Origin of the sequence: Iningainema tapete BLCC-T55 (genome assembly GCF_014698965.1) — a bacterium.
GTDB classification, from domain to species: Bacteria; Cyanobacteriota; Cyanobacteriia; order Cyanobacteriales; family Nostocaceae; genus Iningainema; species Iningainema tapete.
Genome location: NZ_JACXAE010000133.1, coordinates 1 through 45,251 on the forward strand (window position 1 = coordinate 1; position 45,251 = coordinate 45,251).

Sequence of the window (45,251 nt, forward strand, 5' to 3'; positions counted from 1 at the left end):
GGCGAGGTTGGTTAAAATTACACGACCTCTGCGAGGGTTGGCAGCTTGCTATAGAGACTTAACGGGAAAAGTCAGCTAAATGAATGGCTTAACTGTGGAGATAGTAAATGGCAACCGATTCGCGATGGATTGATAGCGATCGCACAACAATTACATTCGGTAGGAGAAGAAATTAGTATAATTCTTGATGCGGATATCAACCTGCGCCGCCTCCCTTGGCAAGAGTGGACAGTATTTCAAAACCACTATCCCCAAGCCGAAATAGCATTGAGAATAGCTCAAGCACAAGCTCAAATACAAGAAATTTCTTCGCCCAAGAGTGCCAAAATCAGAATTTTAGTCGCTGTGGGCAGGAGTGATGGTATTAATACTGAAGATGACTTAGAGGAAATCCGACGTTTAGAACAACTTGGGGCAGAAGTAGTTTACTTAAAGCAACCAACAATCAAGGAGTTGTGCGATCGGCTTTGGGATCAACAGGGCTATCATATCTTTATCTTTACAGGACATAGTGGCAGTGATAGTAATGGTGAAATTGGCTGGATTGAGGTAAATGACACGGAAAGCCTGCAAATTGAGCAATTTAAGGAAGCTTTAAAAGTAGCAGTAACTAGAGGATTGCAGTTAGCTATTTTTAATTCCTGTGATGGGTTAGGGTTAGCCAACCAACTGGCGCAGTTAAATTTACAACAAAGTATTGTCATGCGGGAACCAGTACCAGACTCGGTGGCAGTAGAGTTTTTGCGGCACTTTTTTCAACAGTTTAGTAGTAATCAATCCCTATTTACTTCTGTACACACCGCTCGTAAACGTCTAGAACATTTTAATCGCGACTATCCAGGTGCAGTTTGGTTGCCGACGATTTGCATTACTCCTAATTTTCAGTCCCTTACCTGGCAGCAACTTCGCGGTTCAACTCCAGAAGATACCATGCCTCCATCACTCAACAAGTGGCGGCTCATTCTTGGCTTATTAGCTTTAGTTGTTGGTTGTGCGACAATTTTGTTGATTTTCGATGTTTTTTTCAACGCAGAATTTCAAGACGTTGATGTTCCCAAAGGAAAATTTAAATACGCAGGAAGCACAGCGTCAGCAGCATTCGACTGTGACGGAAAAGGAATTAATTCTAGAATCCAGTCAGTTCGACAAGGTTTCCAACTAAACTACACCCGTCCTACTGATATAAATCCCAACTCTAAAGATCTTCCCAGTTCTGGTACAGGTATTAAAATGCTAATCAACGGTGACGTGGATTTTGCTTTATCCTCACGCCCCCTTAAACAAGAAGAAACGGGCGATGCCAGAGCCAAAGGATTTGAACTTGAGCAAAAGTTAGTAGCACGAGATATAACTGGGATCGTTGTTCACCCCTATATTGCTGACAGGGTTCACAGTCTTACCATAAAACAATTGAAAGGTATATACACAGGCAAAATAAAAAATTGGCAAGAAGTAGGAGGTCCTAACCTACCGATTACTCCCTACGCACACGGTGCAACACAGGACGCAGCAAAATACGGTTTTAAAAACGAAGTTTTAGATGGTGAACAATATGTCAACGTTGAAACCGTTCCAGATACTACTAATGGAATACGGAAGGTTAAGGATAACAATAAGCGTGGTGGCATTTATCATGCTCCAGCTACGCTAATTTTTGGTCAATCTGGGATTCGACTCATGCCTATTATCGGTAGCGAAGCTAACGCTCAGCCAGAGCTTCCCTTTAAAGTCACTTCTTCCAAACTATGTTTAAATGCGAAGAGTGAGGACAGTTTACGTGCGCCGCTAAACCATAAGTATCCAAAACAGCTGCTCACGGAAGAGATATCTGTGATTGTGAAGAATTACCATGACGATACAAATCCTACGCAGAGGGTAGGACAGGCTTATTATAAGTTGCTACTGACTGACGAAGGGCAAAAGATAATTGAGCAAATTGGATTTCAACGTATTCGCTAACAGCAAATGAAGCCACTGGAGCTATTAAGTTACCCGTTACTGAAGACTGTCACACAGTTCAGCAACAAGGGCTTCATATCCTTCCCAACTGACATCAGTGATCATCTGCCGTTCTTCCCTTTACCAAGAGTATACGTGCTACTAATAAATGTCACGTATGTATTGCTACCTTCGCGTTGGGCAGCGACTCTATACACTACGTCTTTTTGCTTTTATCAAATTTTCCAAAATCTCTACGTCATCTACAGTGTAAAGTTTAGATTCTGGTTCGGCATAAATTTTATCCATTAATGCCTCAAACGCTTCATTGTCATTCTGGTGTTCAATTAGATACTGTTTCAGTTCAGATTTTGTCATTGTTGAGAAATTAGGTTTAGTCATTCGTCATATCTCCACTTATTAGTCATACCGGTGTCTGTTGGTGAACAACTAGCTTCCACTTTCCTTCACGAAGAGTATACGTGCTACTAATAAGTGCCACGTATGTATTGCTACCTTCGCGTTGGGCAGTGACTCTATACACTATTACTCCTGCGTTCTCCGACAGTGAAATCACATGCGGCTGTTCCATTTGGAAGGATTTCCACGGTTGAGCAGCCATAGATTCGAGAATGTTCTCTCTCCCTTCTATAAGCAAGCCACCTGGAAATACCATGATTGCATCGTCGGTGAGCAACGAGCCATAAAACTTCTTTGCCGCATCTCCTTTCGATGAGAGCGCCTGCCAACCTTGCTCTTCGAGTTTTACTAAATCTTGCATCTTAGTCACGAACTTAGCTATGAAAAGCGTTTGAGATGTACTTACTTATGTTGAAATGATACCATGACAGTGATTAACTTAAGATTAGTATATTTAGAGGAGTAACTATGGCGGGTAAAAAATTAAAAAATATCAAAGAATCTTTAACACCATTTTTGCAGCATATGGGAAAGACACCAGAAAAACAATTACAAAAAAACTTAGCAGCAATGAAACTTTTAAGAGAGTGGATTGAAGAAGAAGTTTCAGAGTCAGATTTAAAACAGAGAGAAAGTTATTTTGAATCTTTCAAAGAAATCATTGATAATGAACGAATACCAGAGTATAGGCTTTACTTTTAGAGCAGCTACACATCACTACTCATGACTCTATCGGCGAAAAGACTTCTTTGACAAAATTTTCGTACTGTGTTGAGGTTTCAATGAGTATTTCTGTTAGGTTGAAATATGTTGAGATGGTTGGATCGTTTTGAATACGAGTATGCACCTCAGTAGTAATGCAACTAGCAACAAAAATAGTTTTCACTTCTGAATTACTGCGCAAAGCTTCCTCAAAAGATTTTTTGGATGCACCATAACGTTCAAGCGCTCCAGCAGGATCGGTACCTCCTTTTACCTCAATTACACCAATTGTCTTACCTTGATTGCCCAGAAGTGAAATATCTGGTTCACTGGAAAAAAGTATTGAGGTGCGATTAGTTAACATGACACCTTTATAGCGCTCAACATTTCCCAGTTGTTCCTCAAGTAAATCGGGATTGTACAGTTCAATTACCGTACCTAAACGCGGTATCAAAGCAGCAAGAAGATTTCGTTCTTTAGCCTCTTTAACAAGAAGTTTCTGGACTACTTTTTCTGCTTCTTCCCCGATAGCATTACGCCATGAACCATCAATTTGTGACCCAGTTGACGCAAGTAGTATACCATATAATTCTTCCTTTGTAAGACTTTCTATAGAGCTATCAATGATAAGCGATATATGTTCATTAAAAAGGCGAGAAAGAGCTAAAGCTTTGTCTTCAGTCAAAGAATAGCGATTTTCTTGATCGGCTTCAATCTTCTTAACATCTATTCGTGTTAAATACTTAACTGCTTTCTGAGAAAGTGCTGCTGTATTACGATAGTAAGCTAATAATCTAGAGTGTTCTCGAATTAACCTGGGGTGACAAAATACTTGAATTAGCTCTAAATTAGCATGTCCATTGATGTAAGTAAATGCATCTTCCCCAATACCCCAGTTAGCTCTATCTTCCCAACTGTATAAATGCTTTACTGGTAATAAAGCATCTATTCTTGCACGAAAGGATAGTGTGTTGTACTCTTTAAGTTTACGATAAAAGAAGGTTGAGCGCAACCGATAATTTATACGATTTGCTTCTGTTAAGAGATAATTTTCTTCTTGTGTCACACTGCTTGCTTTTCCCAAATATATACACATTTACGAAGTTCTGAGCGACCGTGATTTCCCATTTGTTGACTACTATTACCTTTTCCGCGTCCTAATGTCCAAATGTGTCGCGTTGTTAGTCCGAAAGACTCTGCCATATTAGATAAAATAAGGTCTACAGGTATTTCTTCTCCAGCATATCGGACGTTATCGTTAACCATTGCGATTATGCCACCTGGTTTGAGAATTCGAGCTAATTCATAAGTAACAAAGCACATTTCGTAAAAGTAATTACGCACCATTCGGGCAATATTTGTGTTATTTAAGTTTCCTTCTTTTCTATAAGCTTCTAGAATTGTTAGTACTTCATGCAATGCAGTTTGTTGTTGGAAGGTAGAATCAACTGTCAAAAATTCCTGATGGCGTTCTATATTTTTATAATAATTTTCTAAATAAGCTCGTTTATCACGATTTTCTACAGTACATGATAACATTGTCTGACGTAATTGCTTTATTTTCTCTTCACTACATCCTAGAAATACAAGCTCAAGTGCATAGGTGCGTGTATAGTCATATCTGTTGACATAAGGTGGCGATGTTATGACAAAATCAATACTACTTTCTTGCATAGTAGGAAGAGTATCTAGACAAGAGCTTTGATAAAGTACAGGCGCTGAATTTTCTCCATGAATATAATTTACACTATTATGTTGTGAGGGTTTGTCGCCAAATAAATTCAGTTGAGTGGGTTCGCCATTTAAATCAGATGTAATTTGCTTCAGCTTCTGATAGATCGCATCATTAAAATTGAGAATTACTCCTTTATCAAATTGATTTTTACCCTTAGCACGACCTGAACGAGTATCCCAGCGTAGATATTGTCCATCTTTTCTGGTATAGCTAATATCTTCAAGAATACAAAAAGCGGCATAAAGAATTAGGGTACGAATGTCTTCATTCTTGATAAAATTATGACAATAAGAAATATAACCTACCAGTTGTTCTTCAGTATCCGGAGAAAAGGCTCCACGGGTAATTGGAATATGCTTGAATGTATAGCGTTGGTCATAGTAATCTTTAAAGTTAATTTTTTTAAGTTCAGCAAATACTATATTGAAAGATTCTACATTGATTTTTTGAGCTATTAGTCTAGCTCTGGTAGCAAAAATGCCGACAGGTAGGAGTTCAATTCCCATAGTCTGCCATCCCAAGGTACTGGCAGCAAAAAGAGCAGAACCACCTCCCGAAAATGGATCAAGTAGAATACCAGGCTGTGGCTTGAGTTGCAGAAGATATGTAACTAATCGTTCTGAAAAACCTTCCCTATATTTAAACCAGGCAGAAAATGGTGCTTGTTTATTTGCCTGAAAACTCACTAATGTTCGATCTAAAGAAGGATTATGAATAATTTTTGACTGAAATTTTTCGTAAAGAGCAGTTCTTCCGATTGAAGATGAAGTAAGTTGCATAAATTGCGATGTAGTTGTGTTCCGCATAACCTCTATTTTGCTATGCTAAAAACCTAGAGTAGCAATTATTTAGAACATGTCACCGCCTACCATCACTCCTGTTAGTACTGCTTTTCCTCTCAGTGCTGTTGTCGGTCAAGAAGCGATTAAGTTAGCCTTACTATTAGCTGCGGTAGATCCGGGGTTGGGGGGAGTGGCGATCGCAGGTCGTCGTGGTACGGCAAAATCAGTAATGGCTCGTGCTATCCACGCCCTACTACCTCCAATTGAAGTAGTCAAAGGTTCAATCAGCAATTGCGATCCCCACCACCCAGAAGAATGGGACGACATATTATTATGTAGAGACGTTACGTGTAACGTCTCTACAACCGTGGAAACAGAAATTATTCCTGCGCCGTTTGTGCAAATTCCTCTGGGAGTTACAGAAGACAGACTCCTGGGTTCTGTGGATGTGGAACAATCAGTAAAACTTGGAGAAAGTGTTTTTCAACCTGGGTTGTTGGCACAAGCACACCGAGGTATCCTTTATGTGGATGAAATTAATTTATTAGATGACCAAATATCTAATCAACTTTTAGCTGTACTATCTTCTGGAAGTAACCAGATTGAACGCGAGGGGATTAGTTTTCAACATCCTTGTCAGCCGCTGTTCATTGCTACCTATAATCCAGAAGAAGGAGCATTGCGAGAACATCTACTCGATAGAATAGCGATCGCCCTTTCAGCTGATGGTGTACTGGGTTTAGATCAAAGAGTAGAAGCTGTAGAACAAGCTCTAGCCTATTCTCGTTATCCACAAGAATTTCTTCAGCAATATCAACAAGATCTAGACGATCTGAAAACTCAAATTATTTTGGCACGGGAATGGCTTAAAGAAGTGCAAATCACCACTGAACAAGTCGCTTATCTTGTCAATGAAGCAATTCGTGGGGCAGTGCAAGGGCATCGCGCCGAGATATTTGCCATGCGAGTTGCCAAGGCGGCAGCTGCTTTGGAAGGGCGTACACAAGTTAACGCAGAAGATTTGCGTCATGCTGTGGAGTTAGTAATTGTACCACGGGCGACAGTTGTACAGACACCGCCTCCTCAAGAACCACCACCACCACCCCCTCCACAGAATCAAGAAGAACCAGAAGACGAGTCAAATCAAGAACAACAGGAACAGGAAGAAAATCAAGAGCAACAGGAACAAGAACAAGAACCACCCAGCATCCCGGAAGAATTTGTCTTTGATCCTGAAGGGGTAATTCTTGATCCCAATGTGTTATATTTTGCTCAAATGGCACAGCGACAAGGTAAATCTGGTAGTCGTAGCTTAATCTTCTCAGAAGACAGGGGACGCTATGTTAAGCCAATGTTACCCAAAGGCAAAGTACGACGCATTGCTGTAGACGCCACCTTGAGAGCAGCAGCACCGTATCAAAAAGCACGACGGGCGAGGCATGTAGAGACGCCCCGCCGGGGCGTCTCTACGGAAGTCGGGGAGGCTGTGAGTCGGGGAGAAATCCAAAATCTCCAAAAAAAGGTATACGTAGAACAAAGTGATATTCGCTCCAAGCGCTTGGTACGTAAAGCTGGAGCTTTGGTAATATTTGTCGTAGATGCTTCAGGATCGATGGCGCTGAACAGGATGCAGTCAGCAAAAGGAGCGGTAATGCAGTTTTTAACAGAAGCTTATCAAAACCGCGATTCTGTAGCTTTGATTCCCTTCCGGGGAGAACAAGCAGAAGTATTACTACCGCCAACACGTTCTATTGCTATGGCACGTAACCGCCTGGAAAGATTACCTTGTGGAGGGGGTTCGCCACTGGCACATGGTTTAACTCAAGCTGTACGTGTCGGTTTGAATGCAGTTCGGAGTGGAGATATTGGGCAGGTAGTAATTGTAGCGATCACTGATGGACGTGGTAATATTCCCTTGGCGCGTTCTTTAGGTGAAACACCAGAACCAAACCAAAAGCCGGATATCAAAGCGGAATTGTTAGAAATTGCCGCGAGAATTCGTGCGTTAGGGATGCAGTTGTTAGTAATTGATACAGAAAATAAATTTGTTTCCACTGGGTTTGCTAAAGAATTAGCAACGACAGCAGGAGGCAAGTATTACCATTTGCCCAAAGCTACAGATAAAGCAATTGCTGCTATGACTAAGGGCGCGATCGCGGATTTAAAATCTCGGTAAATAGCTAATAGCTAATGGTGAATGGCTAATGGCTTATAGCAAATAACAATCAGCAATTAGCAATTAGCTATTAGCATGTAGTGCCTGTTGCTACTACAGGTTGGCGTAAAACACCCATTAAATCTTGAACTCCCTTATGTAAATAACGTGTTACAGTCATGGGACTAGTACCAATTTTCTTAGCTGCGTCTTTACGAGAAAGTTCTTTCAAAAACACCAACTCAACTGCCATACGCGGCTTTTCTTCTAACATATTCATTGCCCCTTGAAGTTGTTGGCGTTCTTCTTCAAGTTGTTGAAAAGCAACACTACGGGGACAAGGAAGTGCTTCACCCAAAGTGATTTGACAATCTACGTAGTGAACTACAGTAGCATCTAGACTTAAGGGTAAACGATTTTGCGCGGCTAATTTGGTTTCTTGCCATTCGTGTACAGAAACTTGAAGAATGTTGGCAATTTCAGCATCCTTGGGGGGACGTCCTAACTTAACAGCTAGTTCTTTGCGTACCTTTTGCCCTTCATTGTAGAGTTCTTGCCAACGACGGGGAATTTTCAACAAGCTACTGCGATCGCGCAAAAAGTGCAACATTTCACCCCGAATATATGGCACGGCAAAAGAACTAAAAGCATATCCTTGACTAGGATCGAACCGTTCAATTGCCCTAATTAAGCCAAAATAACCGATTTGCTCCAAATCTTCATAAGGTTCATTACATTGATGGCTAAATTTATGCGCCATCTTTCTGACTAAGCCAGTATGTAACTGTACAAGTTGATTACGAAGTTTAATAGAGGGATTCTGATGGTACAAGCGCAATAACTCCATACCTTCAGAGCGCACACACGACTGATTTATTGCCATAAAATATTCCTTTGTGGCAACTCGTTTGCCTACAAAAATCTAGTTGCGTAAACCGTCATCTAATCTGAAATTATTTTCCTTAAGAGAAGCTAAAGAATCTATCGTTTGTTTTACTGAATTTCTGAAGGGGCGAATTGAATATCTACGCATTTACACGGATATTTTTTTGTAGGTAATCTGCTGTCAGGCAGTTTCAACTCTTTAGAAACACTACATGGTTAATCATAGACAATGTAAGTAAAAATAGACTAAATAGCAATTCACACAGAACAAGCCGTTGTGAAATATGAGTAATACCAGCAACTTCCGCGATGCTTTCCGTCAAGCTAAAACTCAAGCTCTCGTAGGTCCCAACGTCATTGCCAACGCCCTCCCTTACGTGGGCGGTGGGCTAGTGCTAACAGCACTGGGAACTTACGGTGGAATTAACATTATCCGCACTAACCCCCAAATATTCTTTCCCACTGTGATTGGTGCGGTGATTTTGGAGTTGATTTTGTTCTTCGTTGCTCAAAACGTTGCCGAAAACGGCAACAAAAAAGTTGCACTACCCTTACTTGCAACCTACAGTCTCTTGTCTGGGTATACCCTAAGTGGCTTGGTATTTCTGGCGCTGAGAAATCCCAATGTAGGTATTGCGGGTGTTGGCTTTGCCGCACTAGGTTGTGGAATTACCTTTATTGTCGCCCGTCAAATTGGCTCCAATCTGTCTGAGCAAGATGGGATGGCGTTAACGAAAACGATTAATTTGGGGATCATCGCTTTAATCGTTGTCTGCCTCACCCAGTTCGTGTTTTCTTTCTTCGGTGTTTTCACACCCACTTGGTTAGAAATTGGCATCTCCGGTTTGGGCGTGTTTCTCTTTGTGGGCGCATCCGTAGTTGATTTCTACATCCTGCCACGTACATACCGCGACGATCAGTATCTACCCGCTGCTTTATCGATGTACTTAACCTACATCAACTTGTTCGTCTTCATTTTACGGTTACTTATTGCTCTCAATAGCCGTGACTAGGGCAGGGAGTAGGGGGGTAGGGGAGTTTGTGAGTAGGGGAGAATTAAAGTTTATATTCTCCCTCACTCAGACACTCAGACACTCCCCCAAAATGGAAGTAAACTTCTAAAATAGAGAGATAAAAGGAGAATACATACACACAATGGAAGTTTTAGAACTCAAACGCGAAATCGAAACGTTGTCTAGTCGCCTGGGTAAAACCCAGGACTATCTTTGACATCCCCGCACTTACCGCTAAGATTCAAGACTTAGAACAAATAGCAGCTCAACCAGAATTTTGGGAAGATCAAGTTAAAGCCCAAGACACGTTGCAAGAACTTAACGATCTCAAAGCGCACTTGCAACAGTACAGTCAGTGGCAAGTAAGTCTGGAAGACTCCAGAGCTGTGGTAGATCTTTTGGAGTTACAAACAGATGAAGGGCTACTACAAGAAGCAGAATCTACCATTACCAAGCTTAAAGGTGAACTCGATCAGTGGGAATTACTACAATTACTATCTGGTCCTTACGATGAAAAGGGTGCAGTACTAACCCTCAATGCAGGTGCTGGAGGTACTGATGCTCAAGATTGGGCAGAAATGCTCTTACGTATGTACACCCGTTGGGGAGAAAACCACGGCTACAAGGTGCATTTAACTGAAATCTCTGATGGTGATGAAGCAGGAATTAAATCGGCAACGATCGAAATTACTGGGCGTTACGCCTATGGGTATTTAAGGCCCGAAACAGGTACTCACCGTTTGGTAAGGATTTCACCATTTAATGCCAATGGTAAGCGACAAACCAGTTTTGCTGGGGTGGAAGTCATGCCCCAAATAGATAACACTGTGCAGCTAGAAATTCCGGAGAAGGATTTGGAAGTTACCACATCCAGATCTGGTGGTAAGGGTGGGCAGAATGTTAACAAAGTAGAAACTGCTGTGCGGATTGTTCATATCCCCACAGGCATTGCTGTACGTTGTACAGAAGAACGCAGTCAACTACAAAATAAAGAGAAAGCTCTCGCCCGCCTCAAAGCAAAGCTGCTAGTGATTGCTCAAGAGCAACATGCCAAAGAAATAGCCGAAATTCGCGGTGATATGGTGGAGGCTTCTTGGGGAAACCAAATCCGTAACTACGTTTTCCATCCTTACCAGATGGTAAAGGATTTGCGGACAAATGTGGAAACGACGGCGATCGCTGATGTGATGAACGGCGAGATCGACTTTTTCATCCAAGCTTACCTGCGCCAAGAAAACCAGCTAGTAGAAAGTGCGATCGCTTAATTAAGTCAGGAGTGAAGAGTGATGAATAAAAATCACTCCTGACTCCTAATTTGCCAAAATAGCAGTAACTGCGCTCAACAAAATGTTACATTAGTGGAAGTATTTGTCATCGAATCATGAGTAATTCTCCTTCTACAGAACCCCAACCTAGTTATGTAAAACTGGCTATGCGAAATATGGTGCGCAAACGTGGCACCTCTATAAAACATTTTGCACTCACCACGGTAGGGCTTTTAGCTGTTTTAGTAGGTCTTGCTTACCTAACTCGATAATTATTAAACATAATTACTGTAACTAAAGGAGATTGAGTCGGAACTTGTGCAAGTTGAATTATATCTAGAAGATGATAGCAAAGAATATTCCCACATAGAAGCTGAGAATTTTGAAGGTCATGTTCAAATTAGCGCTCAAACTTGGGAAGAAAGATTTAACAGCTGGTGGAAAGTGCTGAAACCGGATATTGTCATCGCACCAACTTACGAAATAGGGCTACGTTTAACAACTGATGCCCAAGTTCAATTACTAAATGCTCAATATCGTCAGCAAAACCAGCCCACAGACGTTTTAGCCTTTGCCGCATTGGAAGTAAATTTTCCTCAACCAGAAGAAATGTTTGCTTCTGAGTCATTGTATCTAGGTGATATTGTTATTTCTGTTGATACGGCTAAACGCCAAGCGCAACAGCAAGAGCACCCTTTGTCAACAGAGTTAACCTGGTTAGCATCTCACGGATTATTACACCTATTGGGCTGGGATCACCCAGATGAAGAAAGTCTTAACTTGATGTTAAAGCAACAAGTAGTCTTACTGAAGACAATAGGTATTACTATAGACTTAGAATAGCAATATATTACATATACTAGATATATTAATTTTTCTCTAGATATCATACGATGTCTATGTGCCTGATCAGTTATTAAATTTATTAAAATCGGCGAAAATCTCCACCTTAGCTAATTTTGCTGTTGAATCCAACGCTTATGCCCCACGAAGTTTCATCGCCACCAACACCAAACCACCTAGAAACTGTTGTCTCCAAGCAAAGGGAACTTTCTTGGGGAGTTGCTGCTAATTTAGTTAGTAGCTTTAAGTATGCTTGGGCTGGAATTATCTACGCTTTTACAACACAGCGTAATTTTCGTATTCATGTGGGCGTCTGCATTCTGGCACTAGGATTAAGTATTTTTTTACACTTAAAAGCAGTAGAGATAGCAGTAATTGGCGTAACTAGTGGTTTGGTTTTGGCATTAGAGTTATTGAATACAGCTGTTGAGTCGGTTGTGGACTTAACCGTTAAGCAAACGTTTCATGAACTAGCAAAAATTGCTAAAGATTGTGCAGCAGGAGCTGTGCTGATCTCGGCTTGTGTGGCAATGCTAGTAGCTAGTGTACTTATATTCCCTCCTCTATTCACCTTGATTTGCTCAGCGATTAAATCGTAAGTTCTGGCAGTTCTGTATTAATTTGACACAATACGTATTAGAATCTGGTTGTGAGATGATAAATAATTACTTACACAAACCAGGAGTAATAGGTTGTGATTATAGTTATAGATAATTACGATAGTTTTACCTATAACTTGGTGCAGTATCTGGGAGAATTGGCTTCTGAATTCCCAGTTGCATCTGATATTAGGATTTTTCGTAATGATAAAATATCACTAGATGAGATTCGTGCCTTAAAGCCAGATGGGGTGGTAATTTCCCCTGGTCCAGGTCGTCCAGAAGATGCCGGAATTTCGCTCTTATTAATTGAGAAACTTGGACCTAGCTTGCCAATTTTAGGAGTTTGTTTGGGGCATCAAAGTATTGGTCAAGTGTTCGGTGGTAATATTATTTCTGCATCAGAATTAATGCACGGTAAAACTTCTCAGGTGCATCACAACAATGTGGGAGTTTTTTGTGAAATAGAAAATCCCATGACCGCAACCCGGTATCATAGTTTAGTGATTGAGCGCGAAACTTGCCCAGATGTGTTGGAAATTACTGCATGGGTTGAAGATGGCACAATTATGGGAGTGCGACACCGGAACTATCCTCACATTGAGGGCGTCCAATTTCACCCAGAGAGTATTCTGACAAATTCAGGTAAACATTTACTGCGAAACTTTCTCTTAAAACTACAATCGAGAGCGTGATTGATGAAACGACGAAAATTGATGGGCTATGCTGGAGCGGGGTTGGCGTGTGCGATGGTAACAAATTTCAGTTATCAACAGCAGGTTACAGCCCAATCTAGCGGTTCAATGTCAATTCAGTGGTTGGGTCATACTTGCTTTTTATTTACTGGTGGCGGTACAAAAGTGCTTGTCAACCCTTTTCGGAATCTTGGTTGTACAGCTGGCTATCGTCCACCAAGAGTGGCAGCAGATCTAGTTTTGATTAGTAGTCAACTACTAGATGAAGGTGTTGTCGAAGGCTTACCCGGAAATCCTAAGTTAATTTACGAAGCAGGACTGTACGAGTTTAAAGGTATCAGGTTTCAGGGAATATCCATAGACCACGATCGCAAAGGTGGTAAGCAGTTTGGCACAAATACTGCTTGGCAGTGGAAGCAAGGGGGATTTAACATCCTCCACTTAGGTGGAGCCGCCGCTCCCATTTCCATTGAGCAAAAAATTTTAATGGGACGCCCTGATGTAGCATTGGTTCCTGTCGGTGGTGGTCCAAAAGCTTATAATGCCACGGAAGCTAAGCAAGCAATTCAAGTTCTCAATCCCAAACTCGTAATTCCCACCCATTACCGTACACAAGCCGCTGATGCTGCTACTTGCAACATCTCTCCTTTGGATGAGTTTTTAACTTTGATGAGTGGCATGAATGTTCGTCGAGCTAATAGTGACACTATTACTATTAGCTCGGGAAGTTTACCAGAAAATGGCGCAATTCAAGTTTTAAGTTATAAATTTTAACAATTTCTGGTCGGAACGAACGAGATAAATCAAGCTAAAATCGCATTAGCAGTTACAAAAACTAATGGATACAAATGCAAATCAAAGACATGACAGTTGATGAACTCAGAGATTTAATAAAATACACTGTTGAAGAAGCCTTAGAGGAATTCTTGGGCGATCCCGATGAAGGCAAAGAAGTTAGAGAAGAAGTTAAGCAGCGATTACTTGAATCACTCAAGCGAACACAAGCAGGGGAGCGTGGTATTCCTGCTCAGGAAGTTTACAAAAAACTGGGTATCAATCCACAATGAACTATGAGCTTGAGATTAAAGCAGAAGCCCTTGCTGATTTAGAAGGGCTAACTCAAGTTGTACGCGATCGCATTGCCACTAAAATTAATTGGTTAGCCGAAAACTTCGAGTACATCACTCCCCAACCTTTGACAGGTAATCTGACTTTTTTATACAAGTTAAGAGTAGGAGATTATCGAGTGCTGTATTCCTTCAGCACAGAAAAAAAGATAATCACTGTTCATCAAATTGGACATCGAAGAGATATTTATAGAGCATAAATAATTTGTGTTATTCATAACATCTAATCTAATCCTACTTAAGTATATAGACAGCTTAAGCGAAAAGTTATACAATCATATTTGATGCGGTAAATATACTCACTGCGGCATCGAAATAAGCATTTAAAATTTTCTAGTGATTCCATTGGTGAATGTGGAAGCACTCTATTATCCTAATAGAGTATTGAGTAGAGGGCAAGCAAAATGGATGTAAAGTTAATTTTAGTAGTATTGACAGTTGTATTTACAGTTTCGTGTTTGTTCTTTGGCACGAAAAACGGATTCTATGATACAGACAACTATCATGGCAATGGCTCAGCTCATTGACAAAACACAGGCAAGATAATTAAAGCCTAATTGAGCTGGTGGAATTGTCATCATTTACGTTTTTCCGAATCGGCTGCGGCGTCCTCCCCAAGGGAAAATCTACGTTACACAAGGGTACAGGGGCGCAAAACTGACACAATTGGAGGAAAAATCCTCCAGACAATAGTGTCTTGCCCTAGAATACACTCACTAAAATCCTAGTAGATTAAGGATGTTGGTGGTTGGGAACGAAGAAAGTACAGGGGAGGAAAGCATGAGCGATCGCCTATCGGCTCAAGATCGTGTTGATACAGGAGAGGTAGCCAGTGAATTAGAATGCTTACCTTATGGTGTACATCACTATGAGGAAGGAGTCTGTTTACTAGTGCGGATGGGACCACATCGCATTCTACTTGACTGTGGTTTGGAAAATATTTCACCCTTAGTACAAGGATTGAAAAAATCGGCGCGGCAGGGTAACTCCCCCCTTCCTGCCGATTTAGTCATAGTCAGCCACGCCCACCCAGATCATGCCAGGGGGTTGCTAGAACTCCACAAAGCTTTCCCGTTATTACCCATTTACGCTAGTGAAGTAACAAGTAAGTTACTGCCACTAAATTGGCTAGACCAAAATCCTGAACAAATTCCACAATTCTGTCAGGCTTTGCCTTTACGCTCACCCGTAGAATTTAAAGATGGTTTAGTGGCAGAAATATTCCCAGCGGGTCATCTACCTGGGGCTTGTGCAATTCTGCTGACGTACACTACAATCAAGCGCACTTACAAACTACTGTATACGGGTGACTTTTTCTTATCTAACTCTCGTTTAGTAGAAGGGTTGCGGTTAGACGAATTGAGAGGATTAGAGTTGGATGTGCTGATTATCGAAGGTACTTATGGCACATCTCGTCATCCCCATCGCCGTAACCAAGAAAATCAACTAGCGGAAAGAATAAATCGGGCGATCGCCGACCGTTGTTCAGTGCTTATACCTTCTCCTACATTAGGACTGGGTCAAGAACTGTTAATGCTTTTACGTAGTCATCACCACTTTACGGGACGTGATTTAGATATCTGGGTCGATGGCGCTGTAGCAATTGGTTGCGATGCTTACTTAGAATTACTACCCCACTTTCCCCCGTCAGTACAGAACTTTGCCCGCCATCAACCGCTATTTTGGGATGAACGGATACGTCCCCGCGTGCGTCGTTTGCGACCAGAACAACGTGCCAATGTAGGTAAATCCCCTTGTATTGTTTTGTGTGACTTAACAACCAATTTGGCAGAATATTGCCAAATTGGTACAGGTCCTTGGGTAATTCTTTTACCCGAAAAAACTAACATACAAAGTAGCATTGACAACTCATCGTCTCAGTACACACGTTCCGACGGAACGTCTCAATCAAGTTCTCGACTTGCTACCATCGAAACTTATTTCCTCGCCCAACACAGTGATTGTCCTGGTATCACTCAATTAATTCATAATTTGCGACCGCAGCATGTGGTGTTTGTCCACGGAACACCAGCTTATTTAGCAGATCTAACTAGTTTAGAGGAGTTGCAAAACCGCTACCATTTGCATTCTCCCGAAGCTGGTACACTGGTAGAATTACTGATTGGGGAGACATTTTTACAACCAGCAGCACCAGACACCAATTATGAAGGAGAACTAACAGAACTAGGGACAGTAGTCACAATTACGCTTCCTGATGCAATTACTGGCGATCCGCGTTGGCGTCAATTTGGCGACACAGGTTTAATAGAAGCTCGTTGGCAAGGAGAAGAACTCGTGTTGCGGGCATTGTCTCAACGAGAACTACTGAACCAAAATAGCGATCGCCATCTTTGGTCTGATGTAGACTGCTGCGGTACTTGCCGTCACCAAAGGGGACAACGGTGTTGGAATCCCGCGTCCCCTTTGTATAACTTTAAAGTGACTTTGGAAGGTTACTGTCCTGCCTTTGAACGTAACAGTGAGGGTCAATAGTTAATTGCTAACTGCTAAATGCTAATGGTTAATAGTACAATTAGCCATTAGCCAGTCTTCCATTAACATTTACTCTGGATTAGAGTCGGTAAAACGATTGCGGATACGTTCAGCTTCAGGACAATCTTCTGTGAGTAGTGGTTCTATGTTACCGCGTGGCACTGAGGCTAATTTTTGGGTTACAGCGCCAACACTTTCTAGACGAACCATTTCCTCCCAAGAACATATTTCATCTTCTTCTTCTGTTTCATATCGTAGAGTGACTAAATCTCCCTCTATATCGATAATGCGGGCGCGCTCAATCCAGCGTTGCTGGTCCCGCAAGAAAACGCATACCTCCCGCCCGTCACAACACAGTTGATAAAGCTTGCGGTGTAGCATCTACTACTTCTGCCTTCCTAAACGTTATTAAATCTGTCAAATTGCTGGGATTTCCCCAACTGTAGCTTTTCCTTAAAGTTCAGAGAACCTTAAAAATAGCCTATAACCCAAGCCAATCACTTGTGAGTGATTGTAAATTTGGTCTAAATTTTGGGTTATTAAGTTTCTGGTACACCAGTTTACTCAATAGAAGTCTAGGTCATTCAAAAAATGTTTACTTCATAGAAGTCACATAATTCGGAAGTTGTCCTGACCAGGTTTAGAGTAGCTGGTGAGTCATTACTACCATTATGTAATAAAAGATACTCCAAAACAAGCGATATTTGCGGTTGTTTTATTTGCCTAGTTGTAATCATTGGCATTGCTAGGAAGTTTGGAGATTTTGCTTTACTTTTACCCCTATGTACTTGATCTTAGCTTATTCTCTGGCTGACCTTCATGTTTTAAACAACAACCTCAAAAGTTTTGTGTTGATTTTTAGGTAGCGCCTTGTTCGCGTTACTTTAATTTTGGGAATATCAGCTTTTTTTGTACGCAATGGGGAGTTCCATCATCCGAGTTGATGATGCTTCTCTTTTAATTAGACCGGCACTAACTGCATCGTGTAGCGCTGCAAGTGCTGCCAAATCCTCTGAGTGATAGCTCTTTGCTGCCAGCACTTGGTTGAGAAGACCTTCCGATTCAACACTAAGACACCCGGTTTGGAAAGCAGATTCAATAAGAGCGCGAATCATTGTGAAGTAAGCAGCGTAGTTGAGCATAATGATGTCTCTACTTTGGAACAAAATTACTTTCATTTAATTGATGTAAGTCAACATGTGTTAGTGATTTTAATTAAACAATATGTGTGATTAAAATCACATACAATTTCTCCTCTATCTACTTTATCTGCTACCAATACCACTCCTAAAATTGTACAGTAGGGATATGATATTTCCAAGTACGAGTTTTTTTTGAGATTTAATGTATTTTTATATACTTTTTACCTATTTGTTTATCAAGATTATAGCAGTAAATTATACATTATCAATAGTTTTTCCACTTAGATAGTAAAAAACTGACGAAAATCTTCATCCTTTTGACTTAAATTTACCCACGTTAAGTTCAAAGACCTAAATTTTTGCACCAAGCGTTCACAAGCGGGACGTTCGGTGGCATAATGTCCAGCATCAATCAAAACTAGCTGTTGATCTCGGCTTTCTTGAAATTGATGGAATTTACAGTCAGAAGTCAGATAAGCATCTACCTCACCAGTTTTAACTACTGCCGAGATAAAACTAGCTCCCGAACCACCTAAAACAGCAACTCTAGAAATTCGTTGCTGTAAATTGGCTGTGGGTGAAAAAATTAAATTCGGTGGAGCAAGTTTGGTTTGAATTACCGCGAGAAAATTCTGTAATGTCAAGGGTGAAAGGTTCCCAACACGTCCATATCCCAATCCTGATTGAGTTGGTACGATGGGAGTCACATCTGTCAATTGTAAAATTTGTGCTAAAACATCAGCCGTACCATCCTGAACTTGGTCAAAGTTGGTATGAGCCGTGTAGATACCAATATTGTGGGTAAAAGCTAATCGCGCCATTTCGGCGATCGCCTCACCACTACATAATGATTTGAGTGGATGAAAAATCAGGGGATGGTGTGCAAATATCAAGTTAACAGAAGTACCAGCATTTTGCAGTGCAATTGCTTCATGCATTACAGCTAATGTAGGCGTCAGACAAACCAGCACTCGCGCATCTTGCTGCAAAACCCCAGGCTCAATTTGCCAACCACAATTATCCCAGCTTTCTTGCCAAGAGGGATTTGCCCATGCTTCAAACCAGGCAATTAAATCAGCAATTTTCATATGTTAATTTGTTCTGGGAATATTTAGTTTCAATGATAACTGTTCGCGCATTTGATGGAAAGGTTTATTCCATACAGGGCAAGCATTCCAACTCCATGTGGCGACAGGAATTAGTTGCTTTTGAGCTAAATATAATAATAGACGACGTTCATCTTCCGGTTCGCGAGAAAAACAGAAGGGATTACGATAAAGCTTTCCCGCAAGTCTATGGTACTTGGCATCGTCAACTTTAATTAATTGTGTAATCTCTTGACCTCTTGTAAGTAAACAATCTAAAAAAGTCAAGCTAAAAGGTTCGTCAATATTACAATGGGATTCCTTTTGTACCCATTTTGCCCAATCAAACCCGTAAATAAAGTCATGGGTGTAGCGAAAACGGATTTCTGAGTGCTTACCGAACATGGACATTAGCGACACTATCTTATCACCAAAAGATTCTAAAAACGCCTCTGCTTTATCTTCTTGTGCCAAAGCTTGTTTAAGCATACTACTGACGATAAAATCAAAATCCCAGAAGATATTGTCAGGAAAGTTTTGCAATAGAGCATACAGTACACGCTCCAAGGTATCTCTGAGGGATTTTACTAGTTCATAATCGCAAGTTGTTTGCATCACAAAATTACCCAATTCGACAAAGCTAGTAGTTAAAGATGATTGGGGATTCAGTGACAAACGATTGACAGATTGCTGAGCAAGAATGTCGTCAAGAAGTTGGAAAGAACGATTTTGTGTCACCGGGTGTGGGTTGTGTAAACTATTAAGAACCAGAAATATGGACAACTAATTCTCTTATATGGCTTCGTTGTCTGTGTTCCCAGATGTAAATTCCCTGCCAAGTTCCCAGTACTAAGTTACCTTGATTGATAGGGATGTTTTCTGTGGTGTGAGTCAAGGCTGTGCGGATATGGGCTGGCATATCATCGGGACCTTCGGCATCATGGATATATTGGGCTGATTCTGGCACTAATTTTGCCATGAAGTTGGCTAAGTCTCTGAGTACATCTGGATCGGCGTTTTCTTGAATCAGTAAACTAGCTGATGTGTGGCGTAAGAATAGGGTACATAGTCCTGTTTCGATACCTGTTTCTGCGACTATGGCTTCTATCTTTGGGGTGATATTTTGTAAGGATTTGCCTGTTGTGGGGATTTTTAGTAGTCTTTGGTGGTGAGTCATAGGTTGCTTTGTGCGCACTTAATCACAAGTGTCTGTTTCATTTTCTATTTCAGATTTTCTCTGAGCTTCTAGCCAAGGAGAATCGTAGTGATTCCAGGGAAAGATGGGTGTATTGGGTAGTTTGTCTGTCAAAACGGTGATGTTAGCAAGGTTTGGCTCTGGTAAGATGCGTACACGCTTAGTAGGTGTTTTATTGTCATCGTGATGAGAATTCATAGTTTTTGCAAATGAATGTATTGGCAGTTATGTTAGCTAGATCTGGCTTGGTTAGGCGCACGCGCTAACCCTGGGGTTTCTTGTCGTCACCTTGATGAGAATTCATAGTTTTTGTAGTTGTGGTAGAAAATTAATTCCCGCAAAATGTAACAAAGCTACAAAAGCAATTCCCCATGTGACATAAGCCGCATACAATAATAATTGGGAGATTTCATCTAATCGTTGTTTATTTGTATTATAGGTTATTGATAAGTCAGATAACGTCTGTAACTGGTATTGTATAGGTTGCATTCTCAAATAAACGTCCAGTTGGTCGTCTTTGAGATTAGGACTGACAGCTAACTGACGTGGCAGAAAAGCGTTGATCAGTAAAGTAAAGTTCAACAAAAATAACAATATTTCTGCTACGCTGAATAAGCTGAAGACGGGAAGCAGCTTGGAAATGGTCAGAACTGTTAGTAGTGCGCTGTTGGTCACAAATAGAATGTTTAGTTGAGTCAGTAAAATTTGCCGTTCATCTTTTTGCTTTTCTAAAAGTCGGCGTACATCTTGACCTGCTAGTTGCAAGGTTTCTATGTCTACTGTAGGGGATTCCACTCTTGTTTTAGGTAAATTTAATTATTATTAAGATACTCGATAACGGCGTGGGCTATGGTTTCATTACCATCCTTGGCAATGGGTTGCACTCGCTTTGGTAACTGCGGCGGCTGCTGGAGAAAATCCCATGTGCCGTGAAAAAATTCTTCTGAGGTGAGAATTTGATGGTGGTTGTAGTTGGTTATACCTTCTAAGAGATATGCTGCTTCGGCAAAGTCGTCACGAGTCATGGTAACAATTGGTAATCCGAGTCGTGTGGCTTCGGCAAATGTACCAAAACCTGGTTTAGAAATAACTCGTTCACAAACAGGCATAATATCTACAGGACGATATTTCAAATCTGTGATTTTGAGTAAGTTGGGTAAATCAGGAGCAGATTTGTCAAAGGTGATGAATTGCCAATTTGAATATTTTTCTAGGTTATGGTAAGGGATTTGCTGTAACCCTAAGCCGCCAAAGGTAAGTAATATGGTGTTTTCTACTGGGGTGGTTATTCCCCATGTGGTACGTATTTCTTCTACTGTGTAACGCGGTGAACCACCAGTTAAGCCTACATCTGTGATATTTTTGAAGGCACTCATTGGTTCGTGGAAAGGAAGACGAAATAAGCGATCGCACTGGGAATAATAATCACTAATCCAATCAGCTATTTCTGTAAAACCTTCCCAATCTCGATAAATAAAATCCCAACCAAAATTACTCATCATCCAACAGGGGAGTTTAGATGCAATAGCGATCGCACAAGCAAGAAAGGGAATATCTGCCAAAATTAGATTGACGCGGTTTTGACGAATAAAGTTAACTTCAGATGCGATGAGAGAATTCTGATTTTTCTTAATCTCTAGCAGTTTCTCTAAGGTAGCCGCTTTATCCATTGTTAAGCTATCTGATTGCACTACGCCTAAATCAAATGCGCGAGGGCGATGAATGAAGTCGCCTTCTATATAACATTCCAGTAACCACCGTGGTGCTGTAGTTGCCATAATGAGCAGTACTTCTGGAAATAACTTTTGTATTGTGGCAGCTACAGATGCTGTACGTGTAGCATGTCCGAATCCGTGGTTGGTAATTGCTATGTATAAAATTGGGCGGGGCATAAGAAGTCAGGAGTCAGGAGTCAGGAGTCAGGAGTCAGAAGGTAGAAATGACGATTAATTCAGAATTCTTAACCATTAATGATTTAGCAGAATCTCTCGATTGTTTCAACTAGATGATCGATTTCTGATTGTAATGTAAAATAATGAACACAGGTACGTACACAGTCTGGGTAAGCGATCGTCCGGGTTAATAGCCCCAATGATTCTAAATGCGCTACTAATTGACTGCTGGTTTTTTCCTGGTTAGTGATTTCAAAGGAGACTAAGCCGCTTTCTGGTGGAGAAGTCTTTAAACATCTGATACTCGATAGTTCTGATAGCCGTTGCCAAAGATACTGACTAGTATGGCAAATTTGCTGAAAACGTTCTTCTGCGGTTCCCCATTCTTCATGAGTAGAAATTGCCGTTTTTAACCCACAGTATAAAGGGTAATTTGATGTTGCTACTTCATAACGTTTTCCATCTGGATACCAATCTACTGGTTTACCTGTTGAATCGCTAATTACGCCACGCCAACCAATAAATGTAGGTTTGAGGCTTTCTCTTGCTTCTGGTTTTACGTATAAACCTCCTACACCACCAGGACCACATAACCATTTGTGACCGGTGAAGGCGTAAAAGTCAACTCCTAAGGTGGTTAAGTTCAATGGTAGTAAGCCGACTGATTGGGCGGCATCTATCAGCAATTTTGTCTGATTTTGAATGCATATAGTAGCAATTTTGTCAAGAGGTAAAACTTGACCTGTATTCCAAAGAATATGACTTAACACCACTAGACGAGTATTGGGGCGCAGGTACTGAGCAATAATTTCAGTGGGATCTCCCTCGTTGAGAGTTGCCATTAAAGGAATTGTCGTCACTTCAACACCAAATCGACGGGCAATTTCCAGTGCGATCGCCATAATACCCGGATGTTCGCAATCAGATAATAGTAGGCGATCTCCACTCTTCCAATCAATCCCCCACATGGCGATGTTACAACCAACTGTGACATCTTCGGTAATAGTGATTGTTTCTTTTGATACATTTAATAAAGCAGCAATTGCTACTCGTAGATCTTGCACCTGTTCTCTAATCCAATTATTCACAGCAGTGCCAAAAGGACCAATTTGCTGAATATATGCTTGAGCTTGGTTGATAGCTTCCATCGCCGCTAGGGGCATCGGTCCTTGCCCACCGTAGTTAAAATAAGTCTTATTGGTTAAAGCTGGAAATTTCTCTCGATGGTGATGCAGCATAATGAGGAGTGGGGGAGTTTACTCGTTTTGATATTTTCTTCTTATTCACTCATCTTGCCTTCATTGGCTGTGATTTAGCTAACAATAAGTTTTGTTAACTGGAACACTGCCATTATGTGCTAATTATTGTTAGCCTAGAAGAATGTTAATTAATGCTGAACTACTGCTGCAATACCAACGCTGTAAGCGCCGCCCTTTTTTAGACACTTACAGTGACAGAAGACAGCGAGATGCTGCCAATGACTTACTGGTGAAACTGCAACAAGATAAAATTGCTCATCAACAGAGTGTTTTGAAGCACTTTACCTATGAGCAGCCTGCTTATCCATATAGAGATTGGCGACAAGGCGAGACAGCAACTCTGGAATTGATGCGGCTTGGGGTTGAATGTATTCATCAAGGAGTGCTATCTTTCGATACTGAAGGATACACGCTGATTTCTCGTCCAGATTTACTCTTGAAACAGCCAGGATATTCTTGTTTTGGCGATTGGATTTATGTTCCTGCGACTATTGAACTGGGTAAACGTCCTAAACAAGAGTATCAAGTTGTTGCTGCATTTCACGCTTTTGTTTTGGCTCGGTGGCTGCAAGTTGAGTTGGATACGGCTTGGTTGATATTACGTGGTAAAGAGTCTGGTTACGCTGTGGATTTGGACAAATGGATGCCACAGATGCAGGAAACTTTGGCGGATTTGATTCAAAGCTTGGAGCAAGTTGAAGCACCAGAAGTTTTTATTTCTCGTCAACGGTGTAGTCTTTGCCCTTGGTATAGTCAATGTTATGCGATCGCTCATTCCACTAAACACCTGTCTTTGTTACCAGGTGTAACACCTGTGCGCTACAAGCAACTACAAGCATTGTCCATTACAACAGTAGAATCTCTGGCGCAAACTAGCCCAACTGAATTGGAAAATTTACCTGGTTTTGATTCTCAAATAGCTCCTAAATTAGTTTTGCAAGCTCAATCTGTATTTTTAAATCGTCCATTAATTGTTGAATCAACTCATGTATTTTCTAATGAGAGAATATTACTGGGAGGCTTATCAAGTAATCATGAGGTATTGCCACAAAAATCTAGCCAGTTGCTTTTGGAGCCACAAACTAGTTTCATAAATAACCGTATTACTAACTCACATCCCATAGAGCTTTACTTTGATATTGAGGCGCAACCAGATTTGGATTTAGATTATTTACTAGGAGTTTTGGTTGTTGATAAACAAGCCAACACAGAAAAATTTTATTCTTTACTAGCAGAAAAAGAATCAGATGAAGAATTAATTTGGCAACAGTTTTTGGATTTGGTGTGGCAATATCCCCAAGCGCCAATTTATCATTTTTGTGTGTATGAGTTTGATACAACTAGAAGATTGGCAAAACTTTACCGTACTCCGCAGTCAGTGGTACAACCAGTTTTAGATAGATTTGTCGATGTGTATGCAGAATTAACACAAAGTGTGGCGCTGCCAGTAGAAAGCTATGCTTTAAAAGCGATCGCTCGTTGGTTAGGGTTTGAGTGGCGTGATGTAGATGCTACTGGTGCAAAGTGTATATACTGGTACGATCAGTGGTTGAAAACAGGCGATCATAGTTTACTAGAAATTATTCAACGCTACAACGAGGACGATTGTCGTGCTACTCGCAGTGTAAAAGATTGGCTTGTCAAGTTTTTTCAGGATGAGCAATGGGGAATTGCGGATGAAGAATAGTCAGAAAATATTCCCGATTCCCAGTTAATGAACATGATATTGTATATGTGATTTATACTCAATAGCAATATCCATGAGACTACACAGAAAATTCTTGAAGCTACCAAAAATTTTTTACTTTTGTGTTTCTATTTTAATTATAATCTTTGTTGGTTTTTTATTCAATAATCTAACTTCAACTGCCGCTGAAATCACTGGTATAGATTTTATTGGACAAGCAATTATACCTAATAATACTAAATTTGCAAGAACTCCTGTAGGCGGTTTATCTGGAATTACCTATGATGCTAAAAACCAGGTTTTTTACGCTATTTCAGATGATCGTAGTGAAAAAGCTCCGGCGAGGTTTTATACTTTAAAAATTGATTTAAGTAAAAGTAAGTTTCAAGATAGTGACGTGGCGATCGCTAAAGTAACTACATTGAAAAATACTGTAGGGCAACCCTTTTCATCTGGTAGTCTTGATCCAGAAGGTATTGCTTTAACTAGTAAAGAAACTGTATTTATCTCTTCCGAAGGTGACGCTAGCAAGTTAATCAGTCCTTTTATTAAAGAATTTTCGCTCTCTTCAGGAAGGGAATTGACAACATTACCAGTACCAAAAAAGTTTTTACCTGAGCAGAATGGTAAGTCTGGTATACGTAACAACTTGGCTTTTGAAAGTTTGACGATTACACCTGATGAAAAGAATCTCTTCACTGCTACTGAAAACGCCTTAATTCAAGATGGTTTAGAAATGAAACCCAACACCAGCAGTTTTTGCCGAGTGTTGCAATACAACTTACTGACACAATTACCAGAAAAAGAATTTTTATATGTGACTGAACCAGTAAAACCAACGTTCAGTTTTGGGCAAAAGTTCGCTAGTGGTTTACCTGATTTACTTGCTCTTGATAATCGAGGACACTTTCTCAGTATAGAACGTACTTTTACAGGTTTAGGCTTTTATATTAGATTGTACCAGATTTCCGTGGATAACTCTGATGATATTCAAAATATTGATAGCCTTTTAGCCATTGATGTCACGAAAATCAAACCTGTTGAGAAAAAACTGCTGCTAGACTTAACAACTTTAGATGTAGCACTAGATAATATAGAAGGCTTTACTCTTGGTCCTAGTTTAGCTGGTGGCGATCGTTCATTAATACTTGTTAGCGACAACAATTTCAATTCTCTTCAACGTACTCAGATACTAGCATTTAGACTGAAAATGGAAACACCTTTGATGAGATTACTCCGTCGTCTGTACCCATTTAAGTAGAGACAAACAGCCGTTAATCTGTGTTAACTTAAGCCCAAAGCTTTGCTAGTTCTTGTTTCTAGCCAGAGACATAGTACTAATTCCCATAACATTTGATTATACAATTTTTCATGTTAAAGGCTGTTCAATTGGAAAATGCGAAAGCAAAAGTAGTTACAATAATGCAAATTTTAGTTAAACACCAAACTCAAGCGTTTAGTAACTTACAGCAAATTTTAACTTAATGAGGTACAAAAATACCCCACCCGCGCTATCGCGCACCCTCCCCTTCTAAGGGGAGGGTAGGGAGGGGTATACTCCATTGAGATGCAAAGCGCTGTATATGAGATAACGTAACCAGCTTCAACAAAAGCTGCAATTATATTATTTAAGGCACACGAGTGCTTTTTATGAAGCATACCAGAAACATTTTCTGCAAGGAAAAATAAAGGTTGCTTATCTTTGAGAATCCGAACATATTCTAAAAATAATTGACCGCGCTCATCATTGATTCCGCGCTGGCTACCTGCTTCGCTCCAGCTTTGGCATGGAGGTCCGCCTATAATACCAATACAATCAGGGATTTCTCCTGAAGAAATTTTCCGAATGTCTCGCCTATCTAAAATTGTATCCAGATGGTTCTTTTCGTAAGTTGCCCAAATGTCTTTATCATATTCATTTGCCCATACAACATTGAAACCTGCTCTACGGAAACCTAAATCTAAGCCCCCGCAACCTGAGAATAGAGCAACTATCGCTTTTTCCATATGAAAAGGATAAGCAATCTCTCCACAACTACAAAGAAGAGTTTCTAGTACACCCTTTTGGTTGTTATCTGGAAGTATATAAACACCTGTTCGTGGAGAACTTAAATCTACACTGCCCACCTGTTTAGGAAACTAGAACACGCTCCTCTCCTGTAAATTTTTTAAAGCCAAGAATCTTGAGTACTTTGCCTACAAATGCTTGATCGTGAGGACCTTCAACTCCAATAAGCGCATAATTAAGACTCACCAGCGGACCTCCTGTCCTAAGTCCTCCCGAAGCGTTTTAAGCATATTCCAATCAAGCCGCACTACATTAGTTTTTGACTTCTCTTGTTCTAATCGGTAAACTACTAAATCAAGCTCTGGATTAGTTGCAAATAGTAGTGTATCAATCACTTCAAGACTGTGAGTAGTCGCAAAAAGTTGTACGTTCATTTTTTGAGACCAATCAACTAGCCACTGAAAGGAACGTTGGAGAGCTTCAGTATGAATAGCTGTTCCTAGCTCATCAATGAGCAAGATACCCTTTTGCACTCTAGCTAGCATTAAAGCCATTAATAGCAAGCGAGGTACACCGTCCCCAAAAGAACTGATTGGTGCAATACCTGTTTGTTGATGGCTAATGTATACACTAGGACGGGATAATTTCTGACTAGGAGGTACAAGAATCTCAAGATCAACGATCCCAGAATCCATATATTTAAGTAAATTTATAACTTCAGGTTTGAAGTCTTGAAACGTGGCTTCTGAAAGAAGTCGAATCTGAAAACGTTCCGCCCGATGAGAAAATGGGGTAATCGTAGAAACGGGCAATGCTAAATTTTTCTGCCCCCTTCTGGTTATGACTCTGTCATTCTCCCATATCTGAAACTTTTCGACTATATCATCCTCGAATAGGTGCTTCTGATCAGGAGTAACTCTTATCTCTAATTCTGCGCCAAGTTTTGTTCTATCGAAATCATCTTCAAGACTTTCATCGCCGTGATTAATTTCTTCATCACTAAATGTTTCTTTGGCTATCCATGTTCCTTCAAATTCTTGGTATCTGGCGACAAGCTTCCTGACTGGAAATACACCTGTTCCAGACATGAAAATCTCTTGTTCGTAATTCTGAACTTGTCTTCCTTGTCTATCCTGAGGAAACAACCACTTGAGAGCATCTAATCTAGGGCTACGGTATGGACTGATCTCTCTTCGCCATGCTGTAGCAAACCACTCCGATAGCTCTAATGGACGGCAGTAAGTTGATATTGCCTCCAATACACTGGTTTTACCTGCATTGTTCACTCCAACAAGGAGGTTAATCTGCCCCAGATTCTTTAACTCTAGGTTCTGTAAACCTCGAAACTGGTGGATGGTTAGACTTTCAAGATTTTTCATCTAGCTAAACCCGTATTTTAGCCCATCCTGTACTATCTTTAGACACTTTTATCCACTAGTTTAAGAGCAAAATTTGATTATATCGCTTTTTTTAATTAAAAATCCAATCTACAAGAGGGGGTGGGTGTCGATTTTCTTTTCCAATGATTCTCGTCCCCCGATTAGATGCGATCGCATCTACCCTTCAAAAAGCTTGCTCAATGCCAAGTTGAGTGCGGTAGCAATGAAAATGTGTATGAGATGAGTTTTTTCTAGACCAATTGGGAACAATAACTAATAAGAAGTTACCATTACCGACATCAGGAGTTTTTAATGATCCGCGTCCGCTATCCCCTGCTATATATTGTTGGGGCGGAAGAAGAACCTGTTGAACAAGTCCTACACAAGATACACAATCATCTCAGCTACCTCGTAAGCTCTTCTTCTGGGGTATTGTGACTGGTTGGGATGACAATGGTAGTGATAAAGGTTCGGTGATTGGCTTTAAAGGACAATATGGAAGATTATAATCCAGAACAATCAATCGATTTTAATGATGAGTTAAGACGCGAGTTGGCAAATTGGAATAAGGCAATTCGGATAAATCCAAATGATGCTAATACTTATAAACAACGAGCTGATGTTCGCAGTCAATTAGAAGACTACCAAGGAGCATTTGAAGATTATACTCAAGCAATTCGGATTAATCCAAATGACGCTAGTGCCTACAGTATGCGGAGTTATGAACGCAGAAATTTGGGAGATTACAAAGGAGCAATTGAGGATTGCACCAAGGCTATAGATTTAAATCCTAACGATGCATATGAATATAATTATCGGGCAGAACTATATTACTTTCAAGGAGAATATAAAGAAGCTCTTGAAGATTCTGACAGGGCAATTCAGCTTAACCCTCACTATCCCTTTGCATACTATCAACGTGGTCTAATCCGCAATGAATTAGGAGATTATGAGGGGGCTATTGAGGAATATAAGCAGGCACTTCAGTTAAATTATGAGGATTTTCGGTTTTATGGCTGGCGGGGACAATTAGCTTATTTATTATACATTGATCTTGGTGATGCTCGTGCTAACTTAGGTGATGACCAAGGAGCAATTGAGGATTATAATAAGGTGTTTGAGATAAAATGTTATCTTCAAATTTATGATAGAGTCTATAACAAGCGTGGAAATGCTCGTTATAAACTGGGGGATTTAGAAGGAGCAATAGAGGATTACAACCAGGCTATTCGATTTGATTCGGAAGATGCTGCATACTACATCAACCGAGGAAATGTTTACAAAGATTTAAAAAATTATCAAAAAGCTGTTGAAGATTATAATCATGCTATTAAAATTGTTGATAATTATCCCGACGTATACGAATATCGGGGTATTGCTCGCTATTATTTATGCGATAAAACAGGAGCAATTGAAGATTTAAAGAAAGCTGCTGCTCTTTATAAGGAAGGTGGATGGATAGAATATTATCAGGAGGCATTGAACCTTATTCAGTCTCTAAGTGTTACTAGTAATGCGAATATTGAAGATATTAAGGAAATTCCTGAAGCGTTTAATGGTAGACCCACTGCAGTCAAAACAACATACAATTATACTCCCAAACAACCGATTTTAAATACTCTTCTTGAAGACACTTATAAAGAGAACGGTCAGGTAATTTCAGAGAAGATTGACCGCACTCATTTAGTAGAAATAAAAAAGCTTGTAGGGGGACAAGAACTTATTGAAGCTGACGGTTTTTTCACTCCAAAAAGTATAAAGCAAGCTAGAGAGCGAATTACTGTATGTATTGCTCGACGGCAAGGACAACCTCAGTTTCGTCAAAGTTTGCTTGAAGCCTACAATTATCGCTGTGCTATTACTGGATACGATGCACAAGAAGCCTTGGAAGCTGCACATATTATTCCCTACATTGAGACTGAAAATAATCACCCCTCAAATGGATTACTTCTGCGGGCAGATATACATACACTTTTTGACCTTAACCTGATTGCTATTAACCCGGAGACAATGCGCGTACACCTTGCTCCTAGTTTGCGTCGTACTTCTTATGGGGAAATGGATGGTAAATCTTTGCAACTGCCGAAGATATCAGCTTATTTACCTAACAAAGAGGCACTTAAATCGCGATGCAATCAGTGTGAGTGGTATAGATGATTCTATTTGGGCTATAAGATTCAAGAAAATGGCAGCTCTTTAGTTTACGGAATCCAGAGCATGGCACTCCAGTTTGAACGGTAACTGTAGTTCGCTCTTACATCAGCGTGTCTCCCAGTTAAATTCCTCAGAGGTTGCCAAGTTTTCCCTATCATAAGTAATCGCTTGAATTTCATCATCTACTCGCTCAAGTCGATGGTAACGGAAATCATATTGCTCGCTACTCTCAAAAGCTTGGTGAGCAGCTATTATACACTCATAACTGTGGGTAGTGGCAAATATCTGTACGTCAGCGCGACGAGCAGCATCGGCTATTACTTTCCAAACATCAGTCAAAACTGAGTGATGCAGCCCATTTTCTATCTCGTCAATTAAAATTGTTCCACCTTTAGCATTGGCGATCGCCAACACAATCGAGAGCAAACGATTCATTCCTTCTCCCATCAGCGGTAATGGTACAAGCTTAGACACACCAATGTCGCCGTATATCATAGCTTCACGTTCCACCAATACGGTAAGACTTTGTAAGCGTGGCTCTAAAAGACGGAGAGTTTCTAAAACTTCTTCTTGCTGCTTTACAAGTGCTAGTCTGCTAAAACGTACAGCATCTTCTTTTGGGGAGCGAGTATTGGTTGTAAGATATATGCCCACAGGATTTTCTCGACGATAATATTCTCCGACAGTACCGCCATTAACTGTCAAAGCAATGTGAGAGATTTTTTTAGTTGTATCGTCTTGGTACTCAAAGACTAAGGTATCATGTGGTCTAACTTTTGTTGTAAGTGATTCCTTAGCTTGGAGAAGCTCAATTTCATCAAACAATGAACGTCGTAGTATCTTAGCTTCTTCTAATTCAGCGAAACGAATTTTTAGAGATTGCTGATTGTTGTCTTCTAAACCGCCTATTTCAATTACCTTGTTTACATCTTGGTTGAACAATAACTCTCTCAATTCTTCGAGCTTTTCAAATCGACCTTTGCTGAAAATACCGCGAACACTATTAACCTGAAATAATGCTTCAGGAATTGGATTAATGAAAATCAAAATAGCTTCTAGTAATGTTGTTTTACCAACGTTATTCTTACCAGCAATTAAGTTAATTCGTTCCAGTGGCTCAAGCGTAAAGTTCTGGAAACAACGAAAGTTTTTAAGTGTAAATGAGCGTAACATAGCTGAATTTATGGCTTCAGTAATAAGTAAGTATGTGTAAATAAACGAAAGTTTGTAGTAAGCGGCTCTAGCCCTTATAACCTAAGCTCTGAGCGCTTAAGCGCTTACTACGAACGTAGAATTTATTTTATATTTAATTTTACCTACTTACTTAATATGCCAAGATCCCCGACTTCTTTAAGAAGTCGGGGATCTATTCCCAAAAGGAGGTAAGTTTAGCCAATGTTGGCGAGTAACAATTCACGTTGCTCTGACTTGTTAACTCTTACCTGCCCGTCGTCGTCAACATCAATAATAGCGGTATCGCCTTCGGTGATTTGACCTGACAGCAACGCTTCTGCTAGAGGATCTTCCAACAGGCGCATAATTGCCCGACGTAATGGTCTAGCACCGTAGCTGGGGTTGTAGCCTTCTTGGACTACTAGGTCTTTGAAGCGATCGCTAACTTCTAAAGTAATGCCCTTTTCAGTCAAGCGACTAGCAACTTCACGCAGCATAATTTCGGAGATTTGCTTAACTTCATCCTTCTTCAACTGAGTGAAGACGATAATATCATCAACACGGTTAAGGAACTCTGGACGGAAGTAAGCTTTTAATTCCTCATTCACCAAAGTCTTGATGCGGTTGTAACTAGCTTCAGCTTGATCTTGAATGAACTCGAAGCCCAAACCACCGCCACCTTTCTCAATCACCTTAGAACCGATGTTAGATGTCATAATCAACAGCGTGTTCTTGAAGTCTACTGTGCGACCTTTAGCATCAGTCAACCGACCGTCATCCAAGATTTGCAGCAGCATATTGAATACATCGGGGTGTGCTTTCTCGATTTCGTCGAATAGCACCACTGTGTATGGTCTGCGACGTACTGCTTCGGTGAGTTGTCCGCCTTCGTCGTATCCTACGTAACCAGGAGGTGAACCGATGAGTTTGGAAACGGTGTGACGTTCCATGAACTCGGACATGTCAAGGCGAATCATCGCATCTTCTGCGCCGAAGAAGTAGGATGCCAATGCTTTCGCCAATTCTGTCTTACCTACCCCAGTAGGACCGGAGAAGATAAAGCTAGCAATTGGTCTGTCAGGATTTTTCAACCCAACTCTGGCGCGACGGATGGCTTTAGAAACAGCAGTCACTGCTTGCTCTTGACCGATGAGACGCTGGTGGAGAGTGTCTTCTAGGTGCAGCAACAACTCTGACTCAGATTCAGTGAGCTTGTTAACTGGTACGCCTGTCCAAGAAGCCACAATTTGGGCAATGTCTTCCTCATCTACATTAGGGGTGTTGACATATTGACTGTTTTGTGGTTCTGCTTGGATTTGGGTTTCTAGTTCCAACTCGCGATCGCGCAGTTTTCCAGCTTTGTCAAAATCTTGTACTTTGACTGCCTCTTGCTTGTCTTTGGTAACACCAAGTAGTTCGCGCTTCAATTCGCGAGCTTGAGAAGCCATAGAGTTACGCAGACGAACGCGAGAACCTGCCTCATCAATCAAGTCGATGGCTTTATCAGGTAAGAAGCGATCGCTAATGTAACGATCTGACAAATTAGCTGCAGCGACTAGTGCGGCATCAGTAATTTGAACTTTGTGGTGTTGCTCGTAAACTGAGCGTAAACCTTGGAGAATCTGAACTGTTTCTTCTACCGAGGGTTCTCCTACCTTAATTGGTTGGAAACGACGTTCTAAAGCTGCATCTCGCTCAATGTGCTGACGATACTCATCCAGAGTAGTCGCACCAATGCACTGTAGTTCACCCCGTGCTAGTGCTGGCTTCAGGATGTTAGCAGCATCCATACCACCTTCTGTGCCGCCTGCACCAACCAAAGTGTGAATTTCATCTATCACTAGGATGATATTGCCATTGGAGCGGACTTCTTCCATGATTTTCTTGAGGCGTTCTTCAAAGTCGCCCCGGAAGCGAGTTCCAGAAACCACTGCCCCCATATCGAGGCTAATGACTTGCTTGTCTTGGAGAATATCGGGTACGTCTTGGTTGACAATGCGTTGAGCTAAACCTTCGGCGATCGCTGTTTTACCGACACCAGGCTCCCCAATCAGAACGGGGTTATTCTTAGTCCGACGACCGAGAATTTGGATAGTACGCTCAACTTCCTTTTCACGACCAATCATCGGGTCGAGCTTACCTTCAAGTGCTAATCTGGTAAGATTTCTACCGAATTCCTCTATTGTGAGATTTTGGCTACGTCTATTATTGCCACCACCACGATTACCAGCGGAAACAGGTGTAACTTCACCTAAACGACGAATTACCGCAGTGCGGACTTGTGAAAGATCAAGTCCCAGATTTTGCAGTACTTTAGCTGCTACTCCTTCACCTGCTTCGCTTAATCCTAAGAGTAAGTGTTCAGTACCAATATAGTTATGACCTAGACTACGAGCTTCTTTAAATGATTGCTCAAATAAACTTTTCACCTTAGGAGTAAAAGGAATTTCTGGTGGTACAAAACCAGAACCCCGTCCAATAATTCTTTCGACTTCGCGACGTGCATCTTTGAGGTTTACGCCCAAGTCTGTCAGCACTTTGGCAGCAACCCCTGTTCCTTCTCCAATCAAACCCAGGAGAATTTGCTCAGTTCCTACAAAATTGTGTCCCAAGCGACGAGCTTCCTCTTGGGCTAGCATTACTACTTTAATTGCTTCGGAAGTGAAGTGTTCAAACATAGTTGGGTTTTTGCTCCCTTGCTGCTTGGGCTTTGGGTGTATTTCACCCTCACCTGAACTTTTGTGTACTTTCTTAATGTCAATGTATCTTTATTTAAACTTGAGTGGCAGTGGGGAGAGCCGTAAGATCTAAGGTGTGGTAGCCGTCTCATTTGAGATGGGGAGTAGGGGAGTAATAATTTTGACAACCTACTGACAATTCCCAATCTAAAATATGAAAGACCAACAACATCCTTTGTACAATCGCGATCGCCCCCTTGTTGATAGTTTACTCTCAGCCGAGGCGACAGACCATAATTTAGTAGAACTAGCCAGATTGCGAATTCGTTACCAAGGCTTTCCTGGTGCAAGAGACATCCAACAAGATTTGGATAAAGTCTTACAACAGTGGGGTTTGAGTGAAGCTGAACTTTATGCAAAAACTCAAGAGCTTCATCAAATTGGGGGAATCTACAAAAGTCGCGGTAAACGAGACGAACAAGACTGGAATTAGCCATTTGTAGCTCACAAACTCACAAACTCCCCTACTCCCCCAATCCCCCACTCCTTTGCTCCCCATGTTCTCTCAACTGCTTGACTAGTTTTTCTTGGGAAGAAGGAGAGAAAATAATAGTTGTGGGTACTTCTTTCCCAGTACTGTCTAATTTGATCGTAGTAGGTGCGGTATTCACTACCACCTGTTTTTGATTTTCTTTTGGAGTAGGGTTAACAACACTTGACTGATTAACAGTAGCTTGTACTGATTCTAAAGTAGCGGCTACTTGCACTTGCTGGTGCATTTGTTGAGTGGAAGAAACTAAACCACTCAAACCATTCACTAGTTGTCGTAAATTTTCGCGAAAAGTGGGATCGCCTGTTAACTCATCTAAATCCGATGTAATTTTCTGAGTATTTTCAAATGTTACCCGTGCTGAATCGAGAGTTTGTTGCAGCAAAGTTACATTATTAGGATTATTCAGATTCTTGGTAACATCGCGTAAATTAGCAGAAGCTTGTGCTGCATTTGCGGAGAGACTTTCTAAGTTTTTGATTAATTCGCCTTGAGTAACACGATTCACAGCAGGCGAAAGGCTGTTAACTGTTGAACGTAGTTGCTGGCTTGTTTGACTAATATTGTTTAGTGTAGTCACTAGAGCAGAGCGGTTGCTTGTTAATACACTATCAAGGTTGTTCACAAGTTTATTGACTTGCCCGGTAGTAAGACGAATTTCTTTGGCTGTTGCCCCAAATTGATTGGCTGTATTACCAAATTGATTTGCGGTAGTATTAATTTGATTTAAGGTTTGGGTAGTAGATGCCGTGAGTTGATTTGTAGATCTTTGAATAGTATTGGTAGTAGCGGTAAAGCTGCTGAGTTGTTGTTGAAAGCTTTTACTTAAAACAGTAAGACTACGAGTTAGTTCAGCGACATTCGCTGCTGCTAAAGATGTATTTTCTACTGCTTTATTAACATTTTTATAAAATTCAGGATTGCTGTATCTAGTTGTTAATTCTGTTGAAGAACGAATAAGTTGATCTAAACTAATACCAATTTGACCTTTTAATCGAGAGCCGTTACAAACGATCATTTGGGGATTACAGTTTTTGTCTAGAGGTTTAGCGATGGTAATTCCAGGCGGAATCTGTGTTCTTGGTGTGATATCAATAACACTTTCGCTAATTAGTCCGGATTGATTCGCTTCAATCAGCACATCGCGAGGAATAATTAGATTAGGTTGAAAAAATTCAAGTTCTACTTCAACATAGTTTGCTCTAGGTCTAATAGCAGAAATACTGCCTACTTTTACACCACGATATTGAACAACTGCGCCCTTTTGCATCCCACCAGCGTTAGCAAACTCCACAATAGCTTTGTATGTGTTGCCAGCAGCAGTATATCGATTCAACCATAAAAATATGATTCCAAATACTCCCAATCCTAGTAAAAGCAACAACCCCGCTGAGCCTTCGCGAAATGCTCGCCTAGATGTGAAGCGGCTTGACAATAAATCTCGCATTTTTTCCTCCTCTCGGATGAATTTGAAATTTTAGATTTTAAAATAAATTTTAGATGGCAGAGCAAATCCAAAATCCAAAATCTTTCTACCCTATGACATGAATCGGTCCTTCTACACTTCCACTTCTAAATTGTCTAATTAAAGGATTATCTGTACTATCTAATTCACTGACTGTACCTTGCCACTGGACTTTACCATGATAAAGAAACACAATTTGGTCAGCAGTACGACGAATGGTACTATCTTGGTGGGTGACTATAACATAAGTACCACAAACTCCTTGTGTACATTGTAACTGTCTGATTAAATCTTCTATTACCGTTGAAGCAATTGGATCAAGTCCGGCTGTAGGTTCATCGTATAGTAAAACTTCTGGTGTGTCTTTGGGGTTATCAGGGTTAGACATAATAGCACGAGCAAAACTAACCCGTTTTCGCATCCCTCCAGAAAGTTCGGCGGGGTAGCGATCGCCTATTCCTGATAAGCCTACCATCTCCAATCGATGATTAACTAATTCTCGAATGCGCGCTCGGCGTAGTTTTGAATACTGGAATAGTGCAAACCCCACATTCTCCTCCACTGTCAACGAATCAAACAACGCCGCTTGCTGAAACACCATCCCAATCCCCACCGGATTACCACCATCTTCAATTAACCCTTCTCGCCGCACTCCTTGCACGTAAACTTCTCCAGAATCTGGCTCAGTTAACCCAGCAATCACCCGTAAAATTGTTGATTTACCAGTACCACTAGGACCAATAATTCCCAGCGCCTCTCCACGATAAATCGTCAAGTCTACATTATCTAAAACTTTATTATTACCAAAGGACTTAGAAACACCTTTGAGTTCAATTAATGGTTCTGTCATGGTTAATGGTTAATATTTATTTACAACTAACAATTAACAATTAACAATTATGTACGATAGTGATGTCATAGTCGTTGGTAGCGGTATTGGAGGTTTAACTGCTGCTGCGTTACTTGCTCGTTATGGTTTCCGGGTAATTGTCTGTGAGAGCCATACAATTCCTGGAGGCGCTGCTCATAATTTTAGACGACGGGGGTTTGAATTTGATTCTGGTCCTTCATTTTATTGTGGTCTAACTCATAGCGACAGTTTAAATCCGATAAAACAAGTTCTTGATGCGATCGGCGTTTCTATAGAAGCCATAAGTTATGACCCATTAGGACATTACCATTTTCCCGAAAGCACTTTTCCTGTTTATAGTAATATAGAACGCTACCGTGAAGAAGTAGCTAAAATCACGCCCCAAGGTGCTAGAGAACTCCAGCAGTTTGAAGAACGCTTGCTACCACTTTACCAGGCAATGAAAGGTATTCCAACTTTAGCTTTAAGGGCAGATTGGCAGTTGATTACCGTATTACTGAGAAATTACTTGCCATCTTTGTTGAAAATGCTACCACAATTACTTACTGTGCAATCATCAGTAGGTAATGTCATGGATGCAACAGTGAAAGACCCCTGGGTACGAAGACTAATCGACTTGGAATGCTTTCTACTATCAGGTTTAAAAGCTCATGGCACTATTGCTCCAGAGGTAGCTTTTATGTTAGGTGAACGTTCTCGCATCGGTGTTGAGTATCCTGTAGGAGGTAGCGGAGCAATTGTCAATGCCTTAGTACGGGGGTTAGAACGTTGGGGTGGTAAATTGCTGCTAGGATGTCACGTCGAACAGATTTTGGTAGAGACGCCCCGCCGGGGCGTCTCCGGTGTGCGGATAAGAACCCCCCAACCCCCCTTTTCAAGGGGGGCTAAATTCCCTGCTTTTCAAGGGGAGCAAGGGGGGATCATCAAAGCGCCTATAGTAATATCTAACGCGAGTCTCTGGGATACTTACACTCAGTTATTGCGGAAAGAAGACTTGCCCTCATCCTACCGTGACACAGCATTAAATACGCCTGCTGTAGATAGTTTCATGCATTTACATTTAGGCATCAAAGCAGATGGCTTAGAGAATTTGACGGGACATCATGTCGTAGTACACGATAATGACACAGATATCACAGCACCAGGGAATACCTGTATGATATCAATTCCGAGTGTGTGGGATGCGACACTTGCCCCAGAGGGACATCATGTGGTTCATGCATACACTATGGAACCCTATGCCGGATGGGAACGGAATGAACAGTATGAACACAGGAAGCACGCAAAAGCACAAACTTTATATCGTGCTTTAGAACGAATTATCCCACATATTAGGGAGCGAGTAGTGTTGGAACTAATTGGCACACCTTTAACCCATGCCCATTATTTACGAAGATACCAGGGAACTTATGGTCCGGCGATCGCCGCAGGTAAAGGAATGTTTCCCAGCATACACACGCCAATACAGGGATTGTATCGTGTAGGTGATAGCACTATGCCAGGAATTGGTGTACCAGCGGTGGCAGCTTCTGGCATTTTGTGCGCAAATACCTTGGTAAACCCGCAAGTGGTAAGACAGTTTTTCATTAGTTGATATATGTTATTGTGTTTTTAGTACTGGTAAAAGCCAGAAATACTTGCTCTTCCATACTTACAGACATTACCAATCTTGGAAACAGTCCATTTATGATCTACATTAGAAGTACACTATAATAAAGCCAAAACAGGCTTAACAAATATATTTTTGCTTGACAAGTAGTGTATGTTGCACAGTTAACAAAAACCCAACTAAAAGCAACAATATTATTTATGCTGTTATTTGTAACTCAGTGTATGACAAAATGAACAAAAAGAATTAAATATGTTATTTCCTTAAACAGGAATTACTAATACGTACACAACATCGTTATCTATAGTTTGTTGATTAATCAAACATGAGAATTGCACAAATTCCCAATCAGGTAAAGTCAGGAATATTTCAATTAATTAAAATTAGTGAACATAATTTTGAGCAAGTAATTTCTGCAATTAAATCTGCTCCTGTTGCATTTAATGTAAATCAAATATTATTGGAGTTTCAAAACCATTTAGAAAATTTAGATGATGAAAATGTTAGAGATATCGTAAGAGCTATACTTTCTTTTTTTGCGCTTCGGGAAAGTACAAATAGTTCAATAGAACAAATATCAGAAGATTTGATTGAGGCTATACTTTCAGATGATGATTTTGTCAAAGAATTTTCAGATGAGCAACTAGACAGTTTTAAAGATAGGTTAGTTAAATTATTAGAAATCGATACCTCACTAAAGCTTTCGACGAAAGCCGTAAATTTGTTACAAGAGTATGAACGTATTCTGCTTGAATCACGTATTATTACTGATATAAGACCATTGTTGTCAACAGATTCAGACAAAGATGTAACAGGAGCGCTAATCGTTCATACTTTAAAGATAGAGTACAGAGATGCAGATGGATTTAAAGAATTTTATGTTGCTTTAGATTCTAAAGATTTACAGAACTTAAGAGAACAATTGAACAAGGCTGAAGAAACTGCTAATGCTATTGAAAAGATGTTAAGTAAAGCAAATATTACTTATTTAAATCCTACAGTTGAATCTTAGTAAATAAACAGGAAGGAGTAAATTAATGTTGACAGTAGGTTTATACGAAAGAAAACAAAAAAGTTTAGGACTCGAATACACATATATACTAACCAGCAAAGACTTGATTAAAGAAATTAAATTGTCGCTTTACTCAGATACTAAATTTTTACCACTAATACAGTCTTCTGATGTCTGGTTAAGTCCAGTAGAAAAATTACTGGACAAAGAAGTACAGAGAAGCCGTAGACTTTCCTATAATATACGACGCATTGGAAAAGTTTTTTCTATTGAAAATGAAAAAGAGTTTGCTCAATTTGTATTAAAAAACTCAGAAATGGTATCCTTATTGTTAGAAGCTCAAAAACAAATAAGGAAATATTTTCAACATGAAAAGCTCAGTCTAAAAGTGTCTTCGGATTATGAGTATCCTGAATGGGAAAAACTTGTACTTTCTATCTGTACGGATGTAAAATGTTCTGATGAAGCGTTTAATAAGCTATCTGTTTTAGATGAAACCTGGTGGCTAGAAGCTTCCTCAGGTATAGGTTTAAATCTTTATATCGGTTTGGAATTTGAATGAAGTTTGACTGGTATAGTTATTTGGCTCTAGCAGAGCATCTCCTAAATGAAGTTAATACTTCTTTCGTTCAGTCAAACAATCCTTCAGACTGTGTAGACAGTAACTCAATTAATGAAGCTAAGTTACGTTGTGCAAGCAGCAGGGCTTACTACTCAGCTTTTTGCCTTGCTAGAAGTTACTTAAGAGATGTTGCAGGATATTACCAATTAGAAGAATGGCAAGAATATAAGACACGTCCTCATGAGTTCATAATAAGTACATTTAGAGACAATAAAAACAGAGATTACAATCGGATAGGCGTTTTTCTTGAACGCCTAAGAAAAATTAGAAATCAAGCTGATTACCAAGACTCTGTATCTTTTCAAGTACTTAGTAGCGAGGCAAAATATGCTGTTAATATAGCCAAACAAATTATTGAACATCTAAGAAAGCTAGAACAAAAATAAATTTGTTAATTTCAAACACTACTGACAAAAACAGCGCCATAGCAACTTATAATACCGTTTCACTGCGATCGCCACCAATATCATAGGCGGTTGTTTGCTATAGTCTTTTTCGCGTCAGGATCAATAAACTAACACCAAATTTGCACAACTCTACCTTGAAGTTGTTGTCCAAGCCAAGGTGTATTACTAGAAAGTGTGTGAAGGTTTTGCTGCTCTACTTTCCAACTATGTTGGGGATCAAATAAGGTGAGTTCGGCTTTTGCACCGGGAGCTATTTCACTCGTCTTCTGTTGCAAACACATGGCTGGATTGGTACTTAAAGCTTTCCACAATTCACTTGCTGTATATTCCCCAGATTCTACCAGATGCTGCCACAACAAGGGCAAAGCTAACTCAAAACCAATTGCCCCTGGTGGTGCTTCGGCAAAAGCAACAGTTTTTTCTTCGTAACTATAGGGTGCATGATCAATAGCAATGGCATCTATGACACCCGTCTGCACTCCCCGCCGTAACGCTGCCCTATCACTGGGATTACCTAAAGGCGGTTCTAAACGTAGCGCCGTATTATAACTTTTAATTGCTTTTGTGTCAATTAAAAGATGCATCCAAGTAGTGCTGGCAGTAATCGGCAAACCACTAGCTTTGGCGGCGGCGATTAATTCGACACTGCGAGCAGTGGAAACGCGCATGATGTGTACTGGAGTACCCGTAGCAACAACCAATTCCAATAAAGCGGTAATAGCCGAAGTTTCAGCGCTAGGGGGAGTACCTGGTAAACCGAAGCGAATTGAGTCTGTGCCTTCGCGCATGACGCCATTTGCCATTAACTGGCGATCGCAACACCAAAAAGCAACTGGTTTGCGCAAAGGCTGAATATATTCCAACACTCGCCGCACAAGGAGCAAATTTTCCCAAGGTTGACTATCAGTAAAACCAACTACTCCTGCCGCTGCCAAATCTGCCAACTCCGTCATTTGCTTACCAGCAAAATCCTGGGTAAGTGCGCCCCAGATGTGGAGATGAGGGGAGGGAGTGAGGGATCCCCTACTCCCCTGCCCCCCTGCTCCCCTACGAGAAAGCAAGCTTGCTACCACAGCGGGGTTATCGATTGGTGGAGATGTATTGGGTAAAATGTTAACTCGTGTAAAGCCACCAGCGGCAGCAGCCTGCAACAGGGACTTGAGAGTTTCTCGTTCTTCAAACCCTGGTTCCCCGGAGTAACTATACAAATCCACCAAACCCGTTCCTAGTACCATACCGCGACAATCTCTAATTTGAGTGTCATTTGGCACATCATAAATACTATTGGCAACTGATCTGATATAGCCATCAGCAATCAGTACATCAGCAATTTGATCGGTTCCAGAAACAGGGTTAATAACCCTTACTTGTTGTAGTAATTCACTTGTCATAGTTTTGAGCGTTGAGTTATGAGTTAGAGAGTGTGTTAATTTAAAACTCAAAATTTATAACTCATAACTCTTACAATGCTCCTGCTGCTGTTTTATCCAATACGCCTCCACCAAAATGAGAGGTGATATTCATTGTTTGCAAAACTGGCGAACCATTTAATCCCCAAGGGTAGTCAATCACGCTGACTGCGCCATTACCTTGACGGAAATGCCAAAATTGCTTTGCTGATAAACCAAGAATATGACACAGCAAGGTTTTGTTTGTAGCATCATGAGCCACTACTAACCCAGTTTTAACTTGCTTGGATAATGCATCTTGGACAATAGAATCCCAAGCAGCAACGGCACGTTCCCACACCTGCTGTAAATTTTCTCCTTCTGGCATTTGTACCTCATCTGGTACTGTCCGCCAACGGTGCAATTCTCCTGGAAACTCAGTTTCTATTTCTTTCTCTAATTTTCCTTCCCAAAGCCCGTGGCTAATTTCCCTTAAACCATCAAGTAATTCCAAATTTATACCTTGATGGTGCTGTAATATAATTTCTGCTGTTTCTTGAGGACGTAGCATAGAGCTACTCACAGCAAAATCAATCGCCACATCTTTAAGAAACTCGCCACATAAAGCTGCTTGTCGCCTACCATTATCGTTCAGGGGAACATCGATTTGACCTTGAAACCTAGTTTGACGGTTCCATTCTGTTTCCCCATGACGCACTAACAATAATCGTACTCCTTGATGGTCTGGGCGCAAAGAGGGCAGAACTTCCCCCATATGTTGGGTTTGATTCATCGATTCTAGTTGAACTGATTCTCCCAAACCACCAGCAAAATTTAGTACACTAATACCACAATTAGATTGCTGTAGGGAATGGTAACGAGCTGCTGAGATTGACAGTGCAGTGCCAATTAAAGCACGATTAATACCGTTATGCCCCACTATTAGTATGGTTTCGCCTTGATGGCGAGATAAAACTTCTTGCCAAAACTGCTTTGCTTGTTCGTACAAAGCTAATACAGGAAAAAATTCTTTTGTTGAGTCTCCAGTACCAACTTGCATCTGTAGTTGGTGGGGACTTTCGTGCCAAACACGGTAGTCTTCAGGAAACTTCTGCTTAACTTCAGTCGTCAGCATTCCTACCCAAGCACAGAGATCAATTTCCAGCAACAAATCGCTTGTTTGCGGAACAACTTCTCCAGAATAAGTTAGTAGTTCCCGATGAATAATATCTGCTGTATGTTTGGCTCTTTGTAGAGGACTACTATAAATTGCATCAAATTTAATGTTCCTGAGGGCTTTGCCTACTTGAATAGCATCGTTGGAACCTTTATCAGTTAATGTGGACGCATCGGAGCGTCCTTGAATACGCTTTTCGGTATTATAGGTACTTTGACCGTGGCGCACTATGATGACGCGAGTCACTTTTTGCCCTCCTCTATCTAAAGGTCTAATTTTACTGCAAAGTGTTCGCAAAGTAACTTAAGTTAGATAGATTTAGGTGTAAAAAGCGCTCTTAGGGCTGTCACTAAGAGCGCTAATAGTTGTTCTTCATTCATGGAGAGTGCTATTTTGATCTATTCCTACTGTCGTTATTAGCTCCAGTGAGATCAAACTGCACTTGCACTCCGTCATTACCGTTAAAGGATTGATCTGCTTGTGGGAAAAGGATACCATTTGGATCTGTTACTTGTTGGGTAACGCTACGACGTACTTCGAGTTGGTTACCAACTTCCCAGGTTCCTGTGTTGGAAAGAGTATTTTCCCCAGTATTGCTAGTGCTAGTGTTCACAGAACTTTGATTGGGTGAAAAAAATCTATCAAAGTCCTGTTGAGATGTTCTGTTGTTTATGCCAGTGAGTGAATTACCAGATCCGTTATAATTGCTGGTATTTGCTCTGGGCGATTGTGCGTAAACTGGGTTCCCTAAGCCTACAATAGCTGTGGCGATCGCCAAGGCAGCTGTGATTTTACTTTTCATAACTGTGTTCCAAATGGATTTTTTATTTTTCCGCCAGTAAATTCTCTATCTGTACTCTAAGATCTGCCAGAAACAACTTAATCGTCAACAGTTAATAACTACGATGTAGTTAGTGTTGATGAGGGCTGTCGTCTCCTGGCGCTAAAATTCGACTTTTCTTTAAGTTAGTAAATATTTATTACTTTTACCTCTTATTCAGGAACTAAGTCAGAAGACTGAGAACAACCAATTGATTGTAAAAAACCGTATAGCTGTGCCATTTAATACTGAACTACTGCCTCGGATCAATGCCAAATCAGTGCGAGAAAATGGTAAACAATACTATATAGACACTGATGGAAACCGCATTCCCAGTGTGACAACGATACTTGATGCGACTAAACCACAAGCAGAACGAGATAGGCTCAACAACTGGAAAACTCGTGTAGGTATAGAAGAAGCCACTCGTATTTCCACTACCGCTAGTCGGCGCGGAACTCATACTCATAAACAAATTGAACGCTACTTACTGGGCGAAAATCCCGTTTGTTCCGAAGCGACTCGCCCATATTGGGAAAGCATCAAACCTGTTTTAGAAGAAATTGAGACAGTTAGACTCGTGGAAGGCTCTGTTTTTCACTATCAAATGGGTTATTGTGGCAAAGTTGATTGTGTTGCCAGTTATAAAGGCGTGAGTTGTGTTTGCGAATGGAAAACAGCAGACAAACCCAAAGGTACAGTTGAACGATTGTACGAATATCCACTGCAACTAACAGCATATCTAGGTGCAGTGAATGATTATTACCGCGATTATGATATTGACATCAATCATGCTTTGTTAGTTGTAGCCATACCAGAAAGAGAAGCTGAGGTATTTTGGTTTGAACGAACAGTAATGCAAGATTACTGGATGCAATGGGAAAAACGAGTTGCTCAGTATTGGCAACGGAGAAAACTTTGAATAGCGAATATACCCGACTTCTTAAAGCCCACATTCCGCACCCTTAACTGGCACATAGGAGAACGCATCGCCATTTTAGTACATAAGAACTAAAAAAGAAGTAG

Annotated in this window: 46 protein-coding genes; 22 read left to right on the top strand and 24 right to left on the bottom strand. The window is 40.7% G+C overall.

From position 1 onward, the window contains the following. Positions 1-129 precede the first annotated feature (129 nt). Positions 130-1,959, top strand: a complete 1,830-nt coding sequence (locus ICL16_RS43170) for a substrate-binding domain-containing protein (RefSeq protein WP_190838654.1) — start codon at positions 130-132, stop codon at positions 1,957-1,959. A 189-nt stretch (positions 1,960-2,148) separates the two neighbouring features. Here ICL16_RS43170 and ICL16_RS43175 read toward each other — a convergent pair whose 3' ends face one another. Both ICL16_RS43175 and ICL16_RS43180 read right to left on the bottom strand, forming a co-directional pair. Then, positions 2,149-2,340: a DUF6887 family protein gene (locus ICL16_RS43175; RefSeq protein ID WP_190838656.1), complete on the bottom strand. Its 192-nt coding sequence runs from the start codon at positions 2,338-2,340 to the stop codon at positions 2,149-2,151. Between the two features lie 22 nt (positions 2,341-2,362). Then, positions 2,363-2,719, bottom strand: coding sequence for a nuclear transport factor 2 family protein (locus ICL16_RS43180; RefSeq protein ID WP_190838658.1), 357 nt, complete (start codon positions 2,717-2,719; stop codon positions 2,363-2,365). 107 nt (positions 2,720-2,826) lie between these two features. Between ICL16_RS43180 and ICL16_RS43185 the strand changes: the two genes are divergently transcribed. Further along, the gene (locus ICL16_RS43185) at positions 2,827-3,060 is read left to right on the top strand and encodes a hypothetical protein (RefSeq protein WP_190838660.1); all 234 of its coding nucleotides are present in this window, start codon (positions 2,827-2,829) and stop codon (positions 3,058-3,060) included. 19 nt (positions 3,061-3,079) lie between these two features. Here the strand turns inward: ICL16_RS43185 and ICL16_RS43190 are convergent, their stop codons facing one another. Both ICL16_RS43190 and ICL16_RS46565 read right to left on the bottom strand, forming a co-directional pair. Further along, positions 3,080-4,126, bottom strand: a complete 1,047-nt coding sequence (locus ICL16_RS43190; RefSeq protein WP_190838662.1) for an XcyI family restriction endonuclease — start codon at positions 4,124-4,126, stop codon at positions 3,080-3,082. Continuing rightward, positions 4,123-5,601, bottom strand: a complete 1,479-nt coding sequence (locus tag ICL16_RS46565) for a site-specific DNA-methyltransferase (protein ID WP_190838664.1) — start codon at positions 5,599-5,601, stop codon at positions 4,123-4,125. Before ICL16_RS46565 ends, ICL16_RS43190 begins: the two co-directional genes overlap by 4 nt. Before the next feature lie 49 nt (positions 5,602-5,650). Between ICL16_RS46565 and bchD the strand changes: the two genes are divergently transcribed. Next, the gene (bchD, locus tag ICL16_RS43200) at positions 5,651-7,753 is read left to right on the top strand and encodes a magnesium chelatase ATPase subunit D (protein WP_190838666.1); all 2,103 of its coding nucleotides are present in this window, start codon (positions 5,651-5,653) and stop codon (positions 7,751-7,753) included. 70 nt (positions 7,754-7,823) lie between these two features. On the opposite strand, the gene ICL16_RS43205 is transcribed toward bchD, so the two are convergent. Continuing rightward, the gene (locus tag ICL16_RS43205; RefSeq protein WP_190838668.1) at positions 7,824-8,615 is read right to left on the bottom strand and encodes an RNA polymerase sigma factor SigF; all 792 of its coding nucleotides are present in this window, start codon (positions 8,613-8,615) and stop codon (positions 7,824-7,826) included. Positions 8,616-8,901: 286 nt separating this feature from the next. Between ICL16_RS43205 and ICL16_RS43210 the strand changes: the two genes are divergently transcribed. The 10 genes from ICL16_RS43210 (at position 8,902) to ICL16_RS43255 (ending at position 16,652) form a co-directional block, all read left to right on the top strand. Further along, on the top strand, positions 8,902-9,630 hold the full coding sequence (locus ICL16_RS43210) for a Bax inhibitor-1/YccA family protein (protein WP_190838669.1): 729 nt from the start codon (positions 8,902-8,904) through the stop codon (positions 9,628-9,630). Positions 9,631-9,772: 142 nt separating this feature from the next. Continuing rightward, positions 9,773-10,895 (top strand): peptide chain release factor 2 gene (gene prfB / locus ICL16_RS43215; protein ID WP_190838670.1). Its coding sequence is split into 2 segments (ribosomal slippage): positions 9,773-9,844 and positions 9,846-10,895, totalling 1,122 coding nucleotides; the frame shifts between segments, so codons are not numbered across the junction. Between the two features lie 116 nt (positions 10,896-11,011). Further along, positions 11,012-11,167, top strand: coding sequence for a DUF3285 domain-containing protein (locus ICL16_RS43220; RefSeq protein ID WP_190838672.1), 156 nt, complete (start codon positions 11,012-11,014; stop codon positions 11,165-11,167). 46 nt (positions 11,168-11,213) lie between these two features. Next, positions 11,214-11,738: an rRNA maturation RNase YbeY gene (ybeY, locus tag ICL16_RS43225; protein ID WP_190838675.1), complete on the top strand. Its 525-nt coding sequence runs from the start codon at positions 11,214-11,216 to the stop codon at positions 11,736-11,738. A gap of 137 nt (positions 11,739-11,875) precedes the next feature. Next, a complete protein-coding gene (locus ICL16_RS43230; protein WP_190838677.1) occupies positions 11,876-12,337 on the top strand; it encodes a diacylglycerol kinase family protein in 462 nt (153 codons plus the stop codon). Positions 12,338-12,432: 95 nt separating this feature from the next. Then, entirely contained in the window at positions 12,433-13,032 is a 600-nt protein-coding gene (locus ICL16_RS43235; protein ID WP_190838679.1) for a glutamine amidotransferase-related protein, read from the top strand. A 3-nt stretch (positions 13,033-13,035) separates the two neighbouring features. Beyond that, positions 13,036-13,806 carry an MBL fold metallo-hydrolase gene (locus ICL16_RS43240; protein WP_190838681.1) on the top strand — a complete coding sequence of 257 codons (771 nt, stop codon included), beginning with the start codon at positions 13,036-13,038 and terminating at the stop codon, positions 13,804-13,806. Between the two features lie 74 nt (positions 13,807-13,880). Next, positions 13,881-14,099 carry a hypothetical protein gene (locus ICL16_RS43245; RefSeq protein WP_190838683.1) on the top strand — a complete coding sequence of 73 codons (219 nt, stop codon included), beginning with the start codon at positions 13,881-13,883 and terminating at the stop codon, positions 14,097-14,099. Next, positions 14,096-14,359, top strand: coding sequence for a type II toxin-antitoxin system RelE family toxin (locus ICL16_RS43250; RefSeq protein ID WP_190838685.1), 264 nt, complete (start codon positions 14,096-14,098; stop codon positions 14,357-14,359). The genes ICL16_RS43245 and ICL16_RS43250 overlap by 4 nt, the downstream gene beginning before the upstream one ends. 580 nt (positions 14,360-14,939) lie before the next feature. Further along, complete coding sequence (locus ICL16_RS43255; protein WP_190838744.1) at positions 14,940-16,652, top strand: MBL fold metallo-hydrolase; 1,713 nt, start codon at positions 14,940-14,942, stop codon at positions 16,650-16,652. 69 nt (positions 16,653-16,721) lie between these two features. On the opposite strand, the gene ICL16_RS43260 is transcribed toward ICL16_RS43255, so the two are convergent. The 9 genes from ICL16_RS43260 to ICL16_RS43300 form a co-directional block, all read right to left on the bottom strand. Next, a complete protein-coding gene (locus tag ICL16_RS43260) occupies positions 16,722-17,033 on the bottom strand; it encodes a DUF6679 family protein (protein WP_190838687.1) in 312 nt (103 codons plus the stop codon). Between the two features lie 518 nt (positions 17,034-17,551). Further along, positions 17,552-17,767 carry a hypothetical protein gene (locus ICL16_RS43265; RefSeq protein WP_190838746.1) on the bottom strand — a complete coding sequence of 72 codons (216 nt, stop codon included), beginning with the start codon at positions 17,765-17,767 and terminating at the stop codon, positions 17,552-17,554. Between the two features lie 308 nt (positions 17,768-18,075). Further along, a complete protein-coding gene (locus ICL16_RS43270) occupies positions 18,076-18,882 on the bottom strand; it encodes a Nif3-like dinuclear metal center hexameric protein (RefSeq protein WP_190838695.1) in 807 nt (268 codons plus the stop codon). A gap of 3 nt (positions 18,883-18,885) precedes the next feature. Next, a complete protein-coding gene (locus ICL16_RS43275) occupies positions 18,886-19,617 on the bottom strand; it encodes a hypothetical protein (RefSeq protein WP_190838697.1) in 732 nt (243 codons plus the stop codon). 22 nt (positions 19,618-19,639) lie between these two features. Next, complete coding sequence (locus tag ICL16_RS43280; RefSeq protein WP_190838699.1) at positions 19,640-20,056, bottom strand: secondary thiamine-phosphate synthase enzyme YjbQ; 417 nt, start codon at positions 20,054-20,056, stop codon at positions 19,640-19,642. An 18-nt stretch (positions 20,057-20,074) separates the two neighbouring features. Continuing rightward, a complete protein-coding gene (locus ICL16_RS43285) occupies positions 20,075-20,272 on the bottom strand; it encodes a hypothetical protein (protein ID WP_190838701.1) in 198 nt (65 codons plus the stop codon). A 102-nt stretch (positions 20,273-20,374) separates the two neighbouring features. Then, positions 20,375-20,869, bottom strand: a complete 495-nt coding sequence (locus tag ICL16_RS43290) for a hypothetical protein (RefSeq protein ID WP_190838703.1) — start codon at positions 20,867-20,869, stop codon at positions 20,375-20,377. Positions 20,870-20,886: 17 nt separating this feature from the next. Then, positions 20,887-21,966: a glycosyl transferase gene (locus ICL16_RS43295; protein WP_190838704.1), complete on the bottom strand. Its 1,080-nt coding sequence runs from the start codon at positions 21,964-21,966 to the stop codon at positions 20,887-20,889. A gap of 83 nt (positions 21,967-22,049) precedes the next feature. Further along, the gene (locus ICL16_RS43300) at positions 22,050-23,204 is read right to left on the bottom strand and encodes an aminotransferase class V-fold PLP-dependent enzyme (RefSeq protein WP_190838706.1); all 1,155 of its coding nucleotides are present in this window, start codon (positions 23,202-23,204) and stop codon (positions 22,050-22,052) included. Positions 23,205-23,346: 142 nt separating this feature from the next. On the opposite strand from ICL16_RS43300, the gene ICL16_RS43305 reads away from it, so the two are divergent. Beyond that, on the top strand, positions 23,347-24,912 hold the full coding sequence (locus ICL16_RS43305) for a TM0106 family RecB-like putative nuclease (RefSeq protein ID WP_190838708.1): 1,566 nt from the start codon (positions 23,347-23,349) through the stop codon (positions 24,910-24,912). Between the two features lie 73 nt (positions 24,913-24,985). Next, the gene (locus ICL16_RS43310; RefSeq protein WP_190838710.1) at positions 24,986-26,173 is read left to right on the top strand and encodes an esterase-like activity of phytase family protein; all 1,188 of its coding nucleotides are present in this window, start codon (positions 24,986-24,988) and stop codon (positions 26,171-26,173) included. A 215-nt stretch (positions 26,174-26,388) separates the two neighbouring features. Here the strand turns inward: ICL16_RS43310 and dcm are convergent, their stop codons facing one another. From dcm to ICL16_RS43320, 3 genes are read right to left on the bottom strand one after another with little or no spacing between them, the layout of a single operon-like run. Continuing rightward, positions 26,389-27,039, bottom strand: a complete 651-nt coding sequence (gene dcm, locus ICL16_RS43315; RefSeq protein ID WP_337907230.1) for a DNA (cytosine-5-)-methyltransferase — start codon at positions 27,037-27,039, stop codon at positions 26,389-26,391. A gap of 4 nt (positions 27,040-27,043) precedes the next feature. Further along, on the bottom strand, positions 27,044-27,166 hold the full coding sequence (locus ICL16_RS47090) for a hypothetical protein (protein WP_273040238.1): 123 nt from the start codon (positions 27,164-27,166) through the stop codon (positions 27,044-27,046). Beyond that, positions 27,163-28,299, bottom strand: a complete 1,137-nt coding sequence (locus ICL16_RS43320) for an AAA family ATPase (RefSeq protein WP_190838712.1) — start codon at positions 28,297-28,299, stop codon at positions 27,163-27,165. The genes ICL16_RS47090 and ICL16_RS43320 overlap by 4 nt, the downstream gene beginning before the upstream one ends. Positions 28,300-28,794: 495 nt before the next feature. Between ICL16_RS43320 and ICL16_RS43325 the strand changes: the two genes are divergently transcribed. Beyond that, positions 28,795-30,456 (top strand): tetratricopeptide repeat protein, encoded by a 1,662-nt coding sequence (locus ICL16_RS43325; protein ID WP_190838714.1) that lies wholly within the window; start codon positions 28,795-28,797, stop codon positions 30,454-30,456. A gap of 102 nt (positions 30,457-30,558) precedes the next feature. Here ICL16_RS43325 and ICL16_RS43330 read toward each other — a convergent pair whose 3' ends face one another. Next, positions 30,559-31,626 carry an AAA family ATPase gene (locus tag ICL16_RS43330; RefSeq protein ID WP_190838717.1) on the bottom strand — a complete coding sequence of 356 codons (1,068 nt, stop codon included), beginning with the start codon at positions 31,624-31,626 and terminating at the stop codon, positions 30,559-30,561. A gap of 215 nt (positions 31,627-31,841) precedes the next feature. Continuing rightward, entirely contained in the window at positions 31,842-34,304 is a 2,463-nt protein-coding gene (locus tag ICL16_RS43335; protein WP_190838719.1) for an ATP-dependent Clp protease ATP-binding subunit, read from the bottom strand. Positions 34,305-34,518: 214 nt separating this feature from the next. On the opposite strand from ICL16_RS43335, the gene ICL16_RS43340 reads away from it, so the two are divergent. Beyond that, a complete protein-coding gene (locus ICL16_RS43340; RefSeq protein WP_190838721.1) occupies positions 34,519-34,797 on the top strand; it encodes a DUF3288 family protein in 279 nt (92 codons plus the stop codon). Positions 34,798-34,828: 31 nt separating this feature from the next. Here ICL16_RS43340 and ICL16_RS43345 read toward each other — a convergent pair whose 3' ends face one another. Together ICL16_RS43345 and ICL16_RS43350 are read right to left on the bottom strand one after the other, a co-directional pair. Continuing rightward, positions 34,829-36,301 (bottom strand): MlaD family protein, encoded by a 1,473-nt coding sequence (locus tag ICL16_RS43345; protein WP_190838723.1) that lies wholly within the window; start codon positions 36,299-36,301, stop codon positions 34,829-34,831. Between the two features lie 85 nt (positions 36,302-36,386). Continuing rightward, positions 36,387-37,169, bottom strand: coding sequence for an ABC transporter ATP-binding protein (locus ICL16_RS43350; RefSeq protein WP_190838725.1), 783 nt, complete (start codon positions 37,167-37,169; stop codon positions 36,387-36,389). A 49-nt stretch (positions 37,170-37,218) separates the two neighbouring features. Between ICL16_RS43350 and ICL16_RS43355 the strand changes: the two genes are divergently transcribed. The 4 genes from ICL16_RS43355 (at position 37,219) to ICL16_RS43370 (ending at position 40,819) form a co-directional block, all read left to right on the top strand. Beyond that, a complete protein-coding gene (locus tag ICL16_RS43355) occupies positions 37,219-38,784 on the top strand; it encodes a phytoene desaturase family protein (protein WP_190838727.1) in 1,566 nt (521 codons plus the stop codon). Positions 38,785-39,124: 340 nt separating this feature from the next. Continuing rightward, a complete protein-coding gene (locus ICL16_RS43360) occupies positions 39,125-39,811 on the top strand; it encodes a hypothetical protein (protein WP_190838729.1) in 687 nt (228 codons plus the stop codon). 25 nt (positions 39,812-39,836) lie between these two features. After that, entirely contained in the window at positions 39,837-40,373 is a 537-nt protein-coding gene (locus ICL16_RS43365; protein WP_190838731.1) for a hypothetical protein, read from the top strand. Continuing rightward, positions 40,370-40,819, top strand: coding sequence for a HEPN domain-containing protein (locus ICL16_RS43370; protein WP_190838733.1), 450 nt, complete (start codon positions 40,370-40,372; stop codon positions 40,817-40,819). The genes ICL16_RS43365 and ICL16_RS43370 overlap by 4 nt, the downstream gene beginning before the upstream one ends. Positions 40,820-40,947: 128 nt before the next feature. Here the strand turns inward: ICL16_RS43370 and ICL16_RS43375 are convergent, their stop codons facing one another. The 3 genes from ICL16_RS43375 to ICL16_RS43385 all read right to left on the bottom strand — a co-directional run bounded on the left by ICL16_RS43375 (position 40,948) and on the right by ICL16_RS43385 (position 44,207). Then, positions 40,948-42,231, bottom strand: a complete 1,284-nt coding sequence (locus tag ICL16_RS43375) for a dihydroorotase (protein WP_190838736.1) — start codon at positions 42,229-42,231, stop codon at positions 40,948-40,950. A 70-nt stretch (positions 42,232-42,301) separates the two neighbouring features. Beyond that, a complete protein-coding gene (locus ICL16_RS43380; protein WP_190838738.1) occupies positions 42,302-43,651 on the bottom strand; it encodes a histidine phosphatase family protein in 1,350 nt (449 codons plus the stop codon). A 142-nt stretch (positions 43,652-43,793) separates the two neighbouring features. Next, positions 43,794-44,207 carry a hypothetical protein gene (locus ICL16_RS43385; protein ID WP_190838740.1) on the bottom strand — a complete coding sequence of 138 codons (414 nt, stop codon included), beginning with the start codon at positions 44,205-44,207 and terminating at the stop codon, positions 43,794-43,796. Positions 44,208-44,436: 229 nt separating this feature from the next. Here ICL16_RS43385 and ICL16_RS43390 point away from each other — a divergent pair, with 229 nt between their 5' ends. After that, the gene (locus ICL16_RS43390; RefSeq protein ID WP_202895993.1) at positions 44,437-45,147 is read left to right on the top strand and encodes an exonuclease; all 711 of its coding nucleotides are present in this window, start codon (positions 44,437-44,439) and stop codon (positions 45,145-45,147) included. Positions 45,148-45,251 lie beyond the last annotated feature (104 nt).

Bases quoted from the DNA above. Each gene is read 5' to 3' on its own strand.
- ICL16_RS43230 (WP_190838677.1), top strand. From the start codon at position 11,876: ATGCCCCACGAAGTTTCATCGCCACCAACACCAAACCACCTAGAAACT.
- ICL16_RS43345 (WP_190838723.1), bottom strand. From the start codon at position 36,301: ATGCGAGATTTATTGTCAAGCCGCTTCACATCTAGGCGAGCATTTCGC.
- ICL16_RS43185 (WP_190838660.1), top strand. From the start codon at position 2,827: ATGGCGGGTAAAAAATTAAAAAATATCAAAGAATCTTTAACACCATTT.
- ICL16_RS43300 (WP_190838706.1), bottom strand. From the start codon at position 23,204: ATGCTGCATCACCATCGAGAGAAATTTCCAGCTTTAACCAATAAGACT.
- ICL16_RS43375 (WP_190838736.1), bottom strand. From the start codon at position 42,231: ATGACAAGTGAATTACTACAACAAGTAAGGGTTATTAACCCTGTTTCT.
- ICL16_RS43335 (WP_190838719.1), bottom strand. From the start codon at position 34,304: ATGTTTGAACACTTCACTTCCGAAGCAATTAAAGTAGTAATGCTAGCC.
- ICL16_RS43250 (WP_190838685.1), top strand. From the start codon at position 14,096: ATGAACTATGAGCTTGAGATTAAAGCAGAAGCCCTTGCTGATTTAGAA.
- ICL16_RS43320 (WP_190838712.1), bottom strand. From the start codon at position 28,299: ATGAAAAATCTTGAAAGTCTAACCATCCACCAGTTTCGAGGTTTACAG.
- ICL16_RS43355 (WP_190838727.1), top strand. From the start codon at position 37,219: ATGTACGATAGTGATGTCATAGTCGTTGGTAGCGGTATTGGAGGTTTA.
- ICL16_RS43370 (WP_190838733.1), top strand. From the start codon at position 40,370: ATGAAGTTTGACTGGTATAGTTATTTGGCTCTAGCAGAGCATCTCCTA.
- ICL16_RS43365 (WP_190838731.1), top strand. From the start codon at position 39,837: ATGTTGACAGTAGGTTTATACGAAAGAAAACAAAAAAGTTTAGGACTC.
- ICL16_RS43330 (WP_190838717.1), bottom strand. From the start codon at position 31,626: ATGTTACGCTCATTTACACTTAAAAACTTTCGTTGTTTCCAGAACTTT.
- ICL16_RS43310 (WP_190838710.1), top strand. From the start codon at position 24,986: ATGAGACTACACAGAAAATTCTTGAAGCTACCAAAAATTTTTTACTTT.
- ICL16_RS46565 (WP_190838664.1), bottom strand. From the start codon at position 5,601: ATGCGGAACACAACTACATCGCAATTTATGCAACTTACTTCATCTTCA.
- ICL16_RS43350 (WP_190838725.1), bottom strand. From the start codon at position 37,169: ATGACAGAACCATTAATTGAACTCAAAGGTGTTTCTAAGTCCTTTGGT.
- ICL16_RS43360 (WP_190838729.1), top strand. From the start codon at position 39,125: ATGAGAATTGCACAAATTCCCAATCAGGTAAAGTCAGGAATATTTCAA.
- ICL16_RS43325 (WP_190838714.1), top strand. From the start codon at position 28,795: ATGGAAGATTATAATCCAGAACAATCAATCGATTTTAATGATGAGTTA.
- ICL16_RS43220 (WP_190838672.1), top strand. From the start codon at position 11,012: ATGAGTAATTCTCCTTCTACAGAACCCCAACCTAGTTATGTAAAACTG.
- ICL16_RS43385 (WP_190838740.1), bottom strand. From the start codon at position 44,207: ATGAAAAGTAAAATCACAGCTGCCTTGGCGATCGCCACAGCTATTGTA.
- ICL16_RS43180 (WP_190838658.1), bottom strand. From the start codon at position 2,719: ATGCAAGATTTAGTAAAACTCGAAGAGCAAGGTTGGCAGGCGCTCTCA.
- ICL16_RS43295 (WP_190838704.1), bottom strand. From the start codon at position 21,966: ATGCCCCGCCCAATTTTATACATAGCAATTACCAACCACGGATTCGGA.
- ICL16_RS43305 (WP_190838708.1), top strand. From the start codon at position 23,347: ATGTTAATTAATGCTGAACTACTGCTGCAATACCAACGCTGTAAGCGC.
- ICL16_RS43260 (WP_190838687.1), bottom strand. From the start codon at position 17,033: ATGCTACACCGCAAGCTTTATCAACTGTGTTGTGACGGGCGGGAGGTA.
- ICL16_RS43205 (WP_190838668.1), bottom strand. From the start codon at position 8,615: ATGGCAATAAATCAGTCGTGTGTGCGCTCTGAAGGTATGGAGTTATTG.
- ICL16_RS43240 (WP_190838681.1), top strand. From the start codon at position 13,036: ATGAAACGACGAAAATTGATGGGCTATGCTGGAGCGGGGTTGGCGTGT.
- ICL16_RS43340 (WP_190838721.1), top strand. From the start codon at position 34,519: ATGAAAGACCAACAACATCCTTTGTACAATCGCGATCGCCCCCTTGTT.
- ICL16_RS43285 (WP_190838701.1), bottom strand. From the start codon at position 20,272: ATGAATTCTCATCACGATGACAATAAAACACCTACTAAGCGTGTACGC.
- ICL16_RS43280 (WP_190838699.1), bottom strand. From the start codon at position 20,056: ATGACTCACCACCAAAGACTACTAAAAATCCCCACAACAGGCAAATCC.
- ICL16_RS43245 (WP_190838683.1), top strand. From the start codon at position 13,881: ATGCAAATCAAAGACATGACAGTTGATGAACTCAGAGATTTAATAAAA.
- ICL16_RS43210 (WP_190838669.1), top strand. From the start codon at position 8,902: ATGAGTAATACCAGCAACTTCCGCGATGCTTTCCGTCAAGCTAAAACT.
- ICL16_RS43265 (WP_190838746.1), bottom strand. From the start codon at position 17,767: ATGATTCGCGCTCTTATTGAATCTGCTTTCCAAACCGGGTGTCTTAGT.
- ICL16_RS43175 (WP_190838656.1), bottom strand. From the start codon at position 2,340: ATGACTAAACCTAATTTCTCAACAATGACAAAATCTGAACTGAAACAG.
- bchD (WP_190838666.1), top strand. From the start codon at position 5,651: ATGTCACCGCCTACCATCACTCCTGTTAGTACTGCTTTTCCTCTCAGT.
- ICL16_RS43255 (WP_190838744.1), top strand. From the start codon at position 14,940: ATGAGCGATCGCCTATCGGCTCAAGATCGTGTTGATACAGGAGAGGTA.
- ICL16_RS43270 (WP_190838695.1), bottom strand. From the start codon at position 18,882: ATGAAAATTGCTGATTTAATTGCCTGGTTTGAAGCATGGGCAAATCCC.